This window comes from Halobacteriovorax sp. RT-1-1 (assembly GCF_047085455.1).
Taxonomy (GTDB): Bacteria; Bdellovibrionota; Bacteriovoracia; order Bacteriovoracales; family Bacteriovoracaceae; genus Halobacteriovorax_A.
In genome coordinates, this window is sequence record NZ_JBKIXZ010000002.1 from 825,259 (window position 1) to 882,929 (window position 57,671).

The following is a 57,671-nucleotide window of genomic DNA, read 5'->3' on the forward strand; positions in this document are numbered from 1 at the left end:
GAGACGCTTGCTGGAATAGATGCAAATGGCAATGGGATGAGGGATGACCTAGAGCGCTTTGGAGAAGAAGCATACAAAGATTGGGATCCTCTCGTTCTTAAAGCATATTATAATTGGCTCAAAAACTTATATGTTGTGATGGAGAATAAAGCGCATATCGATAATGATAAAAAAATTGATTATATAAATACACAGTCCTGTTGGTATTTACTACACAAAAATAAAAGAATAACAAATAGTTTTGTAGATACTTCAATAAAAAAGATCCACGCACAGGTGTTTAAGCTAAGTTTTAATACAGCTCAGAGAAAAGGCATTTTGGATGAAAATTGGTTTTTTTATCAATTCTCTATATCTACTCAAGATATCATTAATTTAAAATACGCTTGTGTTGAACTTGGTCTTAGTAAAAATGAAATGTTTCTATTGCAAAAAAGAAGTTTGACTGATGTTAATGGTGAAATTCGAATTGAGAAAAATTTATCTACAAAGTTCTTTAATGAAAAGCCTAGGCTTTATGAAGATAATATAGATTTTGATTACTATAAAGATAAGATACTATCAAGAGGAGAGGTTTATGAAGACTTTTACAATAATCTTAATAATACTGTTAAGTAGTGTAAGGGCTGAGTTTGAATATACCTGTTATCCAAAGAATGATATTCATGTTTACTATGTTAACGGGATAAATACTACGATTGAATCATACAAAAAAAATTGGATTGCATTAAAGGTTGTTAATGATAAGTATAAAAACACAAAGCCTCCATATGACAATTTTATATTTTACAGTGGTGAAAGTGGATATTTCAATCAGACAGAGGGAATTGAAAAAGATTTATTGGAGGCTTTGCTGCAAAAGATAGATCTCTTTTTTGATTTGCCATTTGAAGGAAGTATTGAAGATGAAAGGAAAATGGCAGAAGATAAAGCATACAGCTATATGGCTGTCGCTGCTCAAGAGTTTGGTAACTCAGTAAACTTTGAAGCATCTATGTCTCAAGTTTCAGGCTCATTTAGATTCGAATTAGGAAAGTTTAAAGACGATTTAAGGAAGAAATATGAAGAAGAGTTACAGAAAGACCCTAGTAAATCTGACTTGTTAAAACTCTACGATGCCGTTAGACCTCATATCGAGATGAAAGAAAGAGTATTCATCTATTCTCATTCTCAGGGGAATTTGTTTGTTGATCAGTTAAGGTCTGAGTTAGATAAGAATGGTTTTGATGATTATTCAAACTATATTGGTAATATGAGGTTTGGTTCACCTGCTGATAATCTTGGTGCAGGAAACGCCATAGATATCAAATTTTATAACGATGTAGCTACAGGTTTACTTGGAATAGAGCAAACTCATTATGCTAAAACAAGTAATAAAAAACTATCAAGCTATTATGGTGCTTTATTATCAAAAAGTCCTTTTCTACTTGCAAAGATATCATTACTTGCATTTAATGAGGATGACCCTTTAGGACATGGAGTAATCGACTGGTATACTTCGAAAGAAAGGATGGTAAGTCCAACTTTGATTGGGCCTTACAATGAAACAGCTTTTGATCTTACTGTTGATGCAGTTGAGGGAATATTTAAAAAGTATCCAGATGTATGTGAAAGAAGAATTTTTATTGGAAAGAGCTACATGAACAATGAGGTTGAAGAATATGATTTAAGAAATTATATAAAAGTCGTGAATCTAGGTGATAGTTTTAAAGTTTCGCTAATGCCTAGTACTCCGCTCACTACTGATTTTCATGCATCTAAAACTATAAGTTTATCAAGTGATGGAGTCGTATATGATTTTGAGATAAAAATTTATGAGTCAAATGGAACTTTAGTCAAGACATATAGTACATCATCTAATTTGAAAACAGTGACAATCCCAAAGGATTTAATTTACAATAATGAGGTGAAGTTTACTTTATCAATGTCCTATAAGTTTTTAAATGAATATGATTATATAGGTAATTATAAAGAAAATATAACTCTTTGTACTGGTGAATCATGTTGTCGTGAAAGTGACCAAGTCTTTTGTGGCGGGAAATGTCTTCCTAAACCAATAGAGGGGAAAGAGTATACAGATACTTGTGAGGGGCCATTTTATACCTCTGCGCCTGTGTGCGATGTTGAATGTACTGTTTATAATGAAGGAAGATCGTGTCAATTACAATATACAAAGGTAGAATATATAGAGCAGTTAAATCCTTCTTATGGCAAATTATTTAATGGGAGTGATGAAGTTACTCTTCAAGGATATTGCAGTAATAAAGCTCCTGATGGAACTATAAGAAGCAAAACAAATACATGTTCTTGCAGTCGGTAATGATAAAATTAGGTTGTGATTAAGCATCCCCATTCAACGCCTCAAGGAAAATCTTCCCAAAGCGCTGAAGTTTCTTAGGTCCAACCCCATAGATACTTTCGAGATCATCGAGAGTTTGTGGGCGTTGGGCGGCCATCTCCATAAGAGTCTTGTCTGGAAAAATCTTAAAGGCCTGTGTGCGTTTTTGTTTGGCAAGCTTTGATCGTAGAACTTTTAAATTCTCATACATTGTTTTATCAGTTCCATCATTTGGCCTATATGTGGCGACAGCTTTCTTTCTTGTGGTGGCCTTCTTGCGAACTGCTTTCTTCTTTGTTGCTTTTGTTTTTGTCGCAGTCGACTTCGAAGCAGGTGCACCTTTTTTAAAGTCTGCACGAATCATGACTTCCTTGCGATCTTCGATAACATCGATGGCCGATTGAGTAAGTTTAATTTCTGAGCTTCCATCCATAATCATCTTAAGATGGCCTTGGGCAATTAGTTGGCGACAAAGAGAATAAAGAAATCCTTCGTCTTCTTTACTTGCATAGCCAAAGCTTGTGATATGGTGGTGGCCATTTTTTTGAATGACGCCTGAAATATTTCCTTTGAGAACATCGACGATATAGTGGACGTTGTAGCGCTGGTCAGTTTCATAAACACAAGTGAGAACGGCCTTGGCAATTTCAGTTGCATTAATACGCTTCTGCTTAGTCTGTTCACTTAAGCAGATATCACAATTTCCACATGGGCCTTGATAGGGGTCATTAAAGTAATTAAGAAGAACTTCGCGGCGACAAGTTGTGGCCTCGCAAAAACCAAGAATGGCATCAAGCTTTTCTTCATTCACGCGGCGACGAGCTGCTGCGCCAACGCCTTTATTAGCAATTCTTTTTAAAAGAACAAGATCTCTTAGTCCATAGAACATTAGAACCTGAGAAGGGAGTCCATCTCGTCCTGCTCGTCCCGTTTCTTGATAGTAGGACTCAAGACACTTTGGCATATCCATATGGGCAACAAAGCGTACGTCGGCCTTATCAATTCCCATTCCAAATGCAATGGTTGCTACAACGATGACATTCTTTTGAGTGATAAATTTCTCTTGAACTTTTTCGCGGTAATTGGCACTCATTCCCGCATGGTAGGCATAGGCCTTAAAGCCCGCTTTAACTAATTTGTCGGCACATTCTTCAACACCCTTGCGTGAAAGGCAGTAGACGATTCCTGATTGGCCATCAAGATTATCTTGAACAAATTGCGTGAGACGATAGAAGTCTTTTTCTTTCGTTGTCTTCTTTTGAACTTCGTATGTAATATTTGGTCGATCAAAAGAGCTGATAAAGAGACTTGAGCCATGGAGGTTTAGACAGCGAATGATCTCACCACGTGTTGCTTCACCGGCCGTAGCGGTAAGAGCAATGCGAGGGATGTCGGGAAATTTCTTTGTGATCATGCCAAGCTGCATATACTCAGGTCTAAAATCATGGCCCCATTGAGAAACACAGTGTGCCTCATCAATGGCAAAGAGAGAAATCTCAATGCGCTCCAAAATTCTCTGAAAGTATTCATTCATCATACGCTCTGGCGAGACATAGAGGATCTTAATATTTCCGTTGAGAAGATTTCCCACAATATCATCCTGTTCACTATGAGAAATTGAAGAATTTAAGTAAGCCGCTTCGACGCCTTTTTCAATAAGGGCGTCAACTTGGTCTTTCATAAGAGCGATGAGGGGAGAGATAACAATGGCCGTCCCAAAGCGAGCAAGTGCTGGAATTTGATAGCACAAGGACTTCCCACCACCTGTTGGCATGAGGACCAGTGCGTTATTTCCTGCAATGACACTTTCCACAATCTTTTCTTGATTGCCGCGAAAGGCATTATAACCAAATATTTTTTGAAGTATCTCGATTCCTTGACTCACTTATCTAGTTTAACTGATGAAAGAGGGCCAGCAAAGCATTAATAAAGGCTTTGTTAAATCTTTGTAAAAAAGCGAAATGAACTTCGCTATTTTTGCTGTGATGCCCTAAAATAAGATGATTGGAGTTGTTATGAATAAATTTTTACTAGTTCTATTAATTAGTCTCTCAACATTTGCTGCGCCAAAAGTTCTCTTCCTCGGAGACTCTCTTACTGCCGGTTATGGAATTGATCCAGAGAAGGCCTATCCAAATCTTGTGAAAGATATCTTAAAAAGAGAAGGCATTGAAATTGAAGTCATGAATGCAAGCATTAGCGGTTCTACTTCAGCTTCTGCTGTTTCTCGCCTTAAGTGGTCTTTAAGAGGAAAACCTGATGTTATGCTACTTGCTCTTGGGGCAAATGATGGACTTCGTGGAATTAAACTTGTGAGTACAAAAGAGAATTTAAAAAATGCTATCAAGCTTGCAAAGAGTAAGGGTGTAAAAGTTATTTTGGCAGGAATGCAGATTCCACCAAATTATGGGCCTGAATACACAAAAGAATTTCAAAAAATGTTTCCTGATTTAAAGAAAGAAGAGGGAGTTACACTGCTTCCATTCTTACTTAAGGATGTAGCAGGACAGCGTCAGTATAATATTGACGATGGCATCCACCCAAATGAGGAAGGACACAAGATTATTGCAAAGACGGTCGCACCGTTTATAAGGAAAGCTTTATAATGACTGAATTAGTATTATCACTTAAAGAAGTGAGAAAGGATTTTTCTCAAGGAGAAGAAATCCTCAATGTTTTAAAAGGTGTTGAGCTTGGAGTTAGTGAAGGGGAGACCATCGCAATCCTAGGTAAATCTGGTAGTGGAAAATCAACTCTCTTATCACTCTTATGTGGAATTGATGATGCCACTAGTGGTGATATTTCATATCGCAATAATTCACTCAAAGATCTAAATAGCGAAGAGATCACAGATCTTAGAGCAAAGCATATTGGTGTGGTCTTTCAACAATTTCATTTATTAGAACATCTAAATGCATATGAAAATGTCCTCTTACCGCTCGAAGTAAATGGTAATGGCCATCAGAAAGACCGTGTGGATTACTTTCTTGAAAAAGTTGGCATGAGTCACCGAAAGACGCATTTCCCAAATCAGCTAAGTGGTGGAGAGAAGCAGCGAATTGCCATTGCTCGCGCTCTCGTTACTCACCCAGGTGTTCTTCTGGCAGATGAGCCAAGTGGAAGTCTTGATGAGAATACTGGTGATGAAGTCATGAATCTAATCTTTGATATTGTTCGAGATGAAAAGATGAGCCTTGTCCTTGTGACGCACGATAAGGATTTAGCAAAGAGGTGTGAGAAGATTTATCACTTAGAAAATGGAGTGCTAAGTCTTGAAGCTTAAAATGGTTATGCGAGAGCTTAGAAGCTCTCCAATGTTCTTTATTATTTTTATTCTAAATCTCTCTATTGGGATGGTTGGACTTTCAACTATTGAAGTTTTTAAGTCTTCATTTGATAGTGCTCTAACAGCGAAATCAAAATCACTTCTAGGCTCTGATATATCGGTTAGTTCACGTATTGCCATTACTAAGGATACTTTAGAAATCGCAAAGTCTAATCTCGTTTATAGTGAAATGACTCGCAATCGCTCTTTATATTCGATGCTCTTTAACGGTGAAAAGAGTCGACTGGTCAATATAAGAGGACTTGGTCAAGGGTTTCCTTTCTATGGTGATATCCGATCAAAGAGTGGCAAGAGCTTTCGCGATTTAAAAGAGAATGAAGTCTTTATTTATCCTGAACTTGTTGGTCAACTTGGACTTGATGTAGGCAAGGAGATAAAGATTGGATCACAAACGTTTAAAGTAGCAGGAATCGTCGAAGAAGATGGCTCTGCAGGCTTTTCTATGGGACAACTAGCACCAAGACTTTATTTGAAAAATGAAGTTCTCGATTCAACTGATCTTATCAAGCCTGGAAGTACAATTTGGACAGGTCTTCATTTTAAGATGGCCAAAGAACTAAGTGACAAAGAACTTGTTAAAGCGGAAAAGGATTTAAAAGCTAAAATTATCGATTCATCAATTCGCATCCGATCTCCTCAGTCTAATTCTGAAAGAGTGGGGCGCTCAATGGATTATCTAAGTGATTTCTTAGGTCTTGTTTCATTATGTGGACTATTTCTTGCGGGGCTTGGCCTTATCTATCTTTTTAGAGGATTTCTTTTAAAGCGAAGAAAGGATCTTGCAATTCTTGGCTTCATTGGGATGAAGAAGAAGGATATCTTTAAGATCTATACGCTTAAACTTTTCTTTTTGGGTTTATTTGGATCACTTCTTGGAATTGCTATTGGTTCGGCCTTCAGTCCAGTTATTCAAACCATGGTCAGTAAGAATTTAGGAATTGATATTGAGTTACAATTTAGTCTAGCGACTTTCTTTGTCACGATGGCCGTTGGGGTTGCTTCAACTATTGTATTAGCTCCGGCCTTAATTATTCCTTATTTAAGAGTTGATCAAAAAGCACTCTTTGATCACGATACAAGCTTATCTAATAATATTTCCGATTACCTGCTATTTATCCCAATTGTACTTTTCTATTGGGTGATGGCCATTTACTTGTCAGAGAGCTTAATTATTGGAAGTGCTTTTATTGTAGTCTTCTTAATTATTATAGGAGTTTTCTTTCCTGTAGGAAGTCTTGTGCTTTCATGTCTTGGAAAACTTAATCCTAAACTAAGTCTATCTTCTAATATGGCCTTTAAGTATGTAACTCGACATAAGATTTCAACTTTGTTTATCTTCTTATGTCTGTTCATTTCTACAAGTCTCATGACGTTAATTCCTTCGGTGAAAAATATTATCGGCGCGGAACTTTCGATGCCTGCAGAAGAGCGTCCTGTTTATTTCCTCTTTGATATTCAGCCTGAGCAAGTTGAAGAGTTGAAGACTTTTGTCACAGATAAAAAGCTAGATCTTCTAAATATTAGTCCGATGGTACGTGGACGTCTGGTAAAAATTAACGGTGAAGGTTACGATCCTGAAAAACTTGGGGATTTAACACGAGAGGAGCAAAGGGAGCAGCGAAGTCGTAACCGAAGTGCAAACTTAAGCTACCGCGATCATCTTGTAAGGGGTGAGGAGATTGTCGAAGGACGTATGCCTAAGCGTTTTGATTTTGAAACAGATGAGGTTGCAGAAGTATCTCTTGAGCAGCGCTATGCGAGTCGACTAGGTATTAATCTTGGAGATGAGCTAGAGTATAATATACTAGGAATGCCGATTCTTGCTAAAGTTGTAGGCTTTCGCTCGATTCGTTGGACGAGCTTCTTACCAAATTTCTTTATTTCATTTGGCCCAGGTATTCTTGAAGATGCACCAAAGACTTTTATTGCGGCCATTGGCAAAGGTGAGGGGGATGTTAATGATCAGCTTCAATCTGACTTTGCGGCCAAGTTTCAAAACGTGTCTTTAATTGATATTCAAAGCTCTCTTAAAAGAGTGGCAACAATTATGGAGAGTATCACAAAGATTCTTGTTACGATGAGCTTCATCGTCTTTCTTGTGGGGCTGCTTGTGATCTACTCTCTCATTGCACACCAATTAGAGTCTCGCCGAGAAGATATCTCTCTTATTAATATCATTGGGATTCGTTTTAGCGAGATTAGAAATTCAATTATGAAAGAGATGGCGCTTATGTCAGTAAGTGCTGTTGTGGTAGGAATTACGTTAGGTCAACTTGTTACTTTTGCTGTTGCTAAATTTCAATTTGATTTAAATTATATTTTTAGTTCTACTGAAATTATTGGCTTTGCCATTTTAATTATTGTTCTTTCAATTCTTATTTCTTTTTCTTCATTTAATCGATTCATTCGAAAATAAAAAAGGGCCACCTAATGTGGCCCCTATATAAGTATTGAATCTACCAGTTATATCTTTCGGCACAGAAATAACGGTAATTGTATTCGTAGTCATTTAATTCATCACGTAAATCTGCACAAAGGTCATATCCAGTTGAACAAGAATACGTGTAGAAAGTTCTTTCGACTGTATCACTCCAGCTATCAACAAGTTCATAGTTACAAGTATCGTAAGCACTGTAGCGATGGCGGTAACCATTGTAGATAAAGTATGGATAGTCGTAATCCCAGTAGTAACCATCAACATATGAAACACTTACTCTTAACCAGCGGTTATTATAAACGTAAATAGGTCTAATTGTTCTGTGGTAGTCTCGTGCAGATGTCCATCGACGGTCGTGTCTTACATAGTCACGGTTTGGAGTGTGGCGGTAGCGGCGGTAAGCACGTGTCGGATCAGGTCTTGTTGTGCGACGGTCGTCGTATCTTCTGTCGTCATAACGTCTATCATCATAACGTCTGTCATTGCGACGATCATCATATCTTCTGTCACGCTGTCTATTTTGACGTGAGTCTCTATCATATCTAGCATCACGTGAGCGACGATTTCTTAATTCGTCATCGTTGTTATTTCTTCTTCCTCTACCTGGGGCCGCAAAAGTCGTTGCTGTCAGGGCCGTAAGCACTAATAGTAGAACCAATTTTTTCATAAATCTCCCTCTGAGTTTTAATTGAATTTGGCCAGTTCTAACGTGGGGGATGACTTTTTTGAAATTAAAATTTTGTTTAGCTAAAGAAATTTACTTTCTTACATCATTTTTTACGGGATTTAGTAGACTTAGAGAACTTTCTTACAGGAATTCACCTTGTAATAAGGTAAAAGTGACAAAAAGGCCTCAAGAAGAGGCCTTTAGTATTTATAGCAATTATGATTTTGATGCTAAGTAATCATCGTAACTAACGTACTTATCTTCAATAACTTTTCCAGTTGTGTGGTCAAGGTCGATAATACGGTTTGCTACTGTTTGAATGAACTCGTGGTCATGTGAAGTAAAGATTAGGTTACCTTTAAATCTTTCGAAACCTTCGTTCACTGATGTAATACTTTCTAGGTCTAGGTGGTCTGTTGGACCGTCAACTAGAAGTACGTTTGCACCTGAAAGCATAAGCTTTGACATCATACAACGAACTTTCTCTCCCCCTGAAAGAACATTTGTCTTCTTAAGAGCTTCCTCTCCTGAGAAAAGCATCTTACCAAGGAAGCCACGAATAAATGTTTCGTCTTTGTTTTCAGAGTATTGTCTTAGCCAGTTTACAAGATCGTTCTTACCATCCATGAAATAGCTTGAGTTATCTTTTGGAAAGTATGAATTCGTGATTGTTACACCCCATTCTACAGTTCCAGCATCTGGCTCCATTTCTCCCATAAGGATTTTCATAAGAGTTGATTTTGCAACGTCATTTTCACCAAGAAGAACGATCTTATCGTCTTTGTTAAGCATGAAAGTAACATTATCAAGTAGCTTAACACCATCAATCGTTTTAGAGATTCCTTCTACTCGTAGAATTTCTTTTCCTGCTTCACGCTTAGGATCGAATTGTACGAATGGGTATTTTCTCGTCGATTGTGGAAGGTCTGTCAGCTCAAGCTTTTCAAGTTGCTTTTGTCTTGAAGTTGCCTGAGAAGACTTTGAAGCGTTGGCAGAGAATCTTTGGATGAAGGCCTTAAGTTCTTTGGCCTTATCTTCAGCTTTCTTATTTTGGTCTGCACGAAGTCTCTGAGCAAGTTCTGAAGATTTTCTCCAGAAGTCGTAGTTACCAGCGTAAGTAGTGATCTTACCAAAGTCGATATCTGCAATATGTGTACAAACCTTGTTTAGGAAGTGACGGTCGTGGGAAACAACAATTACAGTCTTTTCATAGTTAAGAAGAAAGTTTTCTAGCCACTGAATCGCTTTGATATCAAGGTTGTTTGTCGGCTCATCCAGAAGAAGAATATCTGGAGATCCAAAAAGTGCTTGAGCAAGAAGAACCTTAACTTTCTCGGGCCCTGTAAGCTCTTTCATATATTTGTAGTGGTATTCAGTTCCAATTCCAAGACCAGAAAGAAGAATACCTGCTTCAGACTCGGCTTCGTAACCATTCATTTCAGCGAACTCACTTTCAAGCTCAGCTGCTTTCATTCCATCTTCATCACTGAAATCTTCTTTCATATAGATTGCGTCTTTCTCTTTCATGATTGAGAAAAGTTTTTCGTTACCCATAAGAACTGCTTGAAGAACTTGTTCTTCTTCGTACGCAAAGTGATCCTGCTTTAGAATTGAAAGGCGCTCACCTGGAGTGATATTGATTGAACCAGTATTTGGCTCAACTTCACCAGAAAGAACCTTGATGAATGTAGACTTACCAGCACCGTTGGCACCAATTAAACCGTAGCAGTTACCCGGAGTAAATTTGATATTAACGTCTTCAAATAGCTTCTTGCCACCAAAGCTTAAGCTGACATTGGATGTGGAAATCATAAATCGTCCTTATTTAAATTTTAGATGTATTAACGGCCCATAGCTTAATCTATTTAATGCGATTAGTCCACGGATTTACGGGAGTGTTAAAGGAATATTATTTTCGCTTTAGCCCTTCTATTTTTACTAGAAGTGGCCATGGCCGAACAGTATGATACTGATATTACAAGGAGCTAGTGATGAAATTCTGGGCCACGCTCGTGGTGATAATCTTCTTTTTATTTAAGGCCACTCTTGTTTATGCTGGCCACCCTCATTTTCGAACAACTTATAAATTAAATGTGTCACAACAAGGGCATCCTGCGGCACTATTAGAGTTGCCTCGGCGCTATTATCAAAAAGAGAAATGGCCACTCATCGTAAATGTTCATGGCTACACAAGCTCAATTTTTATGCAGTATATGTTTACTCGTCTTTCATTCTACAAGGACGTTCTTGGCTTCATGATTCTCACTCCAGAAGGGCGTAAGGATATTGAAGGTGAGCATTATTGGAACGGTGGAAATTTTTGTTGTGACTTTTATAAATCCGGTGTCGATGACACTCTCTATATAAAAAACCTTATCGACTATATAGCAAACGATCCTCGATTCAATCGAGTTGATATGAGTCGAATCTATTTCTTTGGACATTCTAATGGTGGATTCTTTTCTTACAAGATGGCCTGTACTTATCCTAATTATGTGACAGCAGTTGGAGTTTTGGGTGCAACCCTTGATCTTAGAGATGAAAATGGTGAGGTCATCATTGAACAGGATCCATGCCCTAATGTAAAGGCCGTGCCAATATTTCATATCCACGGCACAAAAGATAATACCATTCCTTTTGTGGGTAAGGACTATTACCCTGAACATCCTTTTGGGCATATCGGGGCCCAGGAGGCCGTTGATAAGTGGATCTATCACAATCGATGTAATAACCAATCTGATGAAAGTCGCACTAATGCGACATGGTTTGTTCGTGGTAAGGAGACGACAATTAAAACATACGGTGACTGTGAAGATGATGCAGTAATTAAGTTTGCTGTGGTGAAGAAGGGACAGCATAAGGAGTTTTTAAGACTCTATTTTTATCGAAAAATGCTTAAGTTTTTTTTGAAATTTAGCAATGTAGATGTGCAATGAAATGATTCATTATTAAGCTGCAATTTAAGTATTCTTGTCTTCATTTGCCTTTTGAAACATCTATAATAAAAGCAAATGTGCAGCAAGGTGGTCTCTATGAGCAAAGAATATCAAATCATTTATATCAGCGAAAAAACAGGCGATTTTAAGCCTGAGCAGGACTTGGATAAGATTGTCTCTTCGTCATTTCGAAATAATAATGCAAGAGATGTGACAGGTGTACTGATGTATAATAGTGGCTTCTTTTTTCAGGTTATTGAAGGAAAGAAAGATGATGTGATTTATACATATAATAAAATTATTTTGGATCCACGCCATCAAAATGTGAATTTATTGACTGATCGTGAGATCGAAAATAGAAGCTTTGAAAATTGGCCATTGGCCCTTGTTAAACTGAATGACATGGACTTAGATGTTATTGATCATGTGATTGCTTGGAATGATTTAATCAATGATTCCCGTCGAAATGAGCCAATATCTCAGGAGAAAGTGGATCGCTTGATCGAAGCATTGCGCTACAAAATTGATATGGATACAATCTCGTCAAAAGCTGCTTAGACTTTTCTCCAACTTGCTTGCGTGATAGTATTCTATCATGTCAAATCAAGTTGTCGTTGCCATTGTTGGAGGAGGCCCCGCAGGCCTCTTCTGTGCTTATGAATTATTGAATTCTAAAATTGAGGGAATTGAGGTTCACCTGTATGAACAGACTGGTGGTGTCGGGAAGAAATTCTTAGTCGCTGGAAATAGTGGTCTCAATCTCACTCATAGTGAGAAGCAAGAAGAGTTTGCTAAAAAATACTTTAAGGATGAAGCACGCTTTCGTTCTTTATTAAAAGACTTCAATGCTAATGATTTAATCGAATGGGCAAATACTCTTGGTACTGAGACATTTATTGGTACTAGTGGCAGAGTATTTCCAAAGAAAATGAAGGCCGCAGATATCTTACATCAATGGATGAATTCACTAAAGTCTCATGAAAATTTTCATCTTCATTTAAAACATAGTCTTACTAATATAACAGCTGATGGTGATTTAATCTTTAAGCACGATCATAGCAATAAGACGCAAAAAGCTGATTACTATATTTTGGCCATGGGTGGAGGAAGCTGGTCTAAGACTGGTAGTGACGGTGTTTGGATGGAGTATATTGAAGCTCTCGGTGTGAAGACTGCACCACTAAAGGCCATGAATTGTGGTTTTGAAATCAATTGGTCTAAACACTTTCAGGATAAAGTTGATCGTGGCTTCGTTAAAAATATAGTTGTTTCTAATGAATCCCAGAATGCCAGAGGTGAGATCATGTTGACTCCTTACGGTGTTGAGGGGGGAGCTGTCTACGCTATTTCCAACGGACTTAGAGATGAATTAGAGAAATCAGTATCGACTAAACTCCACATCGACTTCAAACCAGACTTAAAGAGGCAAGATGTTATTGAGAAATTGTCTCGTAGAAATAAGGACTCATTAACTAATCGTCTAAGAAAGAACTTAAATTTCGATAAGATTACAACTTCATTACTTTATGAAGTTCTTGATCGCTCAAAAGCACAGGAAGATGTTAATTACTTGGCAGCGATGGTTAAGGATTGTGAGATAGAAGTATTAAGGGCCAGACCAATGGATGAGGCCATTTCTACTTCTGGTGGTGTTTGTTTTGAATCATTGAATGATGACTTGTCAGCAATTAAAAATAATCAATATTACTTTGTAGGAGAGATGCTAGACTTTGAAGCACCAACTGGTGGCTATCTCTTACAGGGATGTTTTTCTAGTGCATATCGAGTTGTGAAATCGATAAAGGAAAAAGAAGGTATCAATGTTTAAACTACATGAAGTTTTAAAAAAAGATTTAATAGAAATTACTGATATGAAACTTTCAAAGCTTATGCTTTTACCTGATCAAGAAAATCCTTGGGCAGTCTTAGTTCCAAAAAGAGAAGAGATTCGTGAAATTCATGAACTCTCGTGGGATGATCAGGTGACGCTTCTTGAGGAAATCAATGAAGTAAGTCGCTTTCTAAGCGATAACTATCACCCTAAAAAGTTAAATATTGGGGCCCTTGGAAATATGGTCTCTCAGCTTCACGTCCATATAATCTGTCGTTATGAAAATGATCGTTCTTGGCCTGGAGCAATATGGGGAACGAAGGCAACTAAAGAAACCCATAATATCAGTGACTTAGAAAGTACATTTCGAGCACATTTTGAAGCGTCGCGTCTGTCAAAGTGACAAGGATCAGCAAAATAAATTTTTTTTCCTTTTTTCTTAGGAATTATGCAAACAGTAGGGTAAAATCGTATCTAACGAATAATTTTATTACGAGGTTAATTAAATGAGTACAGGTAAAGTTAAATTCTACAATTCAGCGAAAGGTTTTGGATTTATCACAAAAGATGACGGTGGAGATCTTTTCTTCCACATTTCATCAGTTCAAGGTGGAGAGCCAAATGACGGTGATAGCGTAGAATACGAATTAGGTGAAGGTCCTAAAGGTCCATGTGCCGTAAATGTAAAAGTAGTTCAAGGTTAATTTTTAATTATATAAATTGAGTACTTAAAAAAGAAGGCCCACATTTTGTGGGCCTTTCTTATTGTTATTGATTTAATTTTATTCCGTTATCTGAGATTGTAATTTTCTTGTCTTTATAGAGCATTCCAATTGTTTTCTTAAACGTCTTCTTACTCATATTTAGAAAGTTCTTAATGTCTTCCGGAGAACTTTTATCATTTAAGAAGCTAGAGCCACCATTTCTTTCTAGAAAGTCGATAATAATGTCTTTTGAGTCGACAAGGTTTTTAATCCCTTGCTCTTGTAGAGCAACATCGACAAGCCCATCTTCACGTAGCTTTTTAACGAATGCTTTAAAGTATTTTCCGCAAGAGACACGTTGAAAGATTTCATTTTTATAAATCATTCCAATGAATTTCTTATTTACGATAACTCTGAAACCTAAATCACTTTCTTGAGCGATAAAAATATCTACTTCATCTCCAACATTAATATCGAAGTCTGAAGATTCAATATACTTTCCAAGTTTTGTCGTCCCAAAGATTCGACCAGTACCTTCTTCTTTACAAATTCGAACAATATGAGACTCGTATTTTCTAACTTTTATTTTTTGCTCATTACCTGGAACAAGTAGGTCTTTAGAAGTTCCCAAGTCAAAGAATGCACCAAATTCTTGGATTTCAATTGCATCTAATAGGGCATACTCACCAACAACTGCAAGAGGAAGCTCTGTTGTTGCAACAAGTTCTCCTTGAGTATCTGGGTAAATAAAGGCCTTAACTTTTGAGCCCACTTCTATTTTTAGAGGCGCAAAGTTTTCTGGAAGAAATACCTGCTGGATATTTTCTTCGTCTACTAGCGTATATCCATTATGAAGTTTTTTTAGAACTTTTAGTGTATTGTTTTTTCCTATATGGAGCATCAGATTTTGCCTTTTTCTTGATTGGTGCTTTTGCTACTGGTTTGGCCTGTGACTTATAAGCTTGTGCCTTGGCCTCTCTTTCTTCACGTGTTCCGCGATTCTTAATGATTAGGCCATTAAGAAATTTTCTAAGAAGTTGATCACCACATTCTTTATAATTTGGATGGTCATCTTTTCTAAAAATTGCAGATAATTCAGATTTTGTAAGTTCAAAATCAACTAGCTTTAAGATTTCGATAATTTCAAAATCCTTAAGAGATAATGCGATTCTAAGCTTTTTTAAAATATCATTATTCGTCATTATTTCTTACCTAGGTGATCGAATAATTCATTTAGGCCACGACGGCGACGAGCTTTCTTTTTTTCAATAATTAGCTCTTGTGCCTCTTCTTTTTCAACCTTTGCTTTAGTCTCTTTCTTGTACTTCTTCTGCTCTTCAAAATTATCTTTAGCAATCGATACCTTAACAGTTCTTCCGTCTAGAGTTGTCCCATCAAGGCCCTTGATCGCATCTTGTGCGCTTTGCTCTTTTTGCATCTTGATAAATGCAATACCTTTGCTCTTTTGAGTTCCCGGAATTGTTAGTAGGTTCACGTCTTGAACACGGCCAAAGCGTGAAAAGATACCTTTTAATTGCTCAGCAGTGATCTTGTAGTTGAGATTACCGATATAAACAGTTTTCATTTCTTACCTTAATTTTATAGTGTTAATGGGGGCAACTTAGCACTAAATGCTTAAGAAATGGGAAAAAATGCTAGAATCAGGTAATTTATTTGCGCTATTTTAGAAGGAATCCCAGATATATTGGGCCACTTCTCCTAAATGGTGCTCTTTTTTGTGTCCTAAGCAAAAGGTGACTGGGACTTTACTCTCAAGATGCTTCAAGTGTACTAGTCGCCCGGCCTTTAGATCTTTCTCAATTAGTGGATAGGGAAGTCTTCCCCAACCAAAGCCATTTAGAATAATCTCTTTTTTCGACGGCGTATCTGTAACCCTCCACTTTAGAGAGTCCTCAATCACGCCAATATTTGTTGTGTCATCTGGAATTGTACTTCGTTGAATTATTTGTGGAAATTGTGCCAGGCCTTTAAAGTTTTGTTGGTTTTTAGGTAGATCAAGAAAAGGATGATCCTTTGCAACCACAAGATACATATCAACTTTACCAATAATTTTATAGTCAAAATTCTTGATACTTGAGAGGTCTTCAAAAATTGCTAAATCAACTCTATCGTTCAATAGCATTTTTTCTCCACTTAGGATTTCACGCTCAAGAATAATTTCTGTGGATGGGTAACGGGCCATGGCCTTCTTGATAATTGGATATAGTTTTTCAAGGCCATAAATTCCAGACACTGAAATGGATAATCTGGTTTCAACATTTGATGAAATTTGCTGAGTCTTGTGAATCAATTCATCATATTGCTTTGTAAGCTTTGAGGCCTCAATTAGAAACTCCTGACCTTTTGTTGTTATCTGTGGCCTATAAGATGAACGATCGACGAGTTCGAAGCCTACTTGTTCCTCAAGATTGTTAATAGAGTAAATTACCGCAGACTTTGCCTTAGCTAGCTCTGAGGCTGCTTTAGTAAAGCTTCCGGCCTTTTCTAACGCCTGTAGGCATTTAATTTGTTCAATTGTTATCCAAATCATGGACTAATTATAGCACAAGATGTCCTTAATAATGATCTTTATTTTCTTCTATACTTTGTTAAGATATTTTAAAAATTATATCATAATTCAAATGGAGGAATATTATGAATAAACTTATGGTTATGGCCCTTGCGGTATTTACTGTATTTGCAACTTATGCTGAAAAAATTGATACTTCAAAATCTACTGTTTTCTGGCAAGGTACTAAAGTAACTGGTCGTCACTTCGGTACAGTTAAAATTAAATCAGGTGATGTTAAGCTTGAAAAAGGTCAACTAGTATCAGGAAAAGTTGTTGTAGATATGAACTCTTTTACTGCGACAGACCTTCAAGGTGAGTGGTTAGATAAGTTAAATGGTCACCTTAAAAATGAAGACTTCTTTCATGTTTCAAAGTACCCAACAGCTACTCTAGATATTAAAAAAGTTGAAGGTTTTACAGTAACTGCTGACCTTACAATTTTAGGAAAGACAAAAGAAGTTAAGTTTCTAGCGGCACAAAATGGTAAGAATTTTGTTGGTTCACTAGAGTTTAATCGTACAGACTTTGGTCTTAAGTATGGTTCTGCTTCTTTCTTCAAAAGCCTTGGTGACAAAGCGATTGATGATAAAGTTAGTTTAGCATTTGATGTTGTTGTAAAATAATTAAACTTTCTTAGACTCCAATAAAAAAGGCCGCTTAAAGCGGCCTTTTGTTTTTTTATGTTAATTTCTTATCTAAGTATCTTTGTGTAACAACTGCTCCAATAATATCACCCTCGACATTTACGGCCGTCCTAAAAGTATCAAGAGGTCTCTCGATTACTAAGAGAATACCAATTGCTTCAAGTGGAATTCCCGCGGCCAGAAGAACCATCTGCATCCCTGACATCGAGCCTGAAGGCATACCTGGTGCTCCTACTGAAGAGAGCATTGCCATAAAGAAGATAGAGAACATGGCAACACCTGAAAGCTCGATTCCATAAAGGTTAGCCAAAAAGATAGCTGCAATCCCTTCAAATAGTGCCGTCCCATCCATATTCATTGTTGCACCTAGGGGAAAGACAAAACCACTAACACCTTTAGAAACGCCTAATTCTTCTTCACAAGTTTGCATTGTTACAGGAAGTGTTGCTGAACTTGAGGCAGTCGAAAGGGCAAGTAGTAGAGGCCTTGCCGTTTTCTTAAATAGTTTGATTGGGTTTAGTCCTCCAAAGAACCATGCAATTGATGGAAGAACGAGAAGCCCGTGTACCATTGTTGCCCCAAATACTAAGAGGGCAAAAGAGAGAAGCTCAGAGAAAATATCTCCCGATACCTTAACCTTAAAATCAAAAACGATAGCAAAAATACCAATTGGACTCAGATTGATAATCCAGTGGAGTACCCGATTAATGACTATATTGAGATCCTTAACGATTTGATAAAGGGGACTCGAGGTGTGATGAACTATTAGTAACGATAAGCCTAGAAGAAGAGCTGCCGTAACAATTCCAAGAATATTATTATTTGCAAGGGCATGAAATGGATTTACAAGCGCAGTTGTAAAAACGTTCTTAATGACAAGTGGTATTGAGTTAGAACCCTCTGCAATGAACTTAGCAGGCTTTTGCTGTTGGATTGAATCCTTAGTCTTAATTGTTACTCCAGAGTCTTTCCATGGATGAATGAAGAAGACTGCTGTTAGACCAATAAAGATTGCGATGATTGTTGTTGAGATATAGTAAGTGATCGTCACCATTCCCATGGACTTAAGTTTTGTGATTTCACCTATGCTGATTATCCCACCAATTAGTGAGAAGAAAATCATCGGAGCAATCATCATCTTAAGTGAGCTGATGAAGACATCCTTAATCATAACGATTATTTGATAAATATCTGGAGGGTTTTTTGACGTTGCCCAAAGTGGATCACCAAAAATTGATCCTAAAATATATCCAAGTACACCTGCGACGAGTACCCAGAAGCTTAAGTTTTTGACTACTTTACTCATTTATTATCCTTTCTGAAAGTACATGAAGGTTTATTTTAATCCTTATTTATAATTTAAAAAAGGTTTATAATGATCGTTATGAAAGAAAGATGCCCGTGGTTAAAATTATCAAATAAACAATATGTCGATTATCATGATAAAGAGTGGGGAAGACCTATTCACGATGATCGAACTCTCTTCGAATTCCTTATTCTAGAAGGTGCACAGGCGGGCCTTAGTTGGGAAACTGTATTAACTAAAAGAGAGCATTATCGTAAGGTTTTCCATAATTTTGATGTGAAGAAAGTTTCAAAAATCACACCGTCAAAGATTGAAAAACTCTTACTCGATCCGGGGATTATTAGAAATCGCCTAAAAGTTGAGTCAACAGTTTCAAATGCTAAGTATTTTATCGAAGTTCAAAAGGAGTTTGGAAGCTTTGATAAGTATATTTGGTCTTTTACAAATGGAAAGACTATCTATAATAGCTTTTCTGGCCTTAAAGATTATCCCTCAAAAACAGAGTTAAGTGACGCCATATCAAAAGATTTAAAAAAGAGGGGATTTCGCTTTGTTGGAAGCACTATCATATATGCTTTCTTACAGGCATGTGGAATTGTCCAAGACCATAGTCAAAATTGTTACTTGCACGGAAAGAAACTTAAAAAACTTGTTAAATGAGACTAGTAGAGATTTCCTCTAATATATCCCTGTCCCATGAGATCATTAAGTCCAATGATATTGACCATAGCTCTTTGAAGCTTTGGTCCTAGTTTCGACTTTCGAAGACTTTCAACTAAGAGAGCAGCCTTTTCCTTAGTAAGACCGTTAACACGCATTTTATGTAAAATATTATAAATCTTCTTTGCAAGCTTTAAGTTTTCAAGCTGCTTTAGCTTTCTTTTTTCACTTTGTGAGAGGCGATTCTGTTGTCCACTATGGGAGTCGTTGTATACATAATTCTCTCTTTCAAATTGACGTCTTTTAGCTCCATCAATCCAAATAAGAGAATTTGTATAATCAAAAGCTAAGGCGATTGATTCCCATAAATCAAAATCATCAACATTCATAATCTCTGAAATCGCCTTTGTTGAAAACATAAGAGAAGAGTGAATTTGTACCTTGCCATACTTCTTCTTTTTATCGAAATCAATTCTCATTCCATTATCAAGGTATCGTTCAAAGAGAAATTGCGCCTCATTATTTAGTTCACGGCCTGTGGCAATTTCATCAGAATATGTGTAACTAAGCTCTAAACTAAAGCTAGAGATAGCATCTTCATTTGTAGGAACGATCGCTTTTACTTCAAAGCTTCTATTTTCTTTTCCTGAAAATCCTTTATGATCAGTAATTTTCTTATGTTCGATAATGTCGTAATGGTAAGCATCGCCATTATTAAATGTCGTTGTATACTTGCCATCTTCTTTTATATAGCGAGCACCTGATTTCCAAAGAAGAAGATTTAAACCCCAATTGAACTCGCTATTTTTGATATCGCCTTCTTTTTGAATATAGAGATCAACGCTTTGATTTCTTTTTTCTTCAAGGTCTTGTAGCTTAGAAAAATCTTGAGCTAGAAAGCTTAGGTAAGCATCAAGTCCTTCTTTTGTACTAAGATCCACCTTGTAAACAAGTTCGTTGATCTTACTTTCTTTATTCTTGTAGTTAAAAACGATAGGAGAGTAACCTGCTGATCCATTGATACCGATAGATATAGGGAGATCAATTACTTCATCTAAGAAAACACTTAGTCCCAAACCTAGGCCTTTTGATCTCTCATTTAAGTTTTTAATTGTGATGAGCGCTATATCCTGCGCAGCTTTTTCGATGGTAATATCTAAGGCCTTCATTACTTTAAACTTAGCTTTTGGGCCGAAGCGATCAAGAACAGGAATGACTACATCAAGGAATTCTAACCAGATTAAATTCATGCGTGAAGCAAAGCCAGTCATGAGTATAGTATTAACTTGTTCTCCATCTTTGAGTTGATTAAGTTTCGCTCTTGTCATTGGAAGTTCGTTAACCTTCATATGATTAAGAGTTATTGCTTGTTCGTATGAATCAACCGTCGTCACTTTTGAAAACTTACGCTCTTCAATTGGAGCGCCCTGTAAAACGGGAACAAGCGTTTTAAATAGAAAGTTCGCACCGATATATGCCATCTGCTCCAGAACTGGAGCATTAAGTGTGACAGAGTCCACAACGAGGAATTGACCATTAATTGCAGGATAGATATTTCTTTGAACCTTGGGCCCATGCCATCCTTTTTGATAGATTGTTCCAAAATATTGAAGTTTTAGTTGTCCTTCAAGCCACTCTTCATTCTCTTGAAGCTCCTTAAGATTCTTCCAATTCTTATTAACTAGCTTCTCAATATCTTTTAAAACAGCATGGTTTTCATCTAACACAAAATCAAATGCCCAGGTACTAGAGCTAGTACCTAGAGCAATGATTATTGATAATATCAGAGTAAAAACAATCTTCAATTTACTTCCTAGTTCTCGTTATCAGTAGGTGAGAATACTAATTTGTAGTAGTCAATTGGCCAGGCCCTAAGATCTTTTTGACCTTCTACCTTGTATGTTACAGCACCACCGTTTAGGTCACCAGTTACTGGAGTAAATGTTACTGGGCCGTCTTGTTTTTTATCAAATAATTTGTACATTAACTTACCGGAAATCCATCCAATAAGCGCCCCTAGAGTAACATCTGAGAACCAATGAGCATTCTTATACACGCGAGCAAAACTTGTTAGTGCTGCTAATGAATAAGCTGCTATTGGAACGATTTTAGTGTCTTTAAATTCTGTGGCGAAAACTGTCATAACTGACCAAGCACCTGCAGAGTGACCTGAAGAGAAAGACGTATTATTTCGACCAAAGTTCACTCCATCAAAGTGATATGGGCCTTTCCCCTCACGAGGTCTTGCACGTGAACTCAATGACTTAAGTAGTTGAGTGGCCAATTGCCCAATTAACACTGCGCCAACACTTCTTACTGCTGCACGTTTAAATTGATCGTTTTTAAAAACAAGACCAATGGCCATTGATGCTCCAACTAGTGGCACAAGTCCGGCCGCTTCACCATAATTATTTGTGAAGTCAGTAATTGTCGTCAGAGTGTCGTTCTTATTATCCTGTACGAAATCCATTAGCGGGCGATCAAATGCCATCATAACACCTACAACACCAAGTGTTTTAAGCATAAGTGACTTCTCTGAATCAGAGAACTCGATTGGCATAAAGATTGAGCGATCTCGCCCTTTTTTATTTTTTAGAAGCTCTTTTAAATCTGCATCGCTAAGAAGAGATTTTTTTATCTCACTACTATCTTGTATCGCTTGATTTAGCACGCTTTCGCTTACCGCTGCTACTGCAATTCCTGCTTTCTTTAGGTCCTTTAAAACATTTCTAACTTCACGATCTTTAACATAACTACTTTCACTAAGAAGAAAAGCAACTTGTGCCATTCTCTCTTTCGCATCAATTAGCTTAGTTTGATGACTATTGTATAATTCAAATAGTTCTAGAAGGGCCTGTGCCTTTATACGACTATCTTCATTTGAAGAAAGCTCTTGCATGAGTAGAGCTGCTTGATACTCATAGATATCTTTATCTTTTGTTTTCTTATTAAGCCAAATTTCATATTTAAAGTCTGATAGAGTTTTCTCTAAGCGCTTTGTTTTTGAATTACTAAGTTTACTTTGGATATCTGTTAGCATCATTGAATTTGGAAAGCTTCTCAAAAAGTCTTCTTGAACCATAATGGCTTCATTAACGATATCATTTGCACTTCCATCTTCTTTAACAAAATTACCAATAGGCATATTTTTAATATCAGTAGGTAGGTTCTGATTATAGAGGTCAGCAAGTTGGTAATGAATTGTCTCAGAGCTAGGATGATTTTTTACTATCTTCTTTAATGATAGAGAAAAATTCGCATAGTCATTTAAATAATTCCCTTCATATAGCTCGTTTAATAACTTGATATCAACTCCTTGATCTAAGGCCAGCTTTTGATCTTTTACGAGTGCCAGTTGATAACTTCTGGCCGCTTTACAGTGTTTTGCAGCGTCAGATAAATCTTGAGCGTCATTTAAAGCTGTTTGAAAATCTACTTCCTCGATCTTGATGTCTTTTTGAAGACGATCACAAACTTCGAGATTCTTTGCTTTTACACCCACAGTACCTAGTAAGGCCAAGGCAGTAATAAGTTGAGGTAATCGATTAAAATTCATATTTAATCTCCTTATAAGTTATAAGCAGGGTCATATTCCCCGATAATAAAGTAGAATGGTTTTGTTATATCTCCATCTTTACTTAGAAGTGGTATCGTTAGTCCTGCTTCAAATGTTTCTGAAACAAAGCCAGCATCCATTTTTGCCCTTAGGCCTAGTCCACCAACAAGTCTAAAGTCATCCATTGCTAATGAGCTATCTCCTGGAGTGAATGCATCAAGAAATAGAACTCCACTAAAGACATCTTTATAAATAGGCATACTATATGTAAGGTTGGCCGAGATCATTGAATTAGATCCTAGCTGCCCATCCTTACTAATTGACCCGTATTCAAATCCACGTATTGTTCCATTTCCTCCACCTTGAAGACGCTCGTAAAATGGAGTTTGTTCGGAGGCATAACCAAGAGTGATTCTTCCCGAAATACGGTGAGCTCCTCCATCTTGATTGCGGTAGAGTTCACGGGACGTCTGAGCATTTACAATACTTTTAAAAAACAAATCTTGCTTATTAAATGAAGGCAGTAGGTGAATAGAAATAGTACCGTTTGTTTTTAATCCCTTATCATTTGTATCTTCAAATCGATATGCAAATGAGCCGATAAGACCACTAATAACGTCTTTAGTATCAGATAGATCAATTTCAGAAGCATATTGTTGTGACAAACTATTAACAGAAATATACTCAAGCCTAGTACCTAGGCCAACTTTTATATTCTTTGTTAACTGTTTCTCAAAGAGAATGCGAATAGCTGATTTATTTTCGTTATAATGAAAGCTTCTTTCAGTGTCGTGATTGGCCGCAATATTTAAACTAATATTTGAACCGAAAAGATGTTGGTCATTATAAACCAGCCCAATACGATTGATCTCTTTTGAAATCATTGTCGTTAGGGCCAATGAACTTCCCGTCCCAAATAGGTTTCCATCACTTAATGAAACACCAAAGCCTGCACCTCCATAAACGGATCCAAGAGAGAATTGGATAGTTTGAGTACTCTCTTCCTGTACCTGAATTATGATCTTACCCGCACTCTTAGTCATCGGGGTATAGTCAATTTTAACATCTCTAAAGAAACCACTTTTATATAGAGCGAGTATTGATTCATTGATTTTGTTCGTATTGACGATTTCTCCATTATAAATTGAGATCAGCTCGTAAATCGTTTCTGGCGTTGTTTTTGTATTACCGATAATTTCCATCTTTATAATTTTTTGGACAACACCTTCTTCTATATTTAAGGATGCGCTTCTTTTATTTTGATCATAATTCATTGTGATATGAGCAAATACATATCCTTTTTCACCATAGACTTCTCTTAGCTTTTGAATAGCTTCTCTCTGTTTTTTTATAGAAAAAACTGATGGTAATTTAATATTTAAAGTTTTTAGAATTTCTTCGTTAGAAAATACTTCATTACCACTAATCGATAATTGATCTAATTTTAGTTGATCATTTTCTTTAATAGTAAAAAGTAGATTTGCCTTTGTTTTTTCGATTTTAAATGATGGTGTAACTTCAATATTGATGAAGCCTTGCTCCATGTAATGTCTTTTGATTCTTTCGACGTCTTCAAGAAATGTGCTTTCAATGAATAGGTTTTTAGAAAAGAGGTGAGACTCTTTCGAAGAAATCAACTCTCTTAATTGTCTTGAGGTAAAAGTATTATTACCGTCGAAGTTGATATCGTTAATTTTAATTTGTTCTGAGTTAAGATAAATATCGAAGAAGATACTAATTTCATCTTCCTTATCAAGCTTTAACTTCTTATTAACTTTAGTAAGTGCATGGCCTTTTGACTTATAGAACTCACTAATTGTATTTAAATCTTCAAGCATTTGTTTTGACTTGAAGAAAGCTCCACGACGAAGTGCAAGCTTTGATCTAAGATCACTTTCAATATCATTTTCTAGGTTTTGATTATCAAATACTCTAATAATAACTCTTTTTATGAGTCTCTTTTTTTGCATTTCAAATTTTATCGAAACGCTAGCTTCGTTAAGAGGAAGAACTTCTAGCTCTACATTTTCATAGAGATCATCATTCTCTTCTTTTAGTTTTTCCAAATCATTGGTGATTTTTTCGATATCAAGATTTTCACCTTCACGAGACTCAATATCATTTATACCAAAGATTAGTTTCTCTGCGACATCTTCACCCAGATCATTGTGAATTAATAGTTGTTCAATTTTGAGTTGAAGTTCTGTCGTCGTATCCTGGCCAAAGCTCCTAGGAGTACATAAAAGGTAAGTACCTAGCATCAGGATAAGAAATTTCTTCAAAATATTGAATTTGCTCATATGAAGAAATTATCATTATTTAGTCACAGGAATTAGTGTTTTGAAAAAACGAAAAGGGCCGTAAATAAAATGGACAAGGTTTTTTATTGAATAGATACCTGATATTAACGGCCATTAGGACATAATATCAGGTACTTAATAATCTATTTCTCGCTTAGAAAGGCTTCTTCTTCTGGTATATCTTGAGTCACTAAAAACCTCGATAAATATGAGAAGATTGCCGGTGTTAGAAATAATGTAATGACTGTCGAGATAGCTAGACCCCAGCCCATTGTAAGCATCATCTCTGATAACATTGAATCGTATCCCGCAAAACCGTAGGCCGTAGGAAGTACCCCAATAACAGTTGTTAGTGTTGTCAGGATAATTGCTCTAAGTCTTGTTGAAGAGATCTCACCAATCTGCTTGTAAAGATCCTTCTTATCTGTCGTAAACTTAGTATCATTGATTAACTTATCAATGAGGACAATTGAATCATTGACTACAACCCCAACCATTCCTAGTGCACCGATGACCGCAAAGAATCCAAAAATTTCCATACTGTGTGCCATAAGAATATAAATAACTCCGGATACCCCAATTGGAATAATCGTCATAATTATTAGTGGGGCCGAGAGTGATTTAAACTGTATCGTTAAGATCATATAAATTAAAGCAATGACAAGAAAACCTGCCATCATAAAGTCTCCTGTAGACTCCCTCGTTTCCTCAATTTCACCAACAAAGTTAATAATTGAAGATGGATACTTTTTAAGAATTTCTGGAAAAACTTCATTCTCATAGTAATCTGCTACTTCTAAAGGAGTAACACCTGAGCTTTCTTCAATATCAGAGTAGACCATTGTCGTTCTTTTAAAGTCAACACGCTCAATATTAGAAGGTTTTACAACTTCTTCAATTGTTATAAAACGTGAGATAGGAACATAGCCACCCGTGCCGTTATCAATTCTTAGTTGCTTTAATCTTTCGATATCAACTTTGTAATTCTTAGCGACAGTAAGTCTTACTTCAACCTCTTCATCAGTACTTTTAAGAGTATAAAGAACTGTTCCTTGGACAAATGTACGTAGGGAAGTGGTAACGTCACTTGGAGTAAGGCCAAATCTTAAAATTTCATTTTGATTAATTTTAAAGTTATACTCTTTAGTATTAATAGGTCTTTCAATCTCAACGTTTTTAAGAGTTTTATTGGCCTTTTGATTTTCTGCAAGTATATTTGCAATCTCAGCTCTAATCTTGTCATCATTTTCTTGAATTTGAATTTCAATCGTTGAACCAGAACCACTTCCCCAGCGAGATTTAAAGAAGCGCACTTCTTCAATATTTGGAGTGTCTTTCATTCTTTCTTTTAAAATATCAATGATTTGATTTGCAGAAAGTTCTCTTTCATCTGCAGGTAAAATTTCAACATTGATATTTGCACGATTGTAATTAACTGCACCACCACGTCTTGATTGACCTACATTTGAACGGAAACCAACAATACTTAATTCCTTAGTCGAGGCAAGTAGAATATCTTCAATTGGTTTAAGATACTCATTCATTTCATCTTTTGAAGTTCCTTTTTTAGTGTAAACACTTAAACTCAATTCCTTACTTTCTTCTCTTGGAAACATCACAAATTTAAGTTTTGTTTTGAAAAGATATCCCGAAAGGGCAGTGGATGCGATGAAGATCACAACAATTAGGGCGCGATAATTTAAGGCCTTCTCTAAGGTATTTGCATAAATTGCTTCATATTTTCTAAACCAACTTACTTCATGTTTCTTCTTAGGTTTTCTCTGGAAAACGTGTGCTGGAAGTACTGTGAAGGATTCAAGTAATGAGGCAACGAGCATCATCGTAATAATAAAGGGAAGAACGTAGACGAATTTTCCAAACCATCCACCAAAGAATAAGAGAGGCAGAAAGGCCACACAAGTTGTCGCAATTGCACTTGTGATAGGCATTAGAAGACTCGCAGCATTTGCTGTTACCTTATCCATTAACTCTTTTAAAGTCCCTTTGTGATCTTCTGTAATTCGGCCTATATTCTCAGCTACAATAATGGCATCATCTACGACAATTCCCATTACAATGATGATTGCAGCAAGAGTCATATTATTGATTGTGTAATCAAAAATGAGCATACAAATAAGGGTGAAGCATAGTGTGAATGGGATCCCCATACTGACCCATATTCCTGATTTAAAATCGAGGAATAAAAAGAGAACGAGAACAATAAGAGCAAAACCAAGTAGTCCGTTACTGGCGACAATGGCAAGTCTATTTTTTACATCGTATGACTCATCATCAAGTGTTACGATTTTCAAATCATCGAGCTGTCCTTTCTTGTATTTTTCAATGAAGGCAACGGTCGCTTTATTTGCTTCAAGAATATCAACATTGTGACTCTTCTTTAAGTTGAGCATGATTCCTTCATGGCCATTAATTTTATAGATGCTATTAGTTTTTTCAAAAGATTTTCTAAAAGTTGCTATTTGATCAAGAGTAACACCTTCACCATCGTAGTTACCTGTAACAAGAAGGTCTTTAAAATCACTTTCATCAATAAGTTCATTAATTGAAGTTACTTTAGATTGCTGTGTATCTTCTAAAACTCCGATAGGAGCACGAATGTGACTTTCTCTTAAGCTTGAAACAACTTTGTGGATTGATATTTTATTTTCCTTTATCTTAGTAGGACTAAGTAGGATATGATTTTCTGGATCAAGATAACCACTGCGATCAACACCTGATACTGAAGGTAGTGTCTTTACTTGAGTTTCAAAATTTCTAACTAATTGTTGAAGGCGATCACGGTCTTTAACTGATAGGTCTCTTTTACCCTCAAGATAGAATCCAATATCAATATATGCTTTTTCAGAAGATTTAAATTGATGAAAAGTTGGGAGTTCGGCTTCATTAGGAAGATCTGCACGAAGTGCCGCATCTTGTATGTCGAGGTAAACTTCTCTCGGGTTCGGGTAGTTCTCAAGCATCACAACTGTAACAGAACTTGAACCTGTTGAAGAAATTGAGCGCACTTCTTCGATACCTGCAACGTTCTTTAACTCTTCTTCAATGGGCTTTGTAATAAAAAATTCCACATCCTCTGCACTTGCCCCTGGAAAAACAGTCATGATTCGAACATAAGGTGATTCAAAGTCTGGCATTTCTTCCTTTGGAATTTTAGTCCACGCAAAGATTGCGATGACAAAGACACTGAAGAATAAAACGTTAGAGATTAGAAGATTATCGATAAAGTATTGTATAAATTTTTTCATATTCTAATTTTAAGTAGCCAAAATCACGAGGTCAAACTCTTTCAGTCGGCCATAGTTCCTTGTGTTAAGATTAGGATGTAACAATTTAGTTTTGCGCTACGAATACTTATACGAAGGAAGTAGAAGAAAGTTTCACGGAGGTAAAATGAAGTTTGTTCTCTTAACTATATTGATTGCGTTAAGTACCTGTATTCATGCAGCTAAAGAAACTGCGGTATTTGGCGGAGGCTGCTTCTGGTGTATGGAAGCTCCATTTGAAAAACTTAAAGGTGTAAGCTCCGTTGTCTCTGGCTATATGGGAGGAACAAAAGAGAGTCCAAGTTATCAGGAAGTTTCAAGTGGTAGTAGTGGACATGTTGAGGTTGTACAAGTGACATATGACAACTCACTTGTCAGTTATGAAGATCTCCTTGAAATTTATTGGCAAAATATTGATCCGACTGATAGTGGAGGTCAATTCGCTGACCGTGGTAGTCAGTACCGCACTGTGATTTTTGTCACCAATGAGAAACAAAAGCAAATAGCTCTAAATTCGAAAAATAATCTTGAAGCCTGTAAGAAGTATGACAAACCAATTGTGACTGCTATTGAGATGGCACATAAATTTTTTCCAGCAGAAGATTATCATCAAGATTATTATAAAAAGAATCCGATACGCTATAATACCTATAAAGAATTATCTGGACGTGGTGGCTATATTCGCGATGTCGCTTCAAGACCTTTAAAGTGTGAAAAGAAAGAAATAAAACAAGCAAAAGAAAATAAGGATAAAGTTATGTACAAGAAACCTGATCTCAAAGAATTAAAAGAAAAACTAACGCCTCTTGAATTTGAAGTGACTCAAAATGATGCTACAGAGAGACCTTTTGCTAATAAGTACTGGGACAATAAAGAAGAGGGGATTTACGTTGATGTTGCAACAGGTGAGCCCCTTTTTAGCTCTCTTGATAAGTATGACTCTGGTTCGGGATGGCCTGCATTCACAAAGCCTATTGATCAAAAAGTGGTAAGTATGAAAGAAGATACTAAGCTATTTATGACAAGAACTGAGGTGCGCTCATCGAGTGGGGACTCTCATCTTGGTCACGTCTTTGATGATGGCCCAGGCCCAGATGGAAAGCGCTATTGCATAAATTCTGCGGCCATGCGCTTTATCCCAAAGGCCGATCTAGAAAAAGAAGGCTATGGCCAGTACCTTTCATTATTTAAGTAATTGAAATTACATGCTAATTTAAGCTGATTTCTTTAAAGATTAGGCCCAAGTCACCGATAAGACGACGAGGGCCTATGAGAAGATTATTTACCTATTTAATTGTATTCAATTTCACGTTTAATTCATTTGCATCATGTGGTGGTGTTCTTAAGTCATTTCTTGGAATGAGAAAGAGCTCTTTCTACGATACTCCTGAGTATGCACTTAAGCAGAAGATCAATAAGCTTGAGATCTTAAATAATCGTTTAAGAAACTCAAGTGAACATCAAGAGCCTGCTACAACTTTGGCCATTTGGAAAAAGATTGAAAGGCTTGATAATAATATTTTTACAAAACACTATTCTGTTAACGTAAGAGACTGGGAAGTCTTCTTTCGCGACTTTGAGATGAATTTCATTTCATTTCAAAGGCTTTCAGATATTAATAAAAAGTTTGAGTCGACAGAGATTACAAAAGCAAAGTTAAAAAGCTACATCGCCTCAAAGGGTTATGCGAGTGAGTTTCAAGATTTTATTCTTTCTAAGTTTGAAAATTCACCTAATGCTGAAATATTCAAAATTCAATTAGATAAAGAGATTCAAAGTAATCTGCTTCATATTGGTAATCACTACTACGAGTATAGACTTGTGAGAGAACACTTAAGGGATTTAAACGGGAGTGATCTTTGTAATAGTGAATGTGAGGCCCAGCTAAAAACACTTCTTGCTAATCTAGGGGTAGAGAGTGAAAAGGAACAGCGAAGCTTACCTGTATTTTTTAAAGGGGTGGAAAGACCAGACTTAGAGGAATTAAATAAGGTTGTTCACGAAAACCCTGTTGCCTTATTAACAAAGCTTAAGAAGGAGAGAAACGCTGAGGTTGTAAACTGGCTTATCTCTTTAATGCTTCAACCAGAAATCATTGATTCGATTATGGGGCTGGTTTATAAATCAAAAAGAATAGGAAAGTATCGTGCTGTTCGTATCTTTCAAGCTTTCTATAATGCACAAGCAAGAACGATTCATTTTCCAAAAATCAATAGTATTGTTAAGAGTTTTAAGAATGATGTGGAAAAGAGTTATTCTCATTTAAAGAATGTAAATACATCTGTTCCAAAAGATGAAATTCTTGTTACTTTTGCAAGAATGGTTGATGCACTTGCTGTTAAGAAGTGGAAGATATTAAAAGAACATGCCAAAACAGCAGACCCAAAATTTTATGAGCGTATGATGGCCGCGGAAGAGAAGGCAATTGCTCGTGGTGATATCAGTATTACCCATAAAAGAAGCCTAATTGGTCAACTTATTCAATTTGTTCCAGCTTCAACTCCTATTTACCTCTATCAGAGGTCAAAATTAGAAGAGAGAGCAACAGTTACTGAAGTTGATGAGAACGGTGAGGAAATAGATTCAAAGTCTGAAGAATCTAGTCCAGAAGTTACAATTGAGCACGGTGATGAGATGGACCTTGCACTTGAGGAAGTCGCTGAAGTTATGGCCGAAGTACAAGAGACGCAACGAAATCCTTCTTCAATTGAAAGAAGCTGGATTGAAAGATTCTTTAGTCGCATTGAATCCATCTTTAGAGCAGAAGGTTAGTCATGAAATTGTTAATACTCATGCTCTTGCCATTTATCTCCTTGGCAGTAGAAAAAGATTTTCAAATCATGAAAATTTATAAGAAAGGCCAGTTTAGAGAAGTCAAAATCTATAAGGGGAAGAACAACTCTCTCATGAATAAAGAGTGCCAAACTTCTAAAGTTTGTCAAAATGCTAAAACTACACCAAAAAAGGGCACAGGTCTCACTGGCCACCCAGGTTCTAAGGCCTGCAAAGAATTTAGAAATAGTCAGTATAAAATTTTAAAAGATAAGGATAATAATCAGTACGGCTTTTGCCTTTTTTCTGATGGAAGCTTAAAGAGTGCATGGAGCTTAATCCATGATTAGAAAATTTATTATTCTACTTCTTACTCTTCCTGTTCTTGCATTTGAAATTACTGAAGACATGCGCTGGAAAGAGTATGAGCATGCAGCCTATCAATATCTTCCTCCAATGGGGAGTGAGAAAGTTGTTAAACAAATTGATGTGAAGACGAATCCAATCGTTCGTGATCAGGATGGATTTGGAACATGTTATTTATTTGCCATGACTTCTCTAATGGATCAATCATGCCTAAAAAGTGGCAATTGTACTAAAGACGATCAAATTTCTGTTTTAGATGTTCTAGGTAAGACACAGTTAAAATCAGGAACTCAAAGTGAGTTTCTAGGGCTTAATGGTGGTAATCTAACACAGGTTATTGATGCTTTAACAAAAGGTGAGAAGGTTAGCTTAAAATTTGCCAAAGAAGAATGTGCTCCTTATCAACAAATTGAAAATTACAACAACCCAGATAATGACTTTCGTATTGTGGACTATCCTCAGCTTCTCGCTATTAATGAGATCTACCATCAGGTCAAAGATAACTCTTTAAAGGATGGTGTTTGTAATAAGTGTACTGAAGACTTTTTTAAAGACTTCTTTCCTTTTAGTTCTGAGATGTTAGATAGCCTCTCTCGTGCGGCAACAAAGATTACTTCAATTAATGCCTTCGAGGAATTTTTAAATGAAGTTTTAATCCCTCAAAAATGCAAAGAGGATAAGACTCAGATTAAGCTTGCTCCTATGGGATTTAAGCAAGAGCGAATCACAGAAGTTGATAAGTTTAGAGAAAAAATGATCGATCTTTTTGAAAAGGATAAATCCGCTGCAATTTCTAGCTGTACATGGACTCGTTATTGTGATGACCCTTCAGTTAAGTATATGGAGATGTGTCCAAAAGAGCAGAGGCAGCGCTACTGTGGAGGACATGCTTACTTATTAAGTGGTTTTCGCCAGATTTGTGACAATGGTAAGAATTGTCGAAATCAGTACCGTGTCCACAATAGCTGGGGAAAGAACTTTGATGTCTTCAATGATAGCGGATGGGTAAATGAAGACTCCTTATTTAAGGCCTATAAAGACTTAGGTAATCAACTTGTTACTTATACTGAAGATTAATTAGTAGCATCTAGTCTTACTTTACATGTCGAACTCTTTGTTTGAACGTCATTAATTTTAAGATTTGGGTACTTTCTTAATTTCTTTAAAGCTCTTCTTTCCATATTATAAAATGAGCTCTCTATGACTAATTCGTCACAGCCCTGTGTCCATTTTTTTGTTACTTTAAAAAACTTATTTGCTTCTTGAACAATACGCGTATCGACAATATAGTCTTCAGTTTTGGTCACGCCACAGTCATAGCACTCATCTATCATCGTTTTGTAGTTGAGTTTTGCAACAATATCCGGAAACATATAAGAAAGTGTGTCTTTTGCATGCTCTCTAATATTATCAATATTGTCGCTCAGGGAGCTTCCATTACAAGTGTATGTTAGGTAATCTTTAAACGTATCCTTCATTGAAGTAATTGTTGATTCTGCTAACTGGACACAATCTTCATATTCTCTACAATCCTCTGTCATGTACTCATCAAAGTGTGCTACTTCTTCATCAATATGCTGGCAGACAATGTCTTGCCTTTTATCAAATGCAAGTAGGTCATAGAGGCCCGTCATTTTTGTATTGTCGTAGTAAGTGAGGTCTTGGATAAGATCACCAAGATTTATCTTCTTCTGTCTATCTAGTTCATTAAGAAGTTCTTTCTCTGCACTTGAGATACCATTGTCTGATTTATTTTTGGCAGCAACGAGTTGCCCTAATTCGTTAATAAGGGGGTAGTTCTCTTTAACTTTGTCTGGATTATTCTTTATGTACTCGATAGCGGCCGTAAGCTTTTGTTCGTCGCTAACATTCTTTATGCTGATATTCATTTCTGTAGCGTGTCGTTTATTAAGGATCCAAAAATTATCATATGATGAGTCTTTGTATAGTTTATCAAAATTTTCGATACTTTCATTTTCAAGGTATTTTGTCAGGGTCTCTCTTATTAGAAAGTCTTTGTAACGAGAACCTTCTACGATTTGAAGAACACGTGATGGCGTTTCTTGGGCAAGCTTATCCATACATTCATTTTGACATTCGCCCAGCTCGTATTGAGTGCCATCTGGTGCATAGTAGAGCTTTGCCTGTGTAGAAAGTGTACAAAGTGTAAATAAAAAGAACAGATGCTTTTTCATAAGTGCCCATAATTGTTTAGTTCAAATTATATCTACCTATTTAAAAGCAATTGGAATGCCAAAAAGGGCCCCGCTAGGAGAGGCCCTGTTTTTTCTATCTAAGGATATGGTTTTGAATAATTGTTTTGATTTTTTGAGTTGATTCTTTTGAGTCGTAAGCAGGTCTTGTGCTCATTTGATCATCTAGTTCAAATAGTCTTGCCCATAGAGGAGCACCTGTTTTCTTAAAATCAATTTTCACTGAATCTTCAGAGTAAAGCTCTTTGTTCCATACATTAACGACGTCACGCCAGAAATACTTATGAGTCTTCCACCATTCAATCGCCGGTTGACAACGGCTATCATCAACTTTCTGGTAAGTATTGTAGCTCTTCTCCATTGCAAGTTTAAGCTCCATTCCATTTTCAAGCATATTAACTTTGATATTATCTTGGTCGTGAACGTGGCCATATGAAGTCTGTTCATGGCGATTTGTTCTTCTTAAAACGTTATAGTCTGATCTGATTGAGAATTCACGTCTTGGTAGAGGAGCATTAGCTGTACATTCCCAATATGAGTTTGTATCTGTGTGAATCCATGGTGCAGAACATTCATATCTTGGAGAGTCATCTACTTGATAGACTCTTTGTACCCAATTTCCTTGTGGGTTTTTTACGGCCTTGTTATTCCAATTACTAAAGCCTCTGTAATCGAGAGCATTCGCTGCTTCCCAGTCCCATTGCTGTCTCCAGTGCTTAACAATGGCATGTGGAGTAACTAGAATATGTTGAATATTAACCATGTCTTCATTTTCTGAATCGACAAAGATCCACTCAAGGGCCCCGGAGGCATAGCGATCGTAGAAATCATAATCGTTGCTATAGGCGAAAGTTTCAGACGATTGAAACTTAATGGCATAGCATCCTGTCATTTTTTTAATTTCTTGGATGTCTTTATTCTTATCAATTGTTAGTCCTGCAAGTGCTGGAAGTGCAAGCGCAAGAAGCACTAGAAATTTCATATTTTCTCCCTCGTAATTGGTTACATGTGGTATCGAGGTTGATTATTGAAACTTGTGTATGAGTTGTCAAACTTATTTGAGGTAAATAATAAGGATTACTTTTCCGTGATGCGCAGCCAATGGACGAAGTAGTTGGTTTTATTATAGGATAAGACGTTTTATTATCAGTTCATAACAAATAACACGGGATGTAAAATGTCTAATGGATCAAAAATCATTTACACAATTACTGACGAAGCGCCAGCGCTAGCGACTCAGTCACTTCTTCCAATCGTAAAAGCTTTTACGAAGCATGCAGGTATCAATGTTGAAACTCGCGATATCTCTCTTGCAGGAAGAATTCTTGCTCACTTTCCAGAATTTCTTTCTGAAGAGCAAAAGCAATCAGATGATCTAGCTTACCTAGGTGAGTTAGCAAAACAAGCAGAAGCTAATATCATTAAGCTTCCAAATATTTCTGCATCAATTCCTCAGCTTTCAGCTGCAATTAAAGAACTTCAAGATCATGGATTTAAAGTTCCTAATTACCCAGATGCACCATCGACTGATGAAGAAAAAGACATTGCTTCTCGTTATGCGAAAGTTCTTGGTTCAGCAGTAAACCCAGTTCTTCGTGAGGGGAACTCTGACCGTCGTGTTGCTGGGCCAGTTAAAGAATATGCAAAAGCTAATCCACACAGAATGGGAGCTTGGTCAAAAGACTCTAAATCACACGTTGCACACATGGATGCAAATGACTTTTATGGTTCTGAAAAATCAGCAATCATGCCTAAAGCAACTGATGTAAAAATCACTCTTAAGCAAAATGATGGATCTGAAGTAGTTCTAAAAGAAAAAGTATCTCTTCTTCAAGACGAAATCATCGATGCAGGTGTAATGAGTGCAAAAGCACTTAGAGAATTCTTCGCTAAGAATATTCAAGATGCGAAAGAAAAAGATATTCTTTTTTCTGTTCACCTAAAAGCAACAATGATGAAGGTAAGTGATCCTATTATGTTTGGTCACTGTGTTGAAGTTTACTTCAAAGACGTATTTGAAAAATATGCAGCTGAGTTCAAAGAGCTTGGTGTAAATTCTGCTAACGGACTTGGTTCTGTTTACTCTAAGCTTTCTGGCCTTCCTGCTGAAAAGAAAGCTGAGATCGAAGGTGCACTTGATCTAGCAATCGAGAATGGGCCACGTCTAGCAATGGTTGATTCTGATAAAGGAATCACAAACCTACACGTTCCATCTGATGTTATTATCGATGCTTCAATGCCTGCGGCAATTAGAACTTCTGGACAAATGTGGAATAAAGATAATAAGCAAGAAGATACTAAATTCTGTATTCCAGATAGAAGCTACGCTCAAATGTACCAAGAAGTAATTTCGTTCTGTAAAGAGAACGGAGCATTTGATCCTAAGACAATGGGAACAGTACCAAACGTTGGTCTTATGGCAAAGAAAGCTGAAGAATATGGTTCACACGATAAGACATTTAAAATCCCTGCGGCCGGTGTTGTAGAGGTTACTGATTCAGAAGGTAACACAGTATTTACTCACTCTGTTGAAGAGGGTGATATCTGGAGAATGTGTCAAACTAAAGACGTTGCAGTACGTGACTGGGTTAAGCTTGGTGTAACTCGTGCTCGTCTTACTAATACTCCGGCAGTATTCTGGCTTGATGAAAACCGTGGCCACGACGCTAACCTAATCAAGAAAGTAAATGAGTACTTAAAAGATCACGATACAGCAGGACTTGAAATTAAAATCCTAGATCCTGTTAAAGCAATCCGTTACTCAATGGAGAGAATCATTAAAGGTGAAGATACTATTTCTGTGACAGGTAACGTTCTTCGTGACTACCTAACAGATCTTTTCCCAATTCTTGAACTTGGAACTTCTGCAAAGATGCTTTCAATTGTACCTCTTCTTGCAGGTGGTGGATTATTTGAAACTGGTGCCGGTGGATCAGCTCCTAAGCACGTACAACAATTTACTGGTGAAAATCACTTAAGATGGGATTCTCTAGGAGAGTTCTTAGCACTAGGTGTTTCTCTTGAAGATCTTGCAATCAAAACAGGTAATGCAAAGGCAACTGTTCTTGCAAAAACTCTAGATGAAGCAAATACTGCATTTCTAAAGAATGATAAGTCTCCATCAAGAAAAGTAGGTGAGCTTGATAATAGAGGTTCTCACTACTTCTTAGCTCAGTACTGGGCAAAAGCACTTGCTGATCAAAATGAAGATGCTGAGCTTAAAGAAATCTTTACTCCTGTTGCTTCAAACCTTGTTGAAAACGAAGCAAAGATTGTTGAAGAGTTAAATAGCGCACAAGGTGGAGCCGTTGATATGGGTGGTTACTATCATCCAAATTTAGAGCTTGTTGCAAAGGCAATGAGACCATCTGCTACTTTCAATTCAGTAATTGATTCACTTTAATTCATACAGTGACAAATAAAAAGGCCCTCTAAAAAGAGGGCCTTCTTTCATACGGCACGCATTGTATCTTTCGATTCAATATTTCTCAGCCAATTCCTTGCGTCGTTAATCGCACCGTACTCAAAGACTGCTACATCAACACTTTCTAAATGATCACTTACAACTGAGGCAGAGTTTCTAATCAACTCATTACTTGTGCAAATTCCAACCTTCTCAATGTGCTGTCGATTATCTTTAAGAAACTCAAAGTGTCTTAGGAGAGATCTTAAGTCATCCCAACCTGGAAATTGTTCTGAGTTTAGAATAATTCCTGAAATTACTTTTGTTTCTTTATAAACTTGATTAAGTAAGTTTTGAATCTTTTCAAAATCATTGACTCGCAATGGATGGTAAGAAGTTAGCGTAAGAATGTTGTCATTCTTATCGAAGTGAAATTCGATATCGGACTCTACTTCACGCATAAGCCAGTCTTTGGCCTCATCGAGTTCATTGATTTTATATGACTTAAAATCAATTGGAATGATTGGAGCAAATAATTTTACGGCCCCTGTTATTAGTGCACTATCTGTAACTACTGCACACCTTTTCATAACATTAAAATATTTTAGGCCCATGGCCGTATCTTCAAATACTGCCCCTGGAGTGTATCCTTCGTATGTTTCATTTAAGTAGAAGAGTACACCAACTTTTTCTTCTTTTTTTAGGGCCTCATCTAAAATCGGTTCAAGCACATTAATATAGTCGTCTTTTGTAATACGTCCTGATCCCTCGATACCGACGATACCCTTTTGTAATCCTTTCATTACTTTCAACATATATTCTCCTTTCCGGTGAAGTGTTTACTTAGATAGTGACTACTTCATCGGAAAGGGGATTGATGTTTTGACTTAAGATTTTATTTATTTTGCAAGAATTTGATCGGCCAAATCTTTAGTTAAATAGCCGTCTGGAATGATATCTTCTGATACTTGAAATCTTTGGATTGCTGCTGTCGTTTGTTTTCCTGGAATCCCATCAACTGGCCCAGCATCGTGACCTAACTCGTTTAATTTTGCTTGAATTTTCTTTGCCATTTCAAATGACATAAATGACTCTTCATCTAAATTAAACTTACTAAAATAATCACCACGTTTTGCAATAAGATCAGAAAGAATTCCAATCCCTAGAGCGTACTTTTCTGAATTATTCCATTTAAAGATAGTAAAGAAGTTAGGGTAAACAATAAATGCTGGCCCATTTGCTCCTTGTGGAAGGTAGATTGCAGTTTTCCCACTTGTGTAAGGCAGTTGAGTTCCACCTCTTAATGTGATTCCGCGATCTATCCAATACTGCAGATCTTCTTTATATTTTAATCCACTATGAAAGTAGTCAAAGTCGCTTGGTAGATCAATTTCATGTCCCCAGCTTTCATCACCATTCCAGCCAACTTTTGATAGGAAGTTTGCTGATGAACCTAAGAAGTCACGTTGGTTTTCCCACATATTTATTTGGCCATCTTTATCGTAGTCAATGGCATAAGCTAGCATTGTTGAAGGCATGAATTGAGTCGAGCCCATCGCTCCTGCCCATGATCCCTGCATACGTTCACTAGGGTATGAGTAAATTCCCTTTTGCAGCATTGTAAGAGCATTAACTAATTCTCTCTTGAAAAATGCTGAGCGGCGACCATCATATGAAAGAGTCGCAAGAGAGCGGATAATATCGAGCTTGCCTGTAATCGAAGAAAAGTTTGTTTCAAGGGCCCAGAATGATAAGAGGAAGCGATCTTGAAAATTAAAATCGTTTTCAATATCGATAAAAATATCTTCAAGCTCGGCCTGATATCTTTGGCCTTTCTCGATTCTTGTCTCACTAATAACGATATCTAAGTATCGGCCAACACTCATGACAAACTCAGGTTGTCTGCGATCATATTTGATAACATCTTCATTAAAAGTAACACCATCAAAGGCATCATCTAGTAAGGCATACGAAAAGCCATACTCTTGGTTAAGTTCAATCTTAAGCTCATTAAGCCAATCATTGAACTCAGTTGTAGGAGTAGTGGAAGTGGCAAAAATATTAATTGCCATAAGCGTTATTGTGATTAGTTTCTTCATTTGATGAAGGTACACGCTGGGGTTCTCTATTTGAAGACGCAGGTAGTCTATTGTCAGTTTTTTTATGAATTAGCATTCTAAGTATCTAAAATCTTATTCTAGTTAAGTGTCTAAACTTTAGAACTCATAGAAACATTTTCAATTTAATCTAGAGTAAAGCTCATAAGTGCTACCTTATTTGTAATTCAATCGGACAAAAACACAGACACCCTCGGGAGACGAAAGATGAAAAAACTTATGTTGGCCACTGCACTTATCTGTTCATTTTCTTCATTTGCAAATGAACTTGACCTTAACCTAGAGGCACAAGCGATTCAAAATGTAGAAGAAAGATATGATGAGTCGGGACTATATTACGACGTAAGATTAAGTGTTCCTATTATACCAAGTGATATTACTGGGGCGGTAGGGTATCGCACTGAGAATGAGTTAATTGAAGTTGAAGCCTATGCTGGTGTACGTGCTATCCGTTATATTTCTGCTCATGATAAATCGTTACATATTCCTTATGGGGCAAGAGTTCGCGTTGCTTTAGATAATTCTCGAAGTCTTTACTTAGAGTATCAAAGAGAGGAAGTCGCTGACTTTGGTAATGATGATGGCCTTCTTGAAAAAGAAAATATGTTTTCACTTATTAAGTATAATTCTGATAAGACAATGTACTTTGGTTGTGGTGTAGCAAAAAGTGTTCACCATGCTTGGAGTAATGAGAGTCATAGTCCGGAAGACTCGACTTATGTTGAGTGTAATTTTGGTCGAAAGTTTTAGTGCTTTAAAATTGCCCTTTGGGGCACTTTTGCCGCTTTTCAGATTTACCATATAACCGAAAGCCGCAAACTCGCTACGCTCGTTTTAGCTTCCTTGAGTCACATTCATCTGTGCTTCAAAACTGCCCTTTGGGGCACTTTTGCCGCTTTTCAGATTTACCATATAACCGAAAGCCGCAAACTCGCTACGCTCGTTTTAGCTTCCTTGAGTCACATTCATCTGTGCTTCAAAACTGCCCTTTGGGGCACTTTTGCCGCACGATGTGGCGCGGCCGGGAGGACTCGAACCCCCGACATTCAGATCCGAAGTCTGACGTTCTATCCAACTGAACTACGGCCGCATTCGCTCTATTGTATTCGCTATCTTTAGGCCAGTAAAGCTTAAGCTTTGTTATAGGCCATCTCAGTTAGAAATTGCATTGGAATCACGGCCAGGGTTTCTTCATGGCACGCTTCAAGTATAATTGGACAGGCCTTTCCTGCTTTGTATGCGCTAAGCCATCTTCCTGCACATAAGCACCAGCGATCACCTGGTTTTAGACCTGCAAATTGAAATTGTGGCATAGGAGTTGATAGATCATTTCCATCGGCTTTTGAGAACTCAAGAAACTCTTCTGTAACGATACAGCAAACAGTGTGCATTCCTCGATCATCAATATCTGTACGACAAAAACCGTCACGCCAAAATCCAGTCATTGGTGTACACCCACACATTTGGAGGGGAGTACCTAATACATTGAGGTGGCCATTACTTTCACTTGTCACAGATATTCCTTGGTTTTTTAATAATCACTATATTCGCCGTCAACATCAATGTAATTATATGAGATGGCACTTAGTTCATCAATACTTTCTAAAACCTGGTCATCATTTGTAAAGTTACTTTCAATATAGGCCAAGTAATCTTTCACATTGCTGGCCGAGGAGCTCGGTTGCTCAAGGCTTAGGGTGACAACTACAGCAAGACAGATCGTAATGCTTGCTAGAGCTGCACATAACCACTGGGCCCTCTTCTTTTGCTTAGCTTTCAAATGAGATGTAAATTTTGTCTTGAACGCAGCATTCATTTCCTTTGGCGGATTAATTGCAGCTTTTGTTCTTAAATTTGTTTTCATATTCATTTCTTTATTTGAATCTTTCATAAAGACTCCAATTGTGTTTCAAGTATCTCTTTAAGTTTTAGTTTTGCTCTGTTTATTAAATTCTTAACGGCCTGTCTCGACTTTCCTAAAATCTCTGCAATCTCATCTCCAGTGTACTCATCCATCCACAGGGTAATGGCCTCTCTTTGTGTTGGAGGTAAGTTTGAAATTGCTTCAATTATTATTTCTGAATTGGCCTCTTCAATAAGCTTTTCAAGAGTCGATACTTGCTCATCTTCTATACCAATAATCACATTATCATCGGCAACATTTAATTCTTTTATTTTCTTTAAATAGTCATAACTCTTATTTCTTGCAATCGTCCAAAGCCATGTCGATACTTGATATTCTTTTCGATACATCTTTCTCTTGTCATATAAAGTGAAGAAAGCATCGTGAACAATCTCTTGGGCCTTTTGCTCATCGAGTAGGATATAATAAACATATTGGTAAAGTTTTGTGCTTAGTCTTTGGTAGAGGACCTCAAAAGCTTGGTGGTCATCATTTTTTGCAACAACTTCCATTAGGTCAGATGAGCCTAGTTTTGATTGCGAATTTGACCAGATAAAGTTCTTCATTATACGCATACCTATTATACGAATATTGCTTACAAAGGTTTCGCACTTTCAATAAAGTGCTATAATATTCACTAGTTACAGGATAGTGAAACCTTTTCCATTACCACCAGTATAACAGTTAACTGGATAAAAAGGAGAAAATGATGAAAACTCTTACTATATTAGCTTTAACTTTTTTATTAGCTTTTTCTACACTCGCAGATGGTGAAAAGAAAAGAGATCGAAAGCATAAGAAAGATAGAAGTGCACGTTATGAAAAGATGACTGAAATGGATGGTGATTTTTCTAAACTTTCTAAAGGGGATCTTAAGAAATTAGAAAGTGAATTTGCTAAGTTTCAAGATGAACAACATAAGAAGAAAGTGGCATTTGAGAAAAAAGTATTTTCAAAAAGAGAGAAGTTTTTAAAAGATAATGAAGCATTAATGCTAAAGCACTTAGATGAGATCTATGCTCTAAAGAAGAAGTTACAATTTGGTAAAAAAGAAGAAAATAAAAATATTAGAAAACAAATTAAAGAAAAGAGTAAAGAATTTAGAAAGTCGATGAAGCAACTACGACACAAAGACCAGCGCGATAGTATTAGAAGTATGAAAAAAGAATTCTTTGAAGAAATGAAGGTCGAAAGAAAAAAGTTTAAAGAGAAAATTAAATCTTATAGTAAGAAATCGTAATAAAGAAAGGGCCAATAGATGGCCCTTTTTTAATTCTTATATATTTCTTTTACGAGTTGATTAATAAAGCGCATACGATATTCTTCGTAGCTAGTATTAAGACCATCAGATGAGATATTTACAAGGGTATTATAAATATCACCAGGAAGGCCACAAGGGAATGTCATTATTAAGGCCTTATTCATCTTCTCTGATGGATAAATATTTAAGGCCATCCCGTGCATTGAAACAAAACGCTTAAGTTGGATGCCCATTGAAGCTACTTTCTTCTCACCATGCCAAAGTCCTAGGAGAGGGCGATCAAAGTCGAGATCATGAATCGTGTTATCACTCGTATTTATAGCGTTTACCGTACTTTTAAAGAGCTTGTTAATAAGCTCAATTGTTCTAAGCTTTTGTTGACCAATATGAACAATAGGGTAGACAATCACTTGTCCCGGATGATGGAAAGTTAGTCCTCCACCGCGCTTAATTTCCACAACAGGAACATCGATCTTTCCGACAAGGGCCTGATCAAAATCAACAAGTCCATGCTCTTCAATTTGATCTCTTTGAAGTCCTCTTCCCATTGTAAAGACTTCCGGGTGAGAGGTAATGATATAAACCATTTGTTCTGGATTATTGTAGATATATTCATTGGCCTTTTCTTGGAAAGCTAGCGCTTCTAGATAGTCCCAATTATCTTTGTGAAAAATATATATTTGGTTCTTCGACTCAAGTGAGTAATCTTTGATACCAAGATCATTAATTAAATTGTTAAACGTCATGACCTTTTGCCCTTAGGTGATCAAGGTAATCCGCTGCCTTGTAACTACTTCGAACCATAGGTCCTGAAGCAACAAATTCAAAGCCCATTTCATAGGCAATCTCTTTGTAGCGATCAAACTCCTGTGGCCTATAGTATCGATCAACGCTTAAGTGTCTCATCGTTGGGCGCATGTACTGACCAAACGTTACGATATCACAACCAACTTCTCTAAGGTCTTTGAGTGTCTCAAGAATTTCTTCATGAGTTTCACCAAGTCCTAGCATTAAGGAAGTCTTTGTCGAGATATGTGGATAATTTTCCTTATAGAACTTTAAGCAGTTTAAAGTCTTTTCATAGCCGGCGCGACGATCTCTCACATCGTGAGTTAGCCTTCTAACAGTTTCAACGTTTTGTGCGATAACAAAAGGGTTACTCTTAGCAAGAGTGTGCATATGTTCTTCGACTGCATTGAAGTCTGGAATTAGAACTTCAACAAGTGTCTCTGGATAGTCTTTATTGATTCTTTTAACGACGTTTGCAAAGTGGCCAGCTCCAAAGTCTGGAAGATCGTCACGATCAACACTTGTCACAACAAGATACTTTAGTGACATCGTTTCAACCATCTTTGCAGCATTTTCGATTTCATTGAAGTCGACAATACCTTTTGGATTTCCTGTATCAACATGACAGAACTTACAGGCACGTGTGCAAGTACCACCTAGGATCATCATTGTTGCTGTCTTTGCAGACCAACACTCAGACATATTTGGACAACTTGCTTCTTCACAAACTGTGAAGAGTTGTTTTTCTCTTAATTCTTTTCTGACTTCTTTGAAGTTGTCACCAGTTGGGATCTTATTTCTCAACCACTCTGGCTTCCTTTCGAGGTTGCGTGCTTCTTGTTTCTTTCCAACATTAAGACGTGCTTTCTTTTCTTGAATTTTCTTACGAGATTCTTCGTAATCCATTTGATTTACTTGGTTATCAGTCATTTATATAATCCTCAAAATATGTCCATGCTTATAGCAATTTTAAGCTCGTAAGTTAAGACATATGATGAGGACCTACGTATTTTCTATACCTTAGCAGTATCAGTCTCTACTTTTGAGCTCTTTAAACTAAGTAATGCAGCAGGTAAGATCACTAAGTCGGCCAATAGGGCAAGTGTTAGGATCACTGAGCAGTACACACCAAACTTTTGGTTAGGAACAAAGTCTCCTAGGTAAAAGAGACCAAAAGCAATGGTTAGCATTGTCGTCGTAAGGGCCAGGGCCTTTCCTGTTTGATGCATTGTCGATGCAAGTGCATCGTGGCCATTCATACCTTGAAGCATTTTCAACTTATAATTCGAAATAAAGTGTATTGTATCGTCAACTGCAATACCTAAACACACGGCAAAGACGATAACGTTACCAATATTTAATTCATCACCTGCAAAGTACATAATTCCAGCGGCCACTGATAGTGGAAAGACATTTGGAATTAATGAAAGCATCGCCAATTTTAAATCCTTAAAGACAAATAATATAATTAAGAAAATGATAGGGAGTGAAATACTCATGGATGTTAAAAGAGTATTCACAACAAGGTCATTAACTCGATTGTAGATAGGAGATTGACCGGCTTCATAGATTGTAATGCCAATTTCATCAGCTTTCTTTAAGATCTTATCTGTTTTTGCAATAGCGGCCGTTGAATCGTTTACATCCCACATAACAAGGACTCGAAAGCGGCGATTATCAAGAGATAGCTGGTTTTTTAAATCAAGTCCTTGCGGTAGTCCTAAAGTGTATAAGAATAATTGGTCTGCTACTGCACGACGTGTATCTGGAATTGCATAAAATTCTTCATTGTCACCATGAAGAGTTTTATTCATCTGTTTTACAATATCGAGGATTGAGCTTACACGAATAATTTTTTCGTCTTTAAGCATCCATTGAACTAGTTCTTCAGACTTCTTTAAAAACGCAGGGTCTTTAACACCTTCTGCCTTCTCTGAATCAAAAACAAGTTCAATCATTCTTGATCCACCAAATTCTTTACGAACCATATTAAAGGCCTGCTTAACTGGCGTATGCTCATCAAAGTATTCGATAGGATCAGCGTTAATATAGTTTTGCATCCCAAAGTAAATTGAAGCAATTGTGATAATAGGAGTTAGGATATTGATTACAACCTTATGTTTTTCTGCAAACATGAAGATTCCATCAAAGGCATGGAATTTATCGTCTCGATCTCCAACTTTAAAGTGAACCTTCGTTAACAAGGCTCCCAGGAAGAAGTAAGTGTAGAACCACGCAATACAAGTTCCGATTCCTGATAGGATACCAAGATTGTAGATTGGTTTAATATCTGTTGAAGTTAGTGAGAAGAAACCAATTGCTGTCGTTAGAGTTGTGAGCAGTGTTGGAATAAAGTTCTTCTTTAAAGCTGCAACGGCAGCATCATGTTCATTCATTCTATCGAAAATATAGAAGTGTCTATAGGTAATTAAGATATGAATCGAATCAGCTAATCCAATTGCGATTAGGATTGCTGGCAGGGCCGCAATAATACTTGATAGTTCAATACCAAGATGTCCTTCAATTCCAAATGTCGTTATAATGGCAAGACCAACTAATGAGAATGGGAGAACTATTCCTAAGAGGTTTCTAAAAAATAAGAAAAGGATTAGAGAGAGAACTCCAACTACTATTGGAAAGACAACCATCATATCTCGATCAGATGCTCTTTGGAGTGACTCGTTGATAAAAGAGATTCCACCGAGATAGAATTTCACACCTTCTGTCTTATTGTACTTCTCAAGCAATGCTTCGGTATCAACAACTACTTGATCATAAGGAGGAGTACCTTCAAATGTATCAAGAAAGGCCCTAATATACGTAAAGCGTCCCGATTTAGAAATAATTGAGTTTACAAGCATGCGATCATTCGTGGCATGCTCTTTTTTTAAATTTAAATTTTCTGGAGTTAGCTCAACTTCTTCATCTAAAAATGGTGTAATAAAAATATCATCATCTTCTGATTCTATTGAGTTGTGATTTGTTAAACTTTCAACACGAACAATATGCTTAATTTGCCAAAGATCACTCGTGATGTCTTGAATCGTCTTAATTGTATTTTCATCAAAAAGACCATCTTCCTTATAGACCATGATATCGATTGTATCCGAACTACCAAAAATCCCTTCATGCTCCTTAAGATCAATTAGACGTTGATCGTGCTCCATTAGCCAACCCTTTACAGAGTAGTTTGCGTGAATTTTCGGAAGGCCACTACTAATGGCAATGAAGAATAAGAATGAGATTAGAAGACAAGTTTTAGTATGATCGACAATATACTTTGAGACTCTTTCTGCAAGTGAGTGAACACGTTTCATATAATCAATTTCCTTTGAAGTTTGCTTAATTACTATATTAAGTTTTATGAAGAAAAGCTAAGAATTTTGGGGGGAGATTATAAGAAATACTTGATTGATGTAGACGCTCTAGCAAAATACTGTCGATACTCTCTACGTGTTCGAGAGTGAACATTGTGTGCTAGAGCGTTAGCGTAAAACTAGTTTTTAGTGGATTCCGATGAAATCCATTCCTAGCTTTTCAATGGCATTCTCTTTCAAGAATGGCATCTTCGTATTGATATTAAATTTAGCACCTTTAAGGTTGCAGTTAATGAAGATCGTTCCCGTTAAATCAACATTAGAAAAGTCACAATCTTTAAGGCTACAATTTTTAAAAGTAACTCCTCGTAGATTTGCCCATCTCATGCTTGTTGCCGCAAGATCACATTCTTCAAATGTACTATCTTCTAAATTTGTACATTCCAAGCTTACATCTTTTAAGTTAATTCTCTTAAAACGATTCTTTGCAAGGTTTGACCATGTGAAGTCAACACCCTCGTAATTTGAATTATTGTGCTTGGCGTATTTGATATTACATTTTCTTAGATCACTTTCGTTAAGATCCGAGTGACGGATGCTAATCTTATCTAGCATCGAGTTATCAAACGAACTCTTCTCAAGCTTAGAGGCACTGATTAATCGTAAGTTATCAACATTCCTAAGATTGATACGATTTTCATTTTGTTTTTTGATTGCTGTAAACATCGTGTTTTGCGTCGTCATTTCCATCCTCTTTGTAAAACTAGGAAGATAGTAGCGATTTTATTTAGCTATATTAAGTCAATTGTTTGTAAATTCGGAATTTCCGAACTATTGTATTTGCATGAACTGGAATCATCTCTATTGTTTTTATGAAGCTGCAAAGCATAAATCCGTAAAGAAAGCCGCTTTGAAAATGGGCCTTGCTTCGTCGACTGTGAGTGAGCAGATTAAAAAGCTTGAGCAAAATTATGGCGTCCAACTATTCGAAAGAAAAGTTAGAGAGATTGTTTTAACTAAAAAAGGTGAGGAAGTTTTCTCACACGCCAAAGGTGTTTTTTCAAATGGGATGCGTCTTGTTGATAACTTAACGCCACATGATGATGGTGGTTATGATGTGACTTTTTCCATTGAATCTCATTTGGAGTCTCCAAATATTGCAACGGTTTTAGCGGATTATTATTCAGCCTATAGTGATTTTGGCCATACAATTACTAAACGTTCTAAGAACTTCTCACAAACTATGTACTACCTTGAAAATGATACTGTTGATGTGGCCATTAGTGATAAGAAGTTATCAAATGAATTATACGAGAATTTCCTCGTTGCTCAAAACTACCTTAAATTCTATGCAAATGAGACGGTTGCCAAGAAATATGACCATCTTCCATTTGAAAAGTTAGTAAAAAAACTACCAATAGGTTTTCTTTCTTCAGATGAGAAAATGATTGTTAGTGCTAAACAAATTCTTAAGGATCAAAAAGTTTATCTAAAAGAAGCCTTCTTTAGTGAGCACCTCCATTATCTTTTAACACTTGCCCAACGAGGGGAAATCATCCTTGCTGCAATTGGCAATGAATCAATATACCAAGAACTCTATTGTCTTGGACCAGAGCATGACATTCATCTTCCAACATTTGCCATTATTAAAAAGCAGAATGAAAATTTACTATTCGCAAGAAAATTAAAAGATTTATTAATGGTTGAGGCCGATGTCGCTCACTTAAATCTGCATTAATTTCTATTTGCCGAGCTGTTTAAAACTCGTTAGCATCTATCGATGAATAAAATTTCGCTTATTAAATCCATTGCAATGACAATATTGATCGCCCTTTCTCTACAATCAAGGGCCGAGGATATTGGTTTTCTTAAAGATGGAAAAATCAAAGATATTATCGTTAGGGAAATTGCTAACCTAAACTTATCAACAACAGTAAAGCTTCTTGATTGGAAGAAGATAAAGGGTGTAGGTGTCGGCCTTAAGTATGGCTATGAAATGACGCCATCGTACTTAAAAGGAAAGTTTGCTCGTGTTGATGAGTGGAGTTTCAATCGTCATGTAAATCCTGGCTCATATATTGATGCTGTTACGCCAATTAATTTAACATTTTCAAAGAATGATCGTGTAACTTTCATTCGCCATTTCGAAGACCAAAAGAAAGCGATTTTAGCAGTTCCTTATTCTATCAATAAACTACCATATAACGCAGAAAGTACTCTAAAACGATTGGCCATTGGTGACTTCGTTAGTATTCCTGCTCAGATGACATTAAACTTCGGCATGAGTGCATCATATGGTTATGGTGATATTGTGGATGCTAGTGCATTTGCCAATGTTATTACTAGTGGTAATTACAATATCAATATTTACCGCATGGATGAGAGTAAGGTTCGCCTCAAAATCGTAACGAGAACTTCGACTGAAGCCAAAACAGGTGCTCAAGTAAAGAGTGATTTCTTTGTCGCGCTAGTTGAAAAAGTAAATGCTCCTGACTTTGTTTCTAAAAATTTCCAACTGAAATTAGTCGAATACAATTTAGGGCGTGGAATAGGTGAACAGTACGTTTTAGACTACATTTTTGATTTAAGCCTGCCACATGCTAGAGAAGCATTTGATCGTATTATCAAACCTAAGTATAAGCTTGATACAGATAAGATGATTGGACAGTATACTGGACGAAAGTATATTGAGGAAAAGTTAATCTCTGACTTTAGCCTAGCAAATGAAATTGCAACATTTGGTACAGGTGTAAAATTACTTTTTCAAGGATTCAATGAGTATAAGTTCAAGCGTCGTGGTTTTAAGCTTGGTATCTTTATTAGTGAAGTTGATTATGACTGGACTTATTATAAGAATAATATTTCTATTATAAATGGCCCTGATGCAGGAGAGTATTTCTTTCCAAACAAAGTCTACAAGTACAGTGAAGAGTTTAATATCCTTATTCATAAAAGAAAGGATAGGATCGAGGAGTCTTACTTCTCTTTCATTCCAAAAGATAGGGCGACTGAAACTTCTGTTGATTTCGGAACTAACTACATTAGAAAGGATCGATATTTCACAAGTGGAGAGTGGCGATCAACGAAGAAAAAGATCAAGGCCTTGGTTCCTAAATTTATCTTTTTAAAAATGGACTTCAAGGAATTAGATTCAATCAAGACTAATATTACAACCGAAGTTAAGTATCGTCTTGTACTTAGAAAAGAGATTTTTGACTATATTAAAGATGTACCTCTTGATCGAATAATTGATGAAGTTAACAAGATCAAAAAAGATCGTGGCTACCGAGTTGTTTCAAGAAATGGAAAAGGTGACCATATCATAAGTAAGATATTCTTTTGGCAAAGGGCGCATACTCGTCACGTTGCTAGGAGAATTCAAAAAATTCTTAACTCAGATGTCGAAAATATCTATATTAAATTGGAAAAGGTGATCGATAACATCGACAAGAATAATTTTCGTAAGTATTTTTATCGTGTTGTGCAAAGTCTTGTTCCTGTTGATGATCTGCCAAACTTAATGTTTTTTAAGTTGGATATCTTAGGTAACCGTACTCAGCCTGTACATTTTAAGTATGGAGAGCATGAGTTTCCTAAAATATATTATGAGATTTTAGATATTAACCGCGACTTTCACGACTCAAAAAGAGACTTTCAAATTATTACGGAGTAGGTTGTGAGTGATTACAAAAAATTTATAGGTGAGTACAAAGATTCTCCAGTTGAGATTTTTGAGAAATGGTTTAAAGAAGCTGTTGCTACAGAAGAGAATGGACCTGCATTTACACTTTCAACTGTCGATAGTGACGGGCTTCCAAATGCTAGAACTCTCTTATTAAAAGAAGTCTTAGATTTTAAACCATTATTTTTCACAAATTATGACTCTGTTAAGGCCAGCGAGATAGAGAATAATCCAAAAGTCGCTATGACTTTCTATTGGCATCGTCTTGGAAAACAAGTCAGAATTAGAGGTTCAATCTCTAAGTGTGATTCGCAAATTTCGAAGAAGTATTTTCATTCCCGTGCTCTCGAGAGCCAAGTGGCCAGCTTCATTTCTAAACAGTCTTCTTCAATTGAAGACAGAAGTAAATTAGAGCAAGAATATAATGCTGGTCTAGATCGCTATAAGGATGAAGTTCCTTATCCTGAAAACTGGGGTGGGTACCTAGTTGATATCCAGGAAATTACTTTCTTTATTTACGGAGAGTTCCGTTTAAATGATCGTTTTCAATTTATTAAAAAAGGTAATGAGTGGCATTCTCTAAGACTTTATCCATAATTATATTAACAATCTTCTTGTTGGTCTCTAATGGGAATGCATCAGAGCTATATGCTGGAGGTGGAGCATCCTTAAGTGGTGTTATCTCTGAATCTGATTACTATAACGGCGCTACCGCAATTTTTCCATCTGCCAATGTTGGAGTGAAATTTGGTGCTTTGGCCATTGAAGGTTTTTTTAGAAAGGGGACACTTTCTAATGATCATCAAGGCTTTAAGATCGATTTGGACACAAACCAATTTGGTTTTATGTTACGTCTATCTCCTGAAGAATGGCTTGATATGAACTTGGGTGGACATTGGACAATGGTGGAGGGAAGCTCTTCTGTTTATAATGGGCAAGTACTGACAGGTTTAGTTAATCGTACGTATAGCTCAGTTATTTTAGGAATGGGATTTAATATCCCTCTTTCAAATCAATTGCGTGTACGTACTGATATGAACTTCTATTCTGGAAAAGAAATTTTCTCTCTTTTTCAATTTGATATTTCTGTTGTTTATAGCTTTCTTACTTTTTAGATTGGCTGCTTGCTGGCAATCTTCCACTTTCTCTAGTGATAAACTTTGCAAGTTCTGGTGTTACAAGCCCACCCTTATCTAAGGCCGTTGCGAGTTTGTCATTACCAGTTTTAAGTGAACCAATATATTGTTTGGCTTGTTGATTTGCAGCAACTAGGGTTTGCATATTATCTAGTGCTGCTTGATATTCTGTTTTGATTTCTTGAATCGTTTCTTTATGGCGAGCGACCTCTTGCTTTAGATTCGCAATCTCTACCGCCTGACTAATGTGAGCATTTAGATTTTTTTCAAATTGGATTGCATCTTGATCTTTAAATTCACGACCAGCTTTGATTGTGAAAGCGATTAGAACAAGTAAGTTAGCAAAAATAATTTTTTTCATAAATATCTCCATTATTCCATGTACCTATCGACATAATAAAAAAAATCATTAATATTTTTCGAAAACATCCGAAATAATAAGTACTTATACTTTGGGGAAAGAGAATGTTTTTGATTGATGTAAATTTATTTGAAGATGAGTTCTACCTTCTGCCTGTTGAACAGAGGAAAGGTGACCAATATAAAATTGAGTGCCACTCAATTGAGTCGGCAAAATTACTACAAGAAACTCTAGGCCAGATTAAGCATCTGCATCCAACTAAGGATAAATCTCGCTTCAGACTTTTGAGGAGAGAAAATCAATTTGGCTTTGAAGTGAAAGTTTTAAGTTATATTGAAGAAGAAAAAAAGGCCTCATAAGAGGCCTTTCATTTAATTAAATAATTAAAGATTTGAGTTTACGAAATCCCAATTAACAAGGTTCCAGAATGCGTTGATGTAATCTGGACGAGCATTTCTGTAATCAACATAGTAAGCATGTTCCCATACGTCGATTGTCATTAGTGCTGTGTGACCATCTGTCATTGGAGTTTCAGCATCGTCAGTATTAACGATTTCTAGTTCTCCACCCTTGTTCTTTACTAGCCAAGTCCAACCTGAAGCAAAGTTAGTTGCAGCTGCATTTGAGAATTCTTCTTTGAATTTATCAAATGAACCCCATTTTGCGTTGATAGCGTCAGCTACTGCACCAGTTGCCGCACCACCTGCGTTTGGAGCAAGACAGTTCCAGTAAAAAGTGTGGTTCCATACTTGAGCAGCATTGTTAAATAATCCACCACTTGATTTCATGATGATCTCTTCTAGAGTCATGTTTTCAAATTCAGTTCCTGGAATAGCTGCGTTAAGCTTAGTTACGTAAGCATTGTGGTGCTTTCCGTAGTGGTACTCAATTGTTTCAGCTGAGATATGAGGTGCTAGAGCGTCTTTTGCCCATGGTAGTTCTGGAAGTTTATGTTCCATTCTTTTCTCCTTAATTCTAGATTCTTAAAATGTTTTTTGAACAGCTCCATTCTAATGCGTTTGTTCTTTAAGTGCAAAACGCAATAAGTTATAGAAATTATTTTTGCCCTTTGGAAATTCTCCTCAAATTTTACTCAAGAATTTAACTTAGATGTCGATTTTAAGGTAATGCATTTGCCTGGCCGTCTACCTACATTATTTTTTTCAATCTTAACGAGTTTTCTTGTTTGTTCTAGCGTTGCGGCAAGTAGTTGGGCAGAACGTGGTGGAGTAATTCGCTCGGCTACTAATAAGTATAGTGGAAATTGGAGAAAGCTTTCTTCCACTCAAGAAGGCAGTATCGAGCAGCTTATCGAAATTGTCTCAACTTCAAAGCTAGGAATTCAGCTCATTGACAAGGCCCGTTTAAGAGCTGCCAAGGATCGTAAGCGCCTAGAAGAGGTAATTGATAGTGGAGATGTATCGGTAACCGACACAACCCTTGTTCGAAAATTTAATCCAAGCTCTCCTGAGAGCGTGCGTTTTGAAACAAGATCAACTGTTTATATTGATAAGTCACATTCAACTAAAAATGCCGTTTTAGACCTTATCCATGAGCTCACTCACTATATTTATAAAAAACCTTTCAACCCTTATTTAAGTGAATTCTCAGTTTCTTCCTTTCTTAGCGATACTATTCAAGGCAAAGGCGGGGAAGTGGATGCTTTTATGGTCGAGTGTCGTGTTGGACGTGAAATCTATGGCCTTAAGGCAATTTCTCCACAGTGCCTAAATATTTTAGATGGAGAGGAGTTTTCAAGGGATCTTGCCATAAAGGAATTTTATAAATTAGGCGTTCATTATGATCAATTTAAGCATGAGGCAAGTAAACTAGGCATCTCTGATGAGATTATCCAGTTTAGTTCTCGTGAGGATTCAAGCCTAATATCTTCGGCTTGGTCAAAGCCATACCCAGTAGCAGTTATTGAGGAGTATGGGACCATTATGACTAAGGTCTGTCAAAATGATCTCAAGCGTATGACCTACCTTAGGGAGAGCCAAACCCGTTCAATAGCGAGTGCTAATAAGAAAGTTGGCCAAGTAGAGTCGAAATTTAATGCTCGTTGTCGTTCATATTTAGACTAAATTTTATTGACGACTGAACTCAATAATGTCTCTATGCACCAATGATCACTTACAAAAAACTCTCTTTTTTCCTCGGCTTTAATTGACTACAAAGCTAAGCATTGGTAATTTATAACCTAAGAATTTCATAATTTTATACATCTATAAAAAGGATTGCTGGCAATGCAAGATAGTGTTGTTTTATTAAAACTTGATGACTTCCTTAACTGGGGAAGAAAGAACTCTCTATGGCCAATGACGTTTGGTCTTGCTTGTTGTGCTATTGAAATGATGGCAACTGGTGGATCTAAGTATGACTTAGAAAGATTTGGTTGTGGTGCTTTCATGGCGACACCAAGACGTGCGGACTTAATGATTGTTGCAGGTACTGTAACACTTAAAATGGCCCCAAGAATTAAGACTCTTTACGAACAAATGGCCGAGCCGAAATATGTTATTTCGATGGGCTCATGTGCTAACAAAGGTGGGCCTTACTGGCAACACGGTTATCACGTTCTTAAAGGTGTTGATGAGATCGTTCCTGTTGACGTTTACGTTCCAGGTTGTCCTCCAAGACCTGAAGCCTTAATTGAAGGTTTAATGACACTTCAAAAGAAAGTTGCCAACGAAAGACTTCTTAAAGATAAGTGGGTGAAGCATGCTTAATGAATTAGTAACTTTTATTAATGATAAAGTGAGTGGTGCAAATGCTTCTTTAATTGAAAATGAAGCAGGTGATAAGCCAATCTTAATTGATGCTTCAAAGATTAAAGATGTTTGTTATGCACTAAGAGATAGCTCAGAATATCAATTCAACGTTCTTCAAGTTGTATCTGGTGTTGATTACGAAAATGAAATCGAAGTAAACTATATGCTAGCTTCGTTCATCACGAACTCTGATGATGTAATACTTAAAGTAAAACTTCCAAAAGCAAACAAAGATGATGTTCCAAAGATTGATTCTGTTTGTGATGTTTGGAAGTCAGCTAACTTCTTAGAGAGAGAAGTGTACGATATGAATGGTGTTGAATTTGTTGGACACCCAGATCATAGAAGAATTCTTTGTCCTGAAGATTGGGAAGGTTTCCCACTTCGTAAAGACTACGAAGTTCAAAAAGCTTGGCAAGGTTTCGAAGTAAATCCTGAACATAAAATGAATATTGCAGATCATGAGTTCTTTGCTAAGGCAAGAATTGATGCTGCTGAACCAAAGAAAATCTCTGGTTCATGGGATGGAAAGATTTCTACTGATTTAGAGGCAGCTCTAAATAAGAAGATGGAAGAAGCTAAATAATTAATTTTAAGGATATTTTTAATGGAAGATAATACATTAAAACAAGAACAAGAAGCCTTACATACTGATCTACTGACAGTAAATATGGGGCCTCAGCACCCTGCCACTCACGGGGTTTTACGTGTTGAGATTAAAACAGATTCTGAAATCGTTGTTGAAGCGACTCCATACCTAGGTTACCTACACCGTTGTATGGAAAAGCACAGCGAGAACTTAGACTATCGTGGGATTATTCCTTTCACTGACCGTATGGACTATCTTGGTGCTATGGGAATGGAATGGGGTTATGTTCACGGTGTAGAAAAAATGCTTGGAACTGAAGTTCCTGAAAGAGCAGAGTATATCAGAATCATCGTTGCGGAACTTCAAAGAATCGCATCTCACTTAATGTACTTTGGTACTTACGCAATCGACCTTGGGGCCTTCACTCCATTCTTATACGCTTTCCAAGATAGAGAGCAAATCCTAAGAATCTTTGAAGAGCTTTCAGGTGCCAGACTACTATACAATTACATTTGGATTGGTGGTGTTTGGAATGATATTAATGACGATCAACTTCGTCGTATCGATCAATTCTGTACAACGATGGAAGAAAGCATGAAGAAGTACCACGATCTAGTTGGTATGAACGCAATCTTCCGTAACAGAACTGCTAATGTTGGTATTGTAACTCCTGAGATGGCTTATGAGTACGGTGCAACTGGTGCTGTTCTTCGTGGTTCAGGTGTTGAGTGGGATCTTCGTAAGAAGAAGCCATATGGTTACTACGATAAGTTTGATTTTGATGTTGTTACTGGTAAAGGTGAAATGGGAACTGTTGGTGACTGTTGGGATCGTTACTATGTACGTGTATTCGAAATCTTTGAATCAATCAAAATCCTTCGTCAAGCTCTTGATGGAATTGAAGCTGGACCTGTTATGGGTAAAGTTCCAAAAATCATTAAGCTTCCAAAAGGTGAGATTTATACAAAAACTGAGTGTCCACGTGGAGAACTTGGTTACCACATCGTTTCAGATGGTGGAAAAACTCCTTACAGAGTTAAAGTTAAGTCTTCATGTTTTACTCACACTTCAATGCTACCTGAACTTGGTAAAGGTCAGATGATTGCAGACTTCGTTGCTACAATCGGAAGTATTGATATTGTTCTAGGAGAGGTTGACCGATGAGCACTGATACAACTTACCACGCAGGTGAGCAACTAACGTTAGGAAAATGGTTTAAGAATATCTGGACTGGTATTACTACTGTAACGAAAGGTCTTGGTATTACTTTTAAATATGTGTACGGTGTAAAACCTGTAACAATTGAATACCCAGAAGTAAGAGAAGAGCTTCCAGCAAACTCTCGTTCACGTCTATTTAATGATGTTGAAAACTGTATTTCTTGTTACCAGTGTGCAACTGCTTGTCCAGTTGACTGTATTTACATTACAGCTGTTAGAAGAGAAAAAGATGCTCCAGTACTTAAGACAAGTGGTGGAACACCAATTAAGTTAGATCTTCTTCAATATACAATCGATACAGCTCTTTGCTGTTACTGTGGTCTTTGTACTACTGTTTGTCCTACTGAGTGTCTAACTCACACGACAGACTATGAATTCTCTCAATATACTCTTGATGAGATGAAGTACGACTATCTAGCACCAGATATCAAAAAATGGCGTGAACGCATTGTAAAATAGAAATAAAAAAGGCTCCTAATGGAGCCTTTTTTATTTCTATGCGCAGACGCTTGAAGTGATTATTCTCAATAAACTCAAATAGCTTCAGCTGTTTGATGTTTCCTCAGCGCAAAAATCTTCTTCATATAACCGAAAGACGCATGTCCAGGACGGACGGTATGTCGTCACTTCAATAGACACTGTTTAAGATATTTACAATCTAACTACTTAATATTCCGTTAAATTCTTGGCACACAAAGTGCAACTATATATGTATCTGGAGGGAATAATGAAAATGATTCTTAAAGTTACAATTGCACTATTTATCACTTTAAATGCTTTTTCATACCAGCAAATTTTTGCAACTTCAGGTGATCTAAAGATTAGAAGTCAGTACTATGGTGATCAAGATATTAGATCGATTAGAGTCTATGGTGATACAGTAAGTGCTTATTCTAAAGATCCAAACGGAAATGATTATAATGATGTTCTTTTCAAAGTTACGAAGGAATATGCACCGTACAAGGAATTCTTTTTTGATATTCTAGAAAAAGGTGACTTTGTTATTCTTCCAAATGAAACAGGTAAAATCGAAGATCTAAAATTAATCTACAAGGGTAAAAAGTATAGCTTTATTGAAGCGGCACTTTTTCTTAATAAGAAGGATATGTGTGGGTTAGGAATGGAGTGTCCAACAAGTAATGCGGCCATAAATGATGGAAGAAGAACTACTGCTCCAGGAACACAAGGTC

General features: G+C 36.7%; 55 protein-coding genes and 1 tRNA gene (2 of these 56 only partly in view). 30 read left to right on the forward strand and 26 right to left on the reverse strand.

All coding sequences use genetic code 11. The annotated features are described in order from the left end of the window. On the forward strand, positions 1-618 hold the 3' portion of the coding sequence (locus ACMAWV_RS14290; protein ID WP_412463180.1) for a hypothetical protein. Its footprint begins 180 nt before the window's first position; 618 of the gene's 798 nt are visible here — the last part of the coding sequence; its start codon lies off the left edge, out of view; it ends in the stop codon at positions 616-618. Then, on the forward strand, positions 578-2,320 hold the full coding sequence (locus ACMAWV_RS14295; protein WP_412463179.1) for a hypothetical protein: 1,743 nt from the start codon (positions 578-580) through the stop codon (positions 2,318-2,320). The genes ACMAWV_RS14290 and ACMAWV_RS14295 overlap by 41 nt, the downstream gene beginning before the upstream one ends. 19 nt (positions 2,321-2,339) lie before the next feature. Here ACMAWV_RS14295 and recQ read toward each other — a convergent pair whose 3' ends face one another. Further along, positions 2,340-4,223 carry a DNA helicase RecQ gene (gene recQ / locus ACMAWV_RS14300; RefSeq protein ID WP_412470134.1) on the reverse strand — a complete coding sequence of 628 codons (1,884 nt, stop codon included), beginning with the start codon at positions 4,221-4,223 and terminating at the stop codon, positions 2,340-2,342. 130 nt (positions 4,224-4,353) lie between these two features. Here recQ and ACMAWV_RS14305 point away from each other — a divergent pair, with 130 nt between their 5' ends. From ACMAWV_RS14305 to ACMAWV_RS14315, 3 genes are read left to right on the forward strand one after another with little or no spacing between them, the layout of a single operon-like run. Then, complete coding sequence (locus tag ACMAWV_RS14305; RefSeq protein WP_412470133.1) at positions 4,354-4,944, forward strand: arylesterase; 591 nt, start codon at positions 4,354-4,356, stop codon at positions 4,942-4,944. Continuing rightward, positions 4,944-5,621: an ABC transporter ATP-binding protein gene (locus tag ACMAWV_RS14310; RefSeq protein ID WP_103218076.1), complete on the forward strand. Its 678-nt coding sequence runs from the start codon at positions 4,944-4,946 to the stop codon at positions 5,619-5,621. Before ACMAWV_RS14305 ends, ACMAWV_RS14310 begins: the two co-directional genes overlap by 1 nt. Next, entirely contained in the window at positions 5,611-8,100 is a 2,490-nt protein-coding gene (locus ACMAWV_RS14315) for an ABC transporter permease (protein ID WP_412470132.1), read from the forward strand. The genes ACMAWV_RS14310 and ACMAWV_RS14315 overlap by 11 nt, the downstream gene beginning before the upstream one ends. Positions 8,101-8,140: 40 nt before the next feature. Here the strand turns inward: ACMAWV_RS14315 and ACMAWV_RS14320 are convergent, their stop codons facing one another. Together ACMAWV_RS14320 and ACMAWV_RS14325 are read right to left on the reverse strand one after the other, a co-directional pair. Next, positions 8,141-8,788 carry a hypothetical protein gene (locus ACMAWV_RS14320; protein WP_412470131.1) on the reverse strand — a complete coding sequence of 216 codons (648 nt, stop codon included), beginning with the start codon at positions 8,786-8,788 and terminating at the stop codon, positions 8,141-8,143. Between the two features lie 216 nt (positions 8,789-9,004). Further along, a complete protein-coding gene (locus ACMAWV_RS14325) occupies positions 9,005-10,600 on the reverse strand; it encodes an ABC-F family ATP-binding cassette domain-containing protein (RefSeq protein ID WP_103218072.1) in 1,596 nt (531 codons plus the stop codon). 179 nt (positions 10,601-10,779) lie between these two features. Between ACMAWV_RS14325 and ACMAWV_RS14330 the strand changes: the two genes are divergently transcribed. From ACMAWV_RS14330 to ACMAWV_RS14350, 5 genes are all read left to right on the forward strand, one after another. Then, complete coding sequence (locus ACMAWV_RS14330) at positions 10,780-11,724, forward strand: alpha/beta hydrolase family esterase (protein WP_412470130.1); 945 nt, start codon at positions 10,780-10,782, stop codon at positions 11,722-11,724. A gap of 96 nt (positions 11,725-11,820) precedes the next feature. Further along, positions 11,821-12,282 (forward strand): BLUF domain-containing protein, encoded by a 462-nt coding sequence (locus ACMAWV_RS14335; protein ID WP_158246872.1) that lies wholly within the window; start codon positions 11,821-11,823, stop codon positions 12,280-12,282. A gap of 37 nt (positions 12,283-12,319) precedes the next feature. Next, positions 12,320-13,552, forward strand: a complete 1,233-nt coding sequence (locus ACMAWV_RS14340) for a TIGR03862 family flavoprotein (protein WP_412470129.1) — start codon at positions 12,320-12,322, stop codon at positions 13,550-13,552. Continuing rightward, positions 13,545-13,958, forward strand: coding sequence for an HIT domain-containing protein (locus ACMAWV_RS14345; protein ID WP_392992520.1), 414 nt, complete (start codon positions 13,545-13,547; stop codon positions 13,956-13,958). The genes ACMAWV_RS14340 and ACMAWV_RS14345 overlap by 8 nt, the downstream gene beginning before the upstream one ends. Positions 13,959-14,061: 103 nt before the next feature. Next, a complete protein-coding gene (locus ACMAWV_RS14350; RefSeq protein ID WP_021267754.1) occupies positions 14,062-14,259 on the forward strand; it encodes a cold-shock protein in 198 nt (65 codons plus the stop codon). Between the two features lie 64 nt (positions 14,260-14,323). Here ACMAWV_RS14350 and ACMAWV_RS14355 read toward each other — a convergent pair whose 3' ends face one another. From ACMAWV_RS14355 to ACMAWV_RS14370, 4 genes are all read right to left on the reverse strand, one after another. Beyond that, positions 14,324-15,160, reverse strand: a complete 837-nt coding sequence (locus ACMAWV_RS14355; RefSeq protein WP_103218067.1) for a S1 RNA-binding domain-containing protein — start codon at positions 15,158-15,160, stop codon at positions 14,324-14,326. Next, positions 15,108-15,461 (reverse strand): DUF1456 family protein, encoded by a 354-nt coding sequence (locus ACMAWV_RS14360; protein ID WP_103218066.1) that lies wholly within the window; start codon positions 15,459-15,461, stop codon positions 15,108-15,110. Before ACMAWV_RS14360 ends, ACMAWV_RS14355 begins: the two co-directional genes overlap by 53 nt. After that, positions 15,461-15,844 carry an RNA recognition motif domain-containing protein gene (locus ACMAWV_RS14365; RefSeq protein ID WP_103218065.1) on the reverse strand — a complete coding sequence of 128 codons (384 nt, stop codon included), beginning with the start codon at positions 15,842-15,844 and terminating at the stop codon, positions 15,461-15,463. The genes ACMAWV_RS14360 and ACMAWV_RS14365 overlap by 1 nt, the downstream gene beginning before the upstream one ends. Positions 15,845-15,943: 99 nt before the next feature. After that, positions 15,944-16,810 (reverse strand): LysR family transcriptional regulator, encoded by an 867-nt coding sequence (locus tag ACMAWV_RS14370; protein ID WP_103218064.1) that lies wholly within the window; start codon positions 16,808-16,810, stop codon positions 15,944-15,946. A 104-nt stretch (positions 16,811-16,914) separates the two neighbouring features. Between ACMAWV_RS14370 and ACMAWV_RS14375 the strand changes: the two genes are divergently transcribed. Beyond that, the gene (locus ACMAWV_RS14375) at positions 16,915-17,454 is read left to right on the forward strand and encodes a YceI family protein (protein WP_103218063.1); all 540 of its coding nucleotides are present in this window, start codon (positions 16,915-16,917) and stop codon (positions 17,452-17,454) included. 55 nt (positions 17,455-17,509) lie between these two features. Here ACMAWV_RS14375 and ACMAWV_RS14380 read toward each other — a convergent pair whose 3' ends face one another. After that, positions 17,510-18,781 carry a dicarboxylate/amino acid:cation symporter gene (locus ACMAWV_RS14380; RefSeq protein ID WP_103218062.1) on the reverse strand — a complete coding sequence of 424 codons (1,272 nt, stop codon included), beginning with the start codon at positions 18,779-18,781 and terminating at the stop codon, positions 17,510-17,512. Positions 18,782-18,859: 78 nt separating this feature from the next. On the opposite strand from ACMAWV_RS14380, the gene ACMAWV_RS14385 reads away from it, so the two are divergent. Next, positions 18,860-19,441 carry a DNA-3-methyladenine glycosylase I gene (locus ACMAWV_RS14385; RefSeq protein WP_412470128.1) on the forward strand — a complete coding sequence of 194 codons (582 nt, stop codon included), beginning with the start codon at positions 18,860-18,862 and terminating at the stop codon, positions 19,439-19,441. Between the two features lie 2 nt (positions 19,442-19,443). Here ACMAWV_RS14385 and ACMAWV_RS14390 read toward each other — a convergent pair whose 3' ends face one another. From ACMAWV_RS14390 to ACMAWV_RS14405, 4 genes are all read right to left on the reverse strand, one after another. After that, complete coding sequence (locus ACMAWV_RS14390; RefSeq protein WP_412470127.1) at positions 19,444-21,246, reverse strand: hypothetical protein; 1,803 nt, start codon at positions 21,244-21,246, stop codon at positions 19,444-19,446. A gap of 8 nt (positions 21,247-21,254) precedes the next feature. Beyond that, a complete protein-coding gene (locus ACMAWV_RS14395) occupies positions 21,255-22,997 on the reverse strand; it encodes a phosphatase PAP2 family protein (RefSeq protein ID WP_412470126.1) in 1,743 nt (580 codons plus the stop codon). A gap of 11 nt (positions 22,998-23,008) precedes the next feature. Further along, positions 23,009-25,297: an outer membrane protein assembly factor gene (locus ACMAWV_RS14400; protein ID WP_412470125.1), complete on the reverse strand. Its 2,289-nt coding sequence runs from the start codon at positions 25,295-25,297 to the stop codon at positions 23,009-23,011. Between the two features lie 143 nt (positions 25,298-25,440). Then, positions 25,441-28,563: an efflux RND transporter permease subunit gene (locus ACMAWV_RS14405; RefSeq protein ID WP_412470124.1), complete on the reverse strand. Its 3,123-nt coding sequence runs from the start codon at positions 28,561-28,563 to the stop codon at positions 25,441-25,443. 145 nt (positions 28,564-28,708) lie between these two features. On the opposite strand from ACMAWV_RS14405, the gene msrA reads away from it, so the two are divergent. The 4 genes from msrA (at position 28,709) to ACMAWV_RS14425 (ending at position 32,796) form a co-directional block, all read left to right on the forward strand. Next, positions 28,709-29,776, forward strand: a complete 1,068-nt coding sequence (gene msrA / locus ACMAWV_RS14410; protein WP_412463170.1) for a peptide-methionine (S)-S-oxide reductase MsrA — start codon at positions 28,709-28,711, stop codon at positions 29,774-29,776. A gap of 74 nt (positions 29,777-29,850) precedes the next feature. After that, on the forward strand, positions 29,851-31,353 hold the full coding sequence (locus ACMAWV_RS14415) for a hypothetical protein (RefSeq protein WP_412470123.1): 1,503 nt from the start codon (positions 29,851-29,853) through the stop codon (positions 31,351-31,353). Between the two features lie 2 nt (positions 31,354-31,355). Continuing rightward, positions 31,356-31,703, forward strand: a complete 348-nt coding sequence (locus tag ACMAWV_RS14420) for a hypothetical protein (protein ID WP_412470122.1) — start codon at positions 31,356-31,358, stop codon at positions 31,701-31,703. Beyond that, positions 31,696-32,796: a hypothetical protein gene (locus ACMAWV_RS14425; protein WP_103218054.1), complete on the forward strand. Its 1,101-nt coding sequence runs from the start codon at positions 31,696-31,698 to the stop codon at positions 32,794-32,796. The genes ACMAWV_RS14420 and ACMAWV_RS14425 overlap by 8 nt, the downstream gene beginning before the upstream one ends. Here the strand turns inward: ACMAWV_RS14425 and ACMAWV_RS14430 are convergent. Then, positions 32,793-33,914, reverse strand: a complete 1,122-nt coding sequence (locus ACMAWV_RS14430; protein WP_412470121.1) for a hypothetical protein — start codon at positions 33,912-33,914, stop codon at positions 32,793-32,795. The two genes, ACMAWV_RS14425 and ACMAWV_RS14430, sit on opposite strands and share 4 nt — an antisense overlap. A 94-nt stretch (positions 33,915-34,008) precedes the next feature. Next, positions 34,009-34,914, reverse strand: coding sequence for a DUF6607 family protein (locus tag ACMAWV_RS14435; RefSeq protein ID WP_103218052.1), 906 nt, complete (start codon positions 34,912-34,914; stop codon positions 34,009-34,011). Between the two features lie 195 nt (positions 34,915-35,109). Here ACMAWV_RS14435 and ACMAWV_RS14440 point away from each other — a divergent pair, with 195 nt between their 5' ends. Next, positions 35,110-37,335, forward strand: a complete 2,226-nt coding sequence (locus ACMAWV_RS14440; RefSeq protein ID WP_412470120.1) for an NADP-dependent isocitrate dehydrogenase — start codon at positions 35,110-35,112, stop codon at positions 37,333-37,335. A 47-nt stretch (positions 37,336-37,382) separates the two neighbouring features. Here ACMAWV_RS14440 and ACMAWV_RS14445 read toward each other — a convergent pair whose 3' ends face one another. Both ACMAWV_RS14445 and ACMAWV_RS14450 read right to left on the reverse strand, forming a co-directional pair. Then, entirely contained in the window at positions 37,383-38,150 is a 768-nt protein-coding gene (locus ACMAWV_RS14445) for an STAS/SEC14 domain-containing protein (protein ID WP_103218050.1), read from the reverse strand. An 84-nt stretch (positions 38,151-38,234) separates the two neighbouring features. Beyond that, entirely contained in the window at positions 38,235-39,434 is a 1,200-nt protein-coding gene (locus tag ACMAWV_RS14450) for a lytic murein transglycosylase (RefSeq protein ID WP_412470119.1), read from the reverse strand. 225 nt (positions 39,435-39,659) lie between these two features. Between ACMAWV_RS14450 and ACMAWV_RS14455 the strand changes: the two genes are divergently transcribed. Further along, positions 39,660-40,202 (forward strand): hypothetical protein, encoded by a 543-nt coding sequence (locus ACMAWV_RS14455; RefSeq protein WP_392992500.1) that lies wholly within the window; start codon positions 39,660-39,662, stop codon positions 40,200-40,202. A gap of 263 nt (positions 40,203-40,465) precedes the next feature. Here ACMAWV_RS14455 and ACMAWV_RS14460 read toward each other — a convergent pair. The 4 genes from ACMAWV_RS14460 to ACMAWV_RS14475 all read right to left on the reverse strand — a co-directional run bounded on the left by ACMAWV_RS14460 (position 40,466) and on the right by ACMAWV_RS14475 (position 41,921). Next, positions 40,466-40,542 (reverse strand) — tRNA-Arg (locus tag ACMAWV_RS14460). A 40-nt stretch (positions 40,543-40,582) separates the two neighbouring features. Beyond that, positions 40,583-40,966 (reverse strand): DUF2237 family protein, encoded by a 384-nt coding sequence (locus ACMAWV_RS14465; RefSeq protein WP_233189715.1) that lies wholly within the window; start codon positions 40,964-40,966, stop codon positions 40,583-40,585. A 17-nt stretch (positions 40,967-40,983) separates the two neighbouring features. Beyond that, a complete protein-coding gene (locus ACMAWV_RS14470) occupies positions 40,984-41,343 on the reverse strand; it encodes a hypothetical protein (protein ID WP_103218047.1) in 360 nt (119 codons plus the stop codon). Beyond that, positions 41,340-41,921: an RNA polymerase sigma factor gene (locus ACMAWV_RS14475; protein WP_158246871.1), complete on the reverse strand. Its 582-nt coding sequence runs from the start codon at positions 41,919-41,921 to the stop codon at positions 41,340-41,342. Before ACMAWV_RS14475 ends, ACMAWV_RS14470 begins: the two co-directional genes overlap by 4 nt. 143 nt (positions 41,922-42,064) lie before the next feature. Here ACMAWV_RS14475 and ACMAWV_RS14480 point away from each other — a divergent pair, with 143 nt between their 5' ends. Beyond that, on the forward strand, positions 42,065-42,595 hold the full coding sequence (locus tag ACMAWV_RS14480) for a hypothetical protein (RefSeq protein ID WP_103218045.1): 531 nt from the start codon (positions 42,065-42,067) through the stop codon (positions 42,593-42,595). Between the two features lie 29 nt (positions 42,596-42,624). Here the strand turns inward: ACMAWV_RS14480 and ACMAWV_RS14485 are convergent, their stop codons facing one another. From ACMAWV_RS14485 to ACMAWV_RS14500, 4 genes are all read right to left on the reverse strand, one after another. Next, positions 42,625-43,362: a lipoyl protein ligase domain-containing protein gene (locus ACMAWV_RS14485; protein WP_412470118.1), complete on the reverse strand. Its 738-nt coding sequence runs from the start codon at positions 43,360-43,362 to the stop codon at positions 42,625-42,627. Next, a complete protein-coding gene (gene lipA, locus ACMAWV_RS14490) occupies positions 43,352-44,335 on the reverse strand; it encodes a lipoyl synthase (RefSeq protein WP_103218043.1) in 984 nt (327 codons plus the stop codon). Before lipA ends, ACMAWV_RS14485 begins: the two co-directional genes overlap by 11 nt. Before the next feature lie 83 nt (positions 44,336-44,418). Continuing rightward, a complete protein-coding gene (locus ACMAWV_RS14495; protein WP_412470117.1) occupies positions 44,419-46,722 on the reverse strand; it encodes an efflux RND transporter permease subunit in 2,304 nt (767 codons plus the stop codon). Between the two features lie 186 nt (positions 46,723-46,908). Then, complete coding sequence (locus ACMAWV_RS14500; RefSeq protein ID WP_158246870.1) at positions 46,909-47,466, reverse strand: pentapeptide repeat-containing protein; 558 nt, start codon at positions 47,464-47,466, stop codon at positions 46,909-46,911. A gap of 100 nt (positions 47,467-47,566) precedes the next feature. Between ACMAWV_RS14500 and ACMAWV_RS14505 the strand changes: the two genes are divergently transcribed. From ACMAWV_RS14505 to ACMAWV_RS14520, 4 genes are read left to right on the forward strand one after another with little or no spacing between them, the layout of a single operon-like run. Beyond that, on the forward strand, positions 47,567-48,460 hold the full coding sequence (locus tag ACMAWV_RS14505; RefSeq protein WP_412470116.1) for a LysR family transcriptional regulator: 894 nt from the start codon (positions 47,567-47,569) through the stop codon (positions 48,458-48,460). Between the two features lie 42 nt (positions 48,461-48,502). Next, positions 48,503-50,395, forward strand: coding sequence for a hypothetical protein (locus ACMAWV_RS14510; protein WP_392992493.1), 1,893 nt, complete (start codon positions 48,503-48,505; stop codon positions 50,393-50,395). Positions 50,396-50,398: 3 nt separating this feature from the next. Next, positions 50,399-51,001 (forward strand): pyridoxamine 5'-phosphate oxidase, encoded by a 603-nt coding sequence (pdxH, locus tag ACMAWV_RS14515; RefSeq protein ID WP_103218038.1) that lies wholly within the window; start codon positions 50,399-50,401, stop codon positions 50,999-51,001. A gap of 17 nt (positions 51,002-51,018) precedes the next feature. Then, positions 51,019-51,519 (forward strand): hypothetical protein, encoded by a 501-nt coding sequence (locus ACMAWV_RS14520; RefSeq protein ID WP_146037854.1) that lies wholly within the window; start codon positions 51,019-51,021, stop codon positions 51,517-51,519. Here ACMAWV_RS14520 and ACMAWV_RS14525 read toward each other — a convergent pair. Further along, positions 51,509-51,901: a hypothetical protein gene (locus ACMAWV_RS14525; RefSeq protein WP_103218036.1), complete on the reverse strand. Its 393-nt coding sequence runs from the start codon at positions 51,899-51,901 to the stop codon at positions 51,509-51,511. The two genes, ACMAWV_RS14520 and ACMAWV_RS14525, sit on opposite strands and share 11 nt — an antisense overlap. A gap of 104 nt (positions 51,902-52,005) precedes the next feature. Here ACMAWV_RS14525 and ACMAWV_RS14530 point away from each other — a divergent pair, with 104 nt between their 5' ends. After that, entirely contained in the window at positions 52,006-52,260 is a 255-nt protein-coding gene (locus ACMAWV_RS14530; protein WP_103218035.1) for a hypothetical protein, read from the forward strand. Positions 52,261-52,284: 24 nt separating this feature from the next. Here the strand turns inward: ACMAWV_RS14530 and ACMAWV_RS14535 are convergent, their stop codons facing one another. Further along, positions 52,285-52,860 carry a superoxide dismutase gene (locus tag ACMAWV_RS14535; protein WP_103218034.1) on the reverse strand — a complete coding sequence of 192 codons (576 nt, stop codon included), beginning with the start codon at positions 52,858-52,860 and terminating at the stop codon, positions 52,285-52,287. 168 nt (positions 52,861-53,028) lie between these two features. On the opposite strand from ACMAWV_RS14535, the gene ACMAWV_RS14540 reads away from it, so the two are divergent. From ACMAWV_RS14540 to ACMAWV_RS14565, 6 genes are all read left to right on the forward strand, one after another. Further along, the gene (locus ACMAWV_RS14540; protein ID WP_146037853.1) at positions 53,029-53,985 is read left to right on the forward strand and encodes a hypothetical protein; all 957 of its coding nucleotides are present in this window, start codon (positions 53,029-53,031) and stop codon (positions 53,983-53,985) included. 162 nt (positions 53,986-54,147) lie between these two features. After that, positions 54,148-54,630 carry an NADH-quinone oxidoreductase subunit B gene (locus ACMAWV_RS14545; protein ID WP_103218032.1) on the forward strand — a complete coding sequence of 161 codons (483 nt, stop codon included), beginning with the start codon at positions 54,148-54,150 and terminating at the stop codon, positions 54,628-54,630. Next, the gene (locus ACMAWV_RS14550; protein WP_103218031.1) at positions 54,623-55,258 is read left to right on the forward strand and encodes an NADH-quinone oxidoreductase subunit C; all 636 of its coding nucleotides are present in this window, start codon (positions 54,623-54,625) and stop codon (positions 55,256-55,258) included. Before ACMAWV_RS14545 ends, ACMAWV_RS14550 begins: the two co-directional genes overlap by 8 nt. A gap of 21 nt (positions 55,259-55,279) precedes the next feature. Further along, a complete protein-coding gene (locus tag ACMAWV_RS14555; protein WP_103218030.1) occupies positions 55,280-56,425 on the forward strand; it encodes an NADH-quinone oxidoreductase subunit D in 1,146 nt (381 codons plus the stop codon). Further along, a complete protein-coding gene (locus ACMAWV_RS14560; protein ID WP_103218029.1) occupies positions 56,422-56,940 on the forward strand; it encodes a 4Fe-4S binding protein in 519 nt (172 codons plus the stop codon). Before ACMAWV_RS14555 ends, ACMAWV_RS14560 begins: the two co-directional genes overlap by 4 nt. A gap of 268 nt (positions 56,941-57,208) precedes the next feature. Then, positions 57,209-57,671, forward strand: partial view of a hypothetical protein gene (locus ACMAWV_RS14565; protein WP_103218028.1) — the 5' portion only. 59 nt of this gene lie beyond the right edge of the window; 463 of the gene's 522 nt are visible here — the first part of the coding sequence; it begins with the start codon at positions 57,209-57,211; the stop codon falls past the right edge of the window.

Excerpts from the sequence above, each read along its gene's own strand:
- ACMAWV_RS14295 (WP_412463179.1), top strand. The coding sequence starts at position 578 with ATGAAGACTTTTACAATAATCTTAATAATACTGTTAAGTAGTGTAAGG.
- ACMAWV_RS14305 (WP_412470133.1), top strand. The coding sequence starts at position 4,354 with ATGAATAAATTTTTACTAGTTCTATTAATTAGTCTCTCAACATTTGCT.
- ACMAWV_RS14310 (WP_103218076.1), top strand. The coding sequence starts at position 4,944 with ATGACTGAATTAGTATTATCACTTAAAGAAGTGAGAAAGGATTTTTCT.
- ACMAWV_RS14320 (WP_412470131.1), bottom strand. The coding sequence starts at position 8,788 with ATGAAAAAATTGGTTCTACTATTAGTGCTTACGGCCCTGACAGCAACG.
- ACMAWV_RS14325 (WP_103218072.1), bottom strand. The coding sequence starts at position 10,600 with ATGATTTCCACATCCAATGTCAGCTTAAGCTTTGGTGGCAAGAAGCTA.
- ACMAWV_RS14330 (WP_412470130.1), top strand. The coding sequence starts at position 10,780 with ATGAAATTCTGGGCCACGCTCGTGGTGATAATCTTCTTTTTATTTAAG.
- ACMAWV_RS14335 (WP_158246872.1), top strand. The coding sequence starts at position 11,821 with ATGAGCAAAGAATATCAAATCATTTATATCAGCGAAAAAACAGGCGAT.
- ACMAWV_RS14340 (WP_412470129.1), top strand. The coding sequence starts at position 12,320 with ATGTCAAATCAAGTTGTCGTTGCCATTGTTGGAGGAGGCCCCGCAGGC.
- ACMAWV_RS14345 (WP_392992520.1), top strand. The coding sequence starts at position 13,545 with ATGTTTAAACTACATGAAGTTTTAAAAAAAGATTTAATAGAAATTACT.
- ACMAWV_RS14350 (WP_021267754.1), top strand. The coding sequence starts at position 14,062 with ATGAGTACAGGTAAAGTTAAATTCTACAATTCAGCGAAAGGTTTTGGA.
- ACMAWV_RS14355 (WP_103218067.1), bottom strand. The coding sequence starts at position 15,160 with ATGCTCCATATAGGAAAAAACAATACACTAAAAGTTCTAAAAAAACTT.
- ACMAWV_RS14360 (WP_103218066.1), bottom strand. The coding sequence starts at position 15,461 with ATGACGAATAATGATATTTTAAAAAAGCTTAGAATCGCATTATCTCTT.
- ACMAWV_RS14365 (WP_103218065.1), bottom strand. The coding sequence starts at position 15,844 with ATGAAAACTGTTTATATCGGTAATCTCAACTACAAGATCACTGCTGAG.
- ACMAWV_RS14370 (WP_103218064.1), bottom strand. The coding sequence starts at position 16,810 with ATGATTTGGATAACAATTGAACAAATTAAATGCCTACAGGCGTTAGAA.
- ACMAWV_RS14375 (WP_103218063.1), top strand. The coding sequence starts at position 16,915 with ATGAATAAACTTATGGTTATGGCCCTTGCGGTATTTACTGTATTTGCA.
- ACMAWV_RS14380 (WP_103218062.1), bottom strand. The coding sequence starts at position 18,781 with ATGAGTAAAGTAGTCAAAAACTTAAGCTTCTGGGTACTCGTCGCAGGT.
- ACMAWV_RS14385 (WP_412470128.1), top strand. The coding sequence starts at position 18,860 with ATGAAAGAAAGATGCCCGTGGTTAAAATTATCAAATAAACAATATGTC.
- ACMAWV_RS14395 (WP_412470126.1), bottom strand. The coding sequence starts at position 22,997 with ATGAATTTTAATCGATTACCTCAACTTATTACTGCCTTGGCCTTACTA.
- ACMAWV_RS14400 (WP_412470125.1), bottom strand. The coding sequence starts at position 25,297 with ATGAGCAAATTCAATATTTTGAAGAAATTTCTTATCCTGATGCTAGGT.
- ACMAWV_RS14405 (WP_412470124.1), bottom strand. The coding sequence starts at position 28,563 with ATGAAAAAATTTATACAATACTTTATCGATAATCTTCTAATCTCTAAC.
- msrA (WP_412463170.1), top strand. The coding sequence starts at position 28,709 with ATGAAGTTTGTTCTCTTAACTATATTGATTGCGTTAAGTACCTGTATT.
- ACMAWV_RS14415 (WP_412470123.1), top strand. The coding sequence starts at position 29,851 with ATGAGAAGATTATTTACCTATTTAATTGTATTCAATTTCACGTTTAAT.
- ACMAWV_RS14420 (WP_412470122.1), top strand. The coding sequence starts at position 31,356 with ATGAAATTGTTAATACTCATGCTCTTGCCATTTATCTCCTTGGCAGTA.
- ACMAWV_RS14425 (WP_103218054.1), top strand. The coding sequence starts at position 31,696 with ATGATTAGAAAATTTATTATTCTACTTCTTACTCTTCCTGTTCTTGCA.
- ACMAWV_RS14430 (WP_412470121.1), bottom strand. The coding sequence starts at position 33,914 with ATGAAAAAGCATCTGTTCTTTTTATTTACACTTTGTACACTTTCTACA.
- ACMAWV_RS14435 (WP_103218052.1), bottom strand. The coding sequence starts at position 34,914 with ATGAAATTTCTAGTGCTTCTTGCGCTTGCACTTCCAGCACTTGCAGGA.
- ACMAWV_RS14440 (WP_412470120.1), top strand. The coding sequence starts at position 35,110 with ATGTCTAATGGATCAAAAATCATTTACACAATTACTGACGAAGCGCCA.
- ACMAWV_RS14445 (WP_103218050.1), bottom strand. The coding sequence starts at position 38,150 with ATGTTGAAAGTAATGAAAGGATTACAAAAGGGTATCGTCGGTATCGAG.
- ACMAWV_RS14450 (WP_412470119.1), bottom strand. The coding sequence starts at position 39,434 with ATGAAGAAACTAATCACAATAACGCTTATGGCAATTAATATTTTTGCC.
- ACMAWV_RS14455 (WP_392992500.1), top strand. The coding sequence starts at position 39,660 with ATGAAAAAACTTATGTTGGCCACTGCACTTATCTGTTCATTTTCTTCA.
- ACMAWV_RS14470 (WP_103218047.1), bottom strand. The coding sequence starts at position 41,343 with ATGAAAGATTCAAATAAAGAAATGAATATGAAAACAAATTTAAGAACA.
- ACMAWV_RS14475 (WP_158246871.1), bottom strand. The coding sequence starts at position 41,921 with ATGAAGAACTTTATCTGGTCAAATTCGCAATCAAAACTAGGCTCATCT.
- ACMAWV_RS14480 (WP_103218045.1), top strand. The coding sequence starts at position 42,065 with ATGAAAACTCTTACTATATTAGCTTTAACTTTTTTATTAGCTTTTTCT.
- ACMAWV_RS14485 (WP_412470118.1), bottom strand. The coding sequence starts at position 43,362 with ATGACGTTTAACAATTTAATTAATGATCTTGGTATCAAAGATTACTCA.
- lipA (WP_103218043.1), bottom strand. The coding sequence starts at position 44,335 with ATGACTGATAACCAAGTAAATCAAATGGATTACGAAGAATCTCGTAAG.
- ACMAWV_RS14495 (WP_412470117.1), bottom strand. The coding sequence starts at position 46,722 with ATGAAACGTGTTCACTCACTTGCAGAAAGAGTCTCAAAGTATATTGTC.
- ACMAWV_RS14500 (WP_158246870.1), bottom strand. The coding sequence starts at position 47,466 with ATGACGACGCAAAACACGATGTTTACAGCAATCAAAAAACAAAATGAA.
- ACMAWV_RS14505 (WP_412470116.1), top strand. The coding sequence starts at position 47,567 with ATGAACTGGAATCATCTCTATTGTTTTTATGAAGCTGCAAAGCATAAA.
- ACMAWV_RS14510 (WP_392992493.1), top strand. The coding sequence starts at position 48,503 with ATGAATAAAATTTCGCTTATTAAATCCATTGCAATGACAATATTGATC.
- ACMAWV_RS14525 (WP_103218036.1), bottom strand. The coding sequence starts at position 51,901 with ATGAAAAAAATTATTTTTGCTAACTTACTTGTTCTAATCGCTTTCACA.
- ACMAWV_RS14530 (WP_103218035.1), top strand. The coding sequence starts at position 52,006 with ATGTTTTTGATTGATGTAAATTTATTTGAAGATGAGTTCTACCTTCTG.
- ACMAWV_RS14535 (WP_103218034.1), bottom strand. The coding sequence starts at position 52,860 with ATGGAACATAAACTTCCAGAACTACCATGGGCAAAAGACGCTCTAGCA.
- ACMAWV_RS14540 (WP_146037853.1), top strand. The coding sequence starts at position 53,029 with ATGCATTTGCCTGGCCGTCTACCTACATTATTTTTTTCAATCTTAACG.
- ACMAWV_RS14545 (WP_103218032.1), top strand. The coding sequence starts at position 54,148 with ATGCAAGATAGTGTTGTTTTATTAAAACTTGATGACTTCCTTAACTGG.
- ACMAWV_RS14550 (WP_103218031.1), top strand. The coding sequence starts at position 54,623 with ATGCTTAATGAATTAGTAACTTTTATTAATGATAAAGTGAGTGGTGCA.
- ACMAWV_RS14555 (WP_103218030.1), top strand. The coding sequence starts at position 55,280 with ATGGAAGATAATACATTAAAACAAGAACAAGAAGCCTTACATACTGAT.
- ACMAWV_RS14560 (WP_103218029.1), top strand. The coding sequence starts at position 56,422 with ATGAGCACTGATACAACTTACCACGCAGGTGAGCAACTAACGTTAGGA.